Source organism: Kytococcus schroeteri (assembly GCF_042433515.1).
In the GTDB taxonomy this organism is placed as follows: Bacteria; Actinomycetota; Actinomycetes; order Actinomycetales; family Dermatophilaceae; genus Kytococcus; species Kytococcus schroeteri.
In genome coordinates this window covers 22804-80189 of record NZ_JBHLVH010000018.1, presented here as the reverse complement: position 1 = coordinate 80189, position 57386 = coordinate 22804, and the positions used below count along the sequence as shown (strand labels likewise).

Sequence of the window (57386 nt, the reverse complement as noted above, 5' to 3'; positions counted from 1 at the left end):
CTTGGTGTCCGCCAGGGCGGCGTCCATGAGGAGCAGCACCAGCAGGGGCAGCATCACCGAGCCGTACTCGTGCTGCTTGAACGAGCCGCGGAGGCGGTCGGCGATGCGCCAGACGAAGGCCACCTTGTCGTCGAAGCCGTGCGGTGCCATGGGGTCCTCTCGCGGGTGGGGCGGTGTTCTCGGCACCGGAACCGCGCGGGTGGCGCACGGGTGTGGCGGCGCTCCGGTGGCGAGGTTGTCAGCGGGCGGAACTAGCCTCTGGCCATGGCCCGTTCCTCCATCACCACTGCCGATACCCCCCACGACGGTGCGACCCTCGGGAGGCGACTGCGCGACCCGCAGCGACGGCACCCCATCGTGGTGCTGACCATAGGTCAGGGGGTGCCTGGCATCGACCCCGAGGACATCGCCGCCCGCACGCGCGGCCGCGCCGACGTGGCCGTCGTGGCCGACGCGGCCGCCTGGACCATGAACGAGTCGCTCCCCGAGTTCGCGCGCACCTTTGGAGGCGCGGCCCGCGTCTACCCGGTGCTGTCCGCCGACGGCAAGCTCTTGCCGCCCAACATCGTCAAGCCCACCGATGCCGAGGACGCGGGTCGGTGCGCCGATCGCCTCGTGGAGCAGGCCCGGGAACGAGTGGCAGGACGGACGCTGCGCGGAGCGCAACCCGCCACCACTGGGGCGGGCCGTGGCCCGGCCGAGGGGGCCGTCGGTGTGGACGAGCTGGCCGCCTACCTCCAATCCCCCTCGCGGGCGGAGCCGGTGGTGGTGGTCACCGCGCCGCTGGATGCCGCAGAACCCCTCATCGACGTGACGCGCCTGCGGGAGGAAGCAGGGGCCGACGCGCGTGTTGAGGTGCTCACCACCCGCGCGGAGACCTGGCGGCTGAGGGACCTGCTCGACGGCGAGGGGGTCTACGGCGGTGCCGGCCGCATCTACCCGCCGGGTACCGCGTGGCTGGAGGACGGCAGCCGTGCCCCGTTGCGTGTGGTGCGGGATGCGTCGCAAGCGGAGGCAGCCACGGAGATGCTCGTGGACGACCTGGTCGCGGCGTGGGCGGCGGCCGGTGCCAGCACCACCACCCCGCCCGCCAGTGCCCGACCGGCCACCGGCACGGTGGCGTCCGTGATCGGTGGCCGCGGCGTCGTACGGCTGGCCGACGGAGAGCTCGCCACCGTGTGGCCCGAGCTCGTGGTGGCGGGTCTGGAGCCCGAACGCCTCCTGGCCCCGGGCATGACCGTGGACGGGACGTACGACCCCCAGCGTCGTCGACTCGACGTGCGACCGGGTGACAGCACGGAGTGGTGGCAGGGGCGCGCCGCAGGGGAGGTGGTCCTCGCCCGGGTGGCGGACGTGGACGCCACGGCCGCCCAACTGCAACCGACGCCCGAGGTCACGGTGGCCGTCGGCATCGAGGCGGTGACAGGGAACCCCCTGGACCGGCTCACCGACCTGCTCTCCCCGGGGGAGGTGCTGCTCGCCCGGGTGGTCGGCGCGGGGGGCGAGCGCTCGCTGAGCCTGCTCGACGTGGACGATGACGAGGACCCGGTGGAGCCCCCGTCGGTGCTGCCCGGCGGCCCGCCGTGGTTGGACGCCGCAGCCCCGGGTGCCGGGACGGGCGGGCCGGTGAACGAGAGCCCCGCGCCGACGGCGGAGGTGGAGCCCCTCGCCCCGGAGGGGGACGTCCCGGCGGTGCGCGTGACTCCTGGGACCTCCCCGCGGGAGATCGAGCTGGGCAAGCAGGTCGACACCCTGCGAGAGGAGGTGCGCCTGCACCGTGCCGAGACCGCCCGGATGGAGCGCCGGGCGCAGCACGCCGAGGCCCGGGCATCGAAGCTGCAGGCGGAGACCGAGCGCCTGCGCACGGAGAACCGGCGGAGCCGGGCGACCGCCCAGCGTGCGGCCCAGGCCTCCCGGGATGCCTCGCCGCGGGAGACCTACGGTTTTGCGGAGCCGGTGGAGCAGCTGCGCTGGGAGCTGCAGCGGACCTGGGTGGAGTGCACGAGGCCGGAGGACAAGCGCTCCTGGCCGATGCCGGACGACTACGTCATCGGGGAACGGATGGTGGACTCGCTGCAGCTCGAAGGTGTTGCGCAGGACCGGGTGCTCCGGGTGGCCGTCATGGTGCTCACCGGACGTGGCGTGCCGGGGGACCACGAGCTGCGCCAGCACGAGGCGGGCAACGCACCTGCCGTGACCCGCGCCGACGGCGCGGTGTGCCGTCGGGCGCCCCTGCAGCAGAAGTCGCCGTCCGCGCGGCGGCTGAGCTATTGGCGCCTGCCCGACGGGCGGGTGGAGCTCTCGCGGGTGGCCCTGCACGACGACCTGGAGCCGTGAGGGCGGCGAACACTTCCTGCATCCGATGCCCGTGCGCGGCCGTGGATGTTGTCGGGGGTCGGTGTCACGGTGAGCGAGTCAATCCGATCGACACACAGGGAGTGGCCGTGAACGACGCGCAGACGATCGAGAATGCACAGCAGGACCTGATCCGTCGGATGGCGGACGGGCGCAGGTGGGGCGACCGCAAGAAGGCCGGTGCCACGTCGGAGGAGGCCTTCCAGTGGGCGCTCTCGGCGCCGGGGGCGGCGGAGGCGCTGGGGGTGATGGCGGTCTTCGCCGAGCACGTCGGGCAGGAGGGCATCGACTGCTGCTCCGTCTCCGCCCTGCCGCAGGGCAACGCCCCGGCCGGGAAGATGCGTTTCACCACCGTCTCCAGCGACACCCTCGAGATGCTCTACGTGATGATGGACAAGGACGGGCACATGAACCACTGGGCCCTGCGGATCGCCCACGAGGTCAACGCCCCCGAGTGGTACGTCGTCGGCGAGTCCGGCCGAGGGGACTGGCTGCTGCTGGGCTCCTCCCTCGAGGACCTCCTCGCCGCGCTGAGGATCCCCGTCGTGGTGGAGGCGTGGGACGCGGTGCTGGCGACCCGTCTGAAGAAGCGCCGCGCCACCTGGCACAACCCCTGGATGGAGGAGCTGCTCACCGCCGGTCTCCAGCGTCGGCCCCGTGAGGAGGGGGCTGGTCTGCCTGGCCTCTCCGCGCCGCTGACTCTCCAGGGGCGTCGTGTGCAGCCCAACCTCTGGGACCCGGCTGTGGAGTGGGGGCAAGAGGAGTACGCCGCTCGCTTCGAGCAGCTCCAGTGGCCCCAGAACCTCACCGCCCTGGGGCAGATCGTGCGCGACCACGACCCGTACGACTCGCTCGTGGCCTACGCCCAGGTGTTCGGCTCCGGGGCCCTCGTGCAGGACATGGCGAGGCTCGCCGACAGGGCCGTCAACCGGCTGGCCGGGGTCACGGTGGAGCAGCTCAACGCAGGCGACCTCGACGGGGCGCCGTGGGTGCCGGCCGACCTCGACCTCCACGGCTCCGACCCCTGGTCGGCCATCGGTCGGAGCTTCCGTGAGGCGGTGCGCCAGGCAGTGCGGGAGCGCGAGGCGGAGACGGGGGACGGCAGGGCTGAGCACGAGGAGAACGTGCTGCACTGCCTGGACCTGCTGGACACCCTCGACGTGGAGGACCCCGGGTTCGCCGATGCGGCAGTCGCCGGCGCGCCCACGGTCAATCCCGTTGTCGCCGCGTTCGAGGACATCTGCCTGCGGGCGTGCGGCGCCACCGCCCGCCTGACCTGGTCCTCGACGCAGCGAGAGGTGGGCATGCTGACCGCCTCCCAGGTCATGGGATGACGTGACGGTCCCGTGCGATCCCTCACCGTCCGCCCTCCCAGCCGAACCACCCCTCCTGCACGGACTGCAGCCGGTCGCCCAGCATCTCCACCAGTCGCGTCTCGGTGAGCAGGCCCTCCTGGTGGCAGTGCTCCACCCAGCGGCGCAGGTAGTCCGCGTCCTCCAGGGTCGCCACCAGGTCACGAGTGGTGCGCTCCACGGTGGTGACCGGCACGGCATCGCAACACCCCGACCAGTACCCCGGTGAGAGGGTCACCTCCTCCGGCGTCAGGCAGGCGGTGTGCACGGTGACACCGGACAGTCGTCGCCGCCGCGGCGTGGTGAGATGCGTGTCCCACGGCAGGTCCACGGCACCCCACACGTGCGCCGCGGCGAGGTGCGAGAGCACGCCCCGGTCCGGGTGCAGCGGGTCATGGACGAACTCCTGCTGGTGCACCGTCGGGTCCAGCCGCTGCAGGGCCTGTCGGTAGTCGCACCACCGGTCGTCCTGCAGCTGGACCAGCTGGTACACGCCCCGGCCCACGCGGCGCATCGCCCGCTCGTCCCGCGCCAGGGCGGTGATGGCCGCCGGGCGCACGCCCGCCTCCAGCAGCAGGTGCCGCGTGACGATGCCGTGGTTGTCCGCGGCCACCTCCACCACCGTCACCAGCTCGTCAACGAGCGACACAGCCGCCCACCCCCTCCTGGTGGGCGGCGTGCGCCCCGGTCACAGCCCCTTGGCCTTCTTGCCGTCCGGGCGCCACGGCTCGAACCCCTCGGTCACCACGGGGTCGTCGGCCCGATGGAACGTCTCGGCGTACACCGCCCAGCCCTCACCCTTGCCCGGGTCGTAGGTGCGAAAGTACTCCGAGGCGTCCCACACCGGCTCGGACTCGCCCTCCGGCGTGTACGGCCCGCAGATCACGTGCCCGTCCAGCTGGCGGCGCTCACCCTCGGGGTCGGCCTCGGCCAGGTAGTAGCAACGGGCGTCGTCGTCCACCTCGGCCGGCTCGGCCGGGGTGTCCGTGCCCTCACGCCACAGGGCCTCCATGTCCTCCAGGGAGGCCTCCATGTCGGTGATGGTGGCGCCCTCCCAGCGGTACTCGTACTCCTTCTCGCCGCAGCCGGCCAGGGTGGTGGCGGCGAACGCGGCCAGCGGCAGCGCCACGGCGGCGCGCTTCACGATGGTGTGCATGGTCGTCCTCTCGTCAGAGGGCCCCGGCGGGGCCCGGTGCCTCCTTTGTGCACCGGACCTCCGCACACATCACTCGAGAAGACGATGGCGCTGCTGCAGATGGCGGCGGCGCCGTAGGTTGCGCCACCGCATCCAGGCCCACGCCGCCAGTCCCAGCGCCACGGCGGCCAACGTCGACCCGGCGGCCAGGGCCCACCCCGGGTCGGCTACGAGCGCGGCCAGCGCCAGGACGAGGCCAACTCCGGTGACCAGGGCGAGCAGTTGCTCGAGGCGGTCGCGCGCACGGTCGGCATGGTCCTGCTGGTCCAGGTCTGCCAACTGCTTGTGGAGCTCCGCGCTGCCGATGAGGTCGCGCAGCTCCCCACGCGTCTCGGCCAGCATGGCCGGGGTCTCGAAAGCCTCCTGCAGCTCGCGCAGCAAGGTGGTGGCCTCCGGCCGGCCGGGCACCTCCGTGAACCACCGGTTGTTGTGGAACCAGTTCAGCCGGGCCTCGGTCCGCATGATCTCCCGCAACTTCTCGCGGGCCGACGACGCCTGCACCACCGACAGCAGGTCGCCCTCCTCCGGCGACGGCTCGTCGGTCTCGGTGTTCTCCTCACCCCGCTCCGGGGCATCCGGGTCGCTCTCCAGCCCGGCGACGGACTCGTGGTGGGCGTCTAACCAGTCACGTTGCCGGATGGCCAGCAGCATCACCTCCAGCAGGCGCCCGTGGTACAGCACCGTCAGCGAGGCAATGTCATGCTCGTCCGCGGGGTTCTGCAGCGCCGGGTCGATCACCACGCCCACGCCGTCCAGGGTGGCCCGGCCGATGCTGCCGTCGATGGCGAAGCTGCCGTGCGCCGCGGCCTCGGGGTTGTTGGGCGGCAGGCGAAAGTACCTCTTGCGGTTCATGCCCGTGGCCAGCTGGTGGGTCCACGCCTGCTCCGGCGTCCACGCGTCCAGCGCCTGCAGGTTGCTTGGCCGCGACGTGAGTGGGGCCAGCGGGGCGGCCACCGTGAGCACCCGGACCCGGTTGGCCGTGCGCGCCACCGTGGGCGTCGAGGCCGCCGCCGCACTCGCGTCCTCACGGGCTGTCCGGGCCAACTGGGTCTCGCCGTCCAGGACCTTCACCGTCACCCGCCGCGGGGTCGTGGTGCACGGTCGCCCCACCCCATCGAGCCATCGCTTCCGCGGGTCATAGGTGGTGGGGTAACCGGCGACAGCCTCAAGGTCCTTGGCCGAGGAGCCCTTCAGGTAGCCCGCATCCACCATCGAGTAGGCGCCCTTCTGCACCTTCACCGCCAGGCCCATGCGGTGCAGGGCCATGTTCAGCAGCCCGTCGGGTTTCGGCCGGCGCAACAGCTCCGAGGTCGCCTGCAGGGTCTCGTCGGTGGCGTGGCGCAGCTCAAGGTGGAGCACGGCGTACCCCATCTCGTGCCCGTCGTGGTCCGGGCTGGGGGAGTACTCCCATCGCTCGCCGGCCAGCAACCGCAGGTCCGGGCCGCCCTTGAACACGCGGCCGTACACGTTCAGCGCCTCGGCCGGCCAACAGGCGAACCGGGTGGGGCGGGCGGCCTTACGGGTTCGGGCGGAGTGGAAGTACTTGTGCGGTTCGTGCCAGTGCTGGTACTCCACCGACCCCGGCTCCGCACCCAGCACGGTGGGGTCCCACATCATCACGTCCGGCGCGCCCGGCGGGGCGCCCGCGGTGTCCCGGTAGTGGTTCACAGGGTCCCAGTTGATGCCGCCCGGACCGGTGTTGGCCCGGCGCACCCGCCAGTAGCCCTCCATGAAGGCGTCCATCGCCTCCTGGTCCTCCAGGGCGGCGCGGTCGAACACCGGGCGACGGGGGATGGTGTGGGTGGCCCAGCCCAGGGCGTAGGGCACCACCATCATGAAGGTCACCGGGCCCCACGTGGCCGGTCGTGCACTGGTCATCGCTCCTCCACCCTCTCCAGCAGCGCCCGCGCCCGACGCTGCGCCTCTGCCACCACCTCGGGCGGCTCCACCACGCGCGCCACGCCGGCCAGACGCAGCGCCATCCGCGCCCCGGCCGCCACGCCGGCCACGTCCTTGGTCACCCGCAGCGCGCCCTCGGCGGGTTGCTCCTCCATCACGGTGGCGCCGTACGCGTCCACCGCCCACACGGCATCGGGACCCAGCTCCACGGTCAGCTGCAGACCCCCGCCGCGGTGGCTGGGCGGCGGCACCTCGGCGGCGTCAGCCGGGGACTGGGCGCGGGCGAGCAGCTCCACGGCGGTGATGCGGTCGGTCTCCACCCAGTACGTCTCGCCCTCGTCGTCGCGCAGGCACACGATGGCGGTGCCAGCGGCCCGGGCCACCCGCAGCGGGGCCACCTCGCGAGGCTCGACCCATCGCGAGGAGTGGATGCGGCACCACACCCGGCCCACGGCATCGTCCAGGTCCGACAGCACCTCGGGCAGGTGGGGCTGGTCGGTGTGGTCGAGGTGCACGAAGTTGGCAGGTGTCTCGCGCCCCGCATCGGGCAGGTCCAGCGCGGCCAGCAGCTCCGAGACCGCCTTGGCACGGGCGGGGTTGCCGGTCTCGCGGATGTAGTCGAGCCCCACGCGCAGCGCGGCGGCCTCGTCGCGGCGCAGGTACAGGGTGCGGTCGGCCAACCACCGCGGCCTGATCGCCACGGCGGTGGCCGGGGGGCCGGGGTCGATGTCCACCAGCCCACGCTCGTCGCCGGGGAACGCCTCGTCGTCGAGCGATCGGGCGGCGGCCGCCCACGGGGTGAGGAGCTTGAGCACGTCCTCCTCGGTGCGCCCCGACCAGACGGCCACGTCCGCCACCGGCACCGGGCCGTCGTGGTCGGTCAGGAGCAGCACCAGCTCCAGGGCCCCGCTCATCTCGGTGCGGCTGGTGGGCCGCGTCGTCCTGCCCGGCGCGGGGGGAGCGGCCCCGTCCGTGGCGCGCGGTGCGAGCGGTGCTGGTGGGGCTGCGTCGATGACGGCGCGGAGCCGCTGCGCCTGGGTGCGCCGCAGGGCGGGGTCGACGAGCACGAGGCCGTCGCGGATCGCCTGGCCGACGGCCGCATCGCCGTGCGTGGTGCGGATGCTGCGCTCGGTGCCGTCGGCGGCCAGGGTGGCGTAGGTCTGCTGGCTCAGCAGCTCGTCGTGGATGGTCTTCACCTCACCGAGCTTGGGCTGCCAGGTCGAGGGGTCGTTGCACTCGTCGCCGTTCGCCTTCCGGCGTAGGCGGCCCAGATCCACGCTGCCCGGTGTGATCGCTGTCAACCGGATGGCGCGGGCGGTCTCGTGGTCCCGCTCGCGCACCACTAGGTAGAACACGTCACGCGCCTCCACCAGCGCCCACGGTTCCCCGATGACGGTGCGAGCCCCCTGGGTGTGGGACTCCACCGTGAACTGCACGAACCGTCGGTCGTCGTGCGCCTCCACGATGGTGCGCCACTCGTCCGCGGAGATCGGCAGCACGTCCGGGGAGTCGGCAGGCAGCGCCTCGGGAAGGTGCAGCTTGCCGCCCAACCCCCGGACGAGGTCGGAGCTGGACGGGGCGAACAGGCTGAGCGCCGTAGCCAGCAGGGCGGTGTGCTCGGGGTGCTCGCCGAGCTCGCGGCGCAGGAACGTGTGGGGGCGCAGCCGCCAGGTGAACGGCTTGCCCTCGTGCTTCCGTGCCTCCCGGTGGGGGTTCGCGCGGGGGCGCTCGCTGTGCTCGGGAAGCCACTCCACCGTGGCGCCGAGCTGTGTCAGCTGGTCCAGGTCGCGGAGCAGGCCGTCGGTGCGGTTCGGCGTCTTGACCCGGTGGTCGCCGGCTCCTCCGTGGTCCTCGGGGCGGCAGTAGTACGCATCGAGGTCCTCGAGGATCTCCTCCCGGTTGACGGGGACGTCCTGAGAGGCGAGGTACGCGAACAGCGCTGCCAGCCGTTCCTGACTCTTCTCTGCCGGCGGTCCTGCCATGGCGCCTCCTCGCGTTGGAGGGCCACTGTCTCAGACCCGGCGCGCCTCAGGGCAGCAGGCCGAACACCACACTGAGAACGGGCCAGAAGATGACGGTGAGCACGGTGAGCACGAAGCCCCACACGATGACGGCGCGGATCGCGTCGGCGATGCTCCCGAGGAAGGGGGCGATGACGAGGGTCGCGACGAACGCGGCGAGGAACACGAGGACGGGCACGGCAACTCCTTCGGGTGGTCGGAGCGTCACCGTGCGTCGGGGGTCCGCACACATCGCCGGAAGGATGTCGTCGGAGGTGGCTGCCACGGTGCTGGGGAACCGTTCCCGGACCAAGGAGTTGCTGTGTTCATCGCCGACTGGACCGACCCGCCCGCCGTCGTCGAGCCCCTGGGGAGGTGGGCCGTGCTGCGTTTCCTGCGGGCTGGGCGACGGCGGTGCTCGCCGACGGCGAGGGCTTCCTGGTCACGGTGGTGCCGTGGGCGGTCGGGTTCGCAGGTGCCGCCTTCTGGGACCTGGTCAACGAGCGCCTCGGGCGCATCCCGCTGTCGTGGGCGGCCGTCATCGGGCTGGGCGCCCTTGTCCTGCTCTTCGTGGTCAGTCAGTCGGAGCAGCGGTGAGCGGAGGGGCCGGGCCGCGACGGCCCGGCTCCCTCCGCCTCACTTCTCCTCGACGGCCTTCTTCTGCGCCTCGAGGATCTTCAGGGTGTCGTCCTTGGAGAGGCCCTCGCCCGAGACCCCGACCAGGTTGCCACCCACCTTGGTCACGGCCATGACGAAGCTCTGGCTCTCACCCATGGCGCCCGCGCGCATCTTGATGCCTCGGGCGTCCTTCTCGTCCAGCCTGTCGACCTGCATCTTCATGCCGTGCGGCCCGCCCTTGAGCTCCCCGCACTCGTCGGCGAACTTCTCGACGGCGTCCATGCCCTTGTCGTAGTTGTCGGTCTTGCCGCTGATGGTGACCTCAGCGTCCTTCTCCCCGTTCTTGAAGGTGGCCTTGGGCGACTCGGGACCCTCCTTCTTGAAGAACTCCGCCTCGTCGAGAGCCTTGCCAGCCTCCTTGCAGCCATCCGGCACGTCATCGAACATGAAGATCAGGTCCTCGAAGGTGCCGTCGTCCTCGGAGTCGGAGGACTCGTCCGTCGCGTTCTGCGTGGCGGTGTAGCCCTCGAGCGGGAAGTTCTCCTCGGTGAGCGCTTCCTTGCCACCACACGCGGTGAGGCTGGTGACGGCGACAGCGCTGGCGAGGGCAAGCAGGGCGAGGCGGCGGTACATGGAGAACTCCATGTGTGAAGCGACCACCGGTATTGGTTCGACGCCCGGGAGTGACGGGGCGTCGCTCCGATGGTGCCACTGCCGCGGGGGCGTCAGGCGCCGCCCGGCGTCTGTGCGATCACCCCGCCGAGCCGCAGGCTTGGCTGGTGCAGCGCGGCGCGGCCCGAGCGAGCCGTCGACCCCTCCATCAGGGCCGATGGAGCGATAGGCATTGCACTTATATCTGAAAACGCGTAGTGTGACCTTTCCGCACAGTGAGAGAGGGAGGGTGCCATGCCCACCGTCGTGGACCGTGAGTCCGTGCACGTCACCCGTGACCAGGCCGAAGCCGCCCGGCGAACCATGCCTGGACGAGCCGGTCAGGCTGCGCCGCGGTTCGCTGTGTCCCGCGGGGACTCGTTCGTCGAGCTTCCGGACGCGCTGCAGCCGTTGCTGCGGCGCATCGTGGAGTCCGTCGCCGAGGGGCGCCGCGTCACGGTGGGTGAGTTGCCGGAGGAGGTCACGACCACCCTGGCTGCCGAGATGCTCGAGATCTCCCGCCCCACGTTGATGAAGCGTGTCCGTGCGGGCGAGATCCCCGCCCACAAGGTGGGCAGCCACACCCGTCTGCGCACGGCGGATGTGCTGGAGGCGCGAGAGAGGGCACAGCAGCAGCGCCGTGACGCCTTCGACGCGTTGCGACGTGCTCAGGACGAGGGAGGGCTGACGGACTGACCTCCGTCGTCCTGGCGGGAAGGACTCGATGTGATCGGTGGCCGGACGCACTTGGTGGTGGTCGACTCCAACGTCTGGGCCTCTCGCACGTTGCGGGACTGGCTGGCGCTCCTGCACCAAGAGGGGCCGGGGCTCTATCGGGTCGCGTGGTCCGTCGGCGACACCCCGAGGTGGACGGTGGCGTGACGGCCAAGGTTGCTGAGGCCTTCGAGACGGTCTTTCCCGACGGGCGGGTGCGCGACTACGTGGTCCCCGGTGATATGCCGCGCCCAGCGGACGCCGGGGACATCCACGTCCGCGCCCTGGCCGAGCACTGCCGGGCAGACCTCCTCGTGACAGCCAACGTCCGCCACCTCCGGCCCGCAAGCGAGGACGAGCAGGACGCCCTGCACCACGAGGTCCACACCGCCGACGAGTTCTTCCTGCTCGTCGACGACAGTGCCCCGCACGTGGTGCGGGCAGCGACAGCTCGGAACCGCGACTACTACGTGGAGCAGGCGCCATGCCGCGGCGAGCCGGTGGACATCGACCTGCCGCAGGCTCTGGAGCGTGCTGGTTGCCCGGCCTTCGCGGACCGGGTGAGGGTGCGACTCCAGCAGATCTGACGGGCCCGCCCCCTCACTTCAGCAGCTCGACGTCCGCCTCGTAGCGCAGGATCTGCGTGCCGGCGCCCTCGTCGGAGTCGTCCGGGGCCGCCCAGCTCGTACTGACCGGAGTGCCCGGGCGCCTGGGGCAGGTTGGCCACGCCGGAGCACAGCATCTTGGAACGGCGGACGGACTCGCAGTCCTGGTAGTCGATGAAGTGGCTGTCGTTCATCCGCTTGTCGCGCAGCCGGCCGTCCGTCGACCACTCGTAGAACCGGCGCGAGCCCCACGACTGCCCCACGAGCCGGTGGCGGTCGCGGTCGTGGACGATCCCGCCCACGTGGTCGTCCACCCGGAACACCTCGGTGACTTCGAGCGTGTCGCGGTCGATGCGGTAGACGATCGCGCGCGAGTCGGGCCGGTGCTCGGCCACCGGCACCCAGATGGACTCCTCGTCCACGTCGATGCCGCCGGGGTGGTGGATGTGCCCTTCACCCAGCTCGTCGCCGTCCACCTCCGTGGCCTGCGGGTGGAAGGCCTTGAACTTCAGGTCGGTGGTGCCGGTGTGCTTCCACGCGGTGGAGCGGGAGGTCTGGCTCACGGTGTTCACCAGCCGCTCGTCGCGGGGGTGGCCCGCGCGCCCGCCGCCGGAGTCGGCGGTGGTAGAGAGCGCGGCCGTGCCCAGGAGGGCGGCCGCCGAGGGGCCGCCGGGTGTGGAGTGGGCGAACGCGGGGTGGTGCTGCCTCACCCCACCAGGTGCCGCAGGTACCGCGGCGGCGCGTCGAGGAACGCCCGCCAGTGCCCCACCAGCTCCAGGTCGTCCCACGCGGCCTCGCGGAGTCCCCACTCGCCCAGCTCCAGGATCCGCGCCCCGGGCAGCGCCGCCAGCACGGGGGAGTGCGTGGCGCACAGCACCTGCGCCCCGTCGGCCGCCAGCCGGTCCAGGGTGGCCATGAGGTGCAGGGTCGACTGGAACGACAGGGCCGCCTCCGGCTCGTCGAGGCAGTAGAACCCCGCCCGGGTGAAGCGGGACTCCAGCAGGGCCAGGAAGGACTCGCCGTGGCTCATCTCGTGGAAGCGCGGTTCGAGCGCGCTGGGGCTGGGGTTCTGCTCCAGGTAGGTGTAGAAGGCATGCATCGTCTCGGCGCGCAGGAAGAAGCCGTCGCGCGGCGCCCCGACCCCGCGCTGCACGCGGAGCCACTCGGCCAGGGGTGACTCGCTGCGTCGCGTGCTGTGTCGCGCGTGGCGCGAGCCGCCTTCCACGTTGAGCCCGAACGCCTCGGCCACGCCCTCCAGCAGCGTCGACTTGCCGGAGCCGTTCTCGCCCACCAGCAGGGTGATGCCGGGGGCCGGCTCGAACCCCTGCCGCAGCACCTGCGCGATGGCGGGGACGGTCACCGGCCACCTGTTGGCGGGCACGTCTGCGGTCGGGTCGGGGCGTACGGCGACGAGGGGCGGCTGGTCGGCGAGCATGCCGGCACCCTGCCACGTGCAGCCCCCCCCGCACCCACCGTTCACCCGCCCCTCACGCCCCCGTCACGCCGCGCTGCCCCCGCGTTCACACGCGTGAACTGTCCTGCCCCACATGCCTTCCACGCTCCACCGCCCCGCCCCGGACACCACCGGCGTCTCCCGCCGCACCCTGCTGGGGGTCGCCGGCCTCTCGGCCACCACCCTCGCCCTGGGTGTGGAGGCGCCCGCATCGGCCGGCGGCCCGCCGCCGCGCACCAACCCGTTCACCCTCGGCGTCGCGGCCGGCACTCCGGGGCCGGACTCGATGGTGCTGTGGACCCGACTGGCCACCGACCCGCTGGCCGCCGACGGGCACGGCGGCATGCCCCGGCACCCCGTGTTGGTGCGCTGGGAGGTGGCCCGCGATGCGGGGTTCACCCGCCGGGTCGCCCACGGCCACGCCCTGGCCCAGCCGGAGCTCGCCCACTCCGTGCACCCGCAGGTCACCGGCCTCGAGCCCGCCACCGAGTACCACTACCGCTTCCGCACCGGCCGCCACACCAGCCCCGCCGGCCGCTTCCGCACCCTGCCGGCGGCCGGCGCCGACGTGGCCTCCTTCTCGCTGGGGGTCGCCTCCTGCCAGGCCTGGTACCACGGGCACTTCACCGCGTGGAAGCACCTGGCGGCCGAGACCGACCTGGACCTCATCGTGTTCACCGGCGACTACATCTACGAGTACGGCATCCGCAGCGGCGACAACCTGTGGCGCCACGGCGTGGAGCTGGGCCCCGAGCACACCCAGGAGGTGCAGACCCTGGCCCAGTACCGCCTGCGCTACTCCCTGTTCAAGACCGACCCGCACCTGCAGGCCGCCCACGCCCGGGCCGCGATGGTGGCCACCTGGGACGACCACGAGGTGGAGAACAACTACGCGGGCAGCCAGTCGCAGTACGGCCTCAGCGAGGAGGACTTCCTGTTGCGCCGCGCGGTGGCCTACCGGGCGTACTACGAGAACCTGCCGCTGGGGCCGGCCGCCCTGCCCGAGGGGCCGCACAGCCGCATCCACCACTCCCTGGACGTCGGCCGCCTGGCGCGCCTCTCGGTGCTGGACACCCGCCAGTTCCGCGACCCGGTGCCGCAGGACGAGCAGCGCGTCGCCGACCCCGAGCGCAGCATCCTGGGTGCCGCGCAGGAGGCGTGGCTCACCGAGCGTCTGCGCACCTCCCCGGCGCAGTGGAACCTGCTGGCCGACGGCGTGGCGATGGTGCCGGTCACCGACGACCGGGTGGACCAGTGGGACGGCTTCCCGGCCGCCCGCCAGCGGCTGATGGACCAGCTGGCCCGGGTGAGCAACCCGGTGGTGCTCACCGGCGACATCCACCACCACGCCGCCGCCGAGCTGTGGGCCGACCCGACGGCACCCGCCCCTGAGGCCGAGCCGGTGGCCGTGGAGCTGATCTGCAGCTCCATCGCCTCCGACGGCGACGGCAAGCCCGGCGGCCACCCGGACTGGACCGCCCACCCGTACGTGCGCGCCATGGACGCCCGCCGCGGCTACGTGCACGTGACCCTCACCCCGCAGGAGATGCGCTCGCGCTTCGTGGTGGTGCCGTGGGTCGAGGCCGACGACACCGCCCCCGCCCGGACGGCCTTCGCCTTCCGCACCCCGGCCGGCTCGCGCCGCCTCCTGTCCTGAGCTGACCCGCCCTCTCGAGAGGACCCCCATGACCCACCACCCCCGCCCCGTGACCGGCCTGACCGCCACCGGCGCCCTGATGACGGTCCACCTCGCCTGGGAGCCGCGCGCCCACGGCCCCCTGGTGGACCACTACCGCGTGCACGCCGTGCCCGCCGGGCGCGCCGAGCGTGGACTGCGCCACCTCGGTGACGACACGCTGCTGGCCCGCACCGTCTACCCCCGCTGGGAGCACGGTGGGCGCTCGCCTGAGGGGGAGGAGTGGGTGTACGTGGTGGTCACGGTCGACGCCGCCGGCCGCTGGTCGCGTCCCTCCCGCCCCGAGCGCGCCCACTCGCTGCCGTCGGTCACCACCGGGTGCCCGGTAGCCCAGGTGGGTGACTTCGACCGCCGCAGCCTGGAGCTGCGCCACGCCCCGGCGGGGTACAAGGCCATCGCCACCGAGCACCCGGACGGGCTCATCACCGTCGGCCCCGATGACGGACCCGCGCAGTGGCCCTACCTGCTGCCCGGGCCGGGCGACACGTGGGCCGGCTCGCGCGCCTACACCCTGCGCTGGACCGTGCGCGCCGACCGCCCGGTGTCCCGCCCCGCCGTGGCCCTGTGGGGCATCGACACCACGCGCCTGGGAGGCCGGCTCGAGGTGGCGTTGGGCACCTGGCAGCAGGCCACGGACCTGCCGCGAGGAGCCACCAAGGGGTCGCGTGAGGGCGACGCCACCCTGCCGGACACGCCGCTGCGCCCGGTGTCGTTGGAGTGGGAGCTGCCCTCGCCCCTGCCCGCCGGTGAGCACCTGCTGACGGCGACCCTCGCCGAGGGGGGATGGCTCGCCTGGGACGCCGCGGGCCTGTTCGACCTGGCCTGACCCTCCTCGCCCGGCCCCCACCCCCATCGGCCAGAATTCACGGGTGCTTCCCACCTCCGTTCCCGTCACCCGCCATTCGGTGGGCACGCGCGGCACCCTGCGCGCCGTGCTGCCCTGGGCCGCCTACGCGGCGTCGCTCTGGCTGGCCATGGGCGCGGCCTGGTGGTTCTTCCTCGTGCGCAAGGAGGACCCGGGGCTCGCCACGGCCTGGTTCACGGGGACCCTCAGCGCGCTGCTCGCCACGATGTGGGCCTTCCCGCACTCCGTGAAGAACCTGCACGTCCGTCCCGACACCACGGGGCTGTGGCTCGCCGGGGCGGGCCTGTCCGCGCTGATGGCCACCGCCTCGGTGGTGGGGCTCGTGGTGACCGCCGCGTGGGACGAGGTGACCGTGCCTGTCCTCGCGTGGGTGGCCTTGGTCGCCGGGCTGCTGGCCGAGTACACCTTGGCGGCGTCCACCGGCATGGCCCTGGGCGCCATGTGGCGCGTGGGCTGCGGCGGGGGACTGCTGGCCCTGGCGCTCGCCGCCGTGACCGGAGTGGGCGCGGCGGCGGGGGTCGGCGCGCTGCTGCTGGTGGTGGAACCCCCGTCCACGCCCCTGCCCTGGCCGATGATGGCGGTGGCGATGCCGCTGACCGTCCCCCTTGCCGCCGGGGCGCTCTGGCTCGCCGCCCACCTCGGGTCCCGCGGCTGACGCCCACACGCGCCGCGCGGCATCCTGCCGCTGAGCCAGCCCGCCGCTGAGCGGCGCCCGCCCTCGGTTCCCCGCCCCTCAGCCCGCGCTGCCCTCCCGGGCGGCCTCGGTCTCCTCGGCCAGGTGGTCGGCCAGGCGGTCCACCTCGTGCAGCATCACCGCCATGCTGCGCACCACCGCAGCGCGCAGCGGTCCGGCCTCCAGCTCGCCCTCGCGCCCGTAGAGGTGCTGCTCGGTGAGCTCGGCCCAGGCCTGCTGCAGCCGGGTCACCACGCACAGCTCCACCAGTGCTGGGCGGGCGCCCTCCACGTCCACCACGAGCAGGCAGGCCACGCCCCAGCAGCCGCCCTCCTCGCCGCGCTGCACGTCCACGCCCTCCAGGGGCAGGTCGAGCCCGCTGTGGTCCACCACCTCCACCAGGCGGATGCCGGGCGCCTGCGCCACCTCGTCGGCGATGCACCGCACCAGCAGGGTCTGGGCGCGGGTGGAGGTGCACACCACGGTGGCCGAGGTGAGGTCGGGCACCGCGTGCTCGACCTCCTCCACGGTGGTCGGCAGCGGGTGGCCCTGGGCGGCGCACTGCTCCAGCGCCCGCAGGGTGTCCTCCTCGGAACGCTGGCGCACCTCGCCCACGATCGCGCGCGCCGGCTCACCCGGCTGGAGGGTGACGCGGCAGTGGGTGCGCAGGGCGGAGTCGACGGTGGACAGCGCCGTGGCCCAGTCGTCCTGGCGTTCGGTGTGGGTCTGACGAACGAGGTCGCGGAGTGCGGTGTTCAAGGCAGACCTCCAGGGCGCGCCGTCGTGGGGGTGTCCGATGAGTGTGCACGCGTGTCACTGTTATTTCGCTGTCCTCACCCCATGAATACGGCGCGGCGGCACGGCCCTGGGCCGCGCCGCCGCGCCGTGCTGCGGTCCAGTGCCTCAGAAGGCGCCCACCGTGAGACCCATCACCACGGCCACCGCGGTGCCGATGAGGGGCCCCACCACGGTGACGGCGAAGATGTCCTTGTACGCCTCGCGGTGGGTCAGCCCGGTCACCAGCAGCATCGTGATGATGGCGCCGTTGTGCGGCATCGAGTCGAAGCTGGTGCTCGCCAGGGCCGCCACGCGGTGCAGCACCTCGGGGTCGATGCCCTGCGCCGCCCCCTGTGCGGCGAGCTGCTCGCCGAAGGTGCTCATGGTGATCTGCAGGCCGCCCGATGCCGAGCCGGTGACGCCCGAGATGCCCGCGGTGGAGACCGCCGCCGTCACCACCGGGTTGTCCGTGAGTCCGAAGATGCCGTCACGGATGACGGTGAACGCCGCCATGGAGGCGATGACCGCACCGAAACCCACCTCGCTGGCCGTGGTGAGCGTGGGCAGCACCGCCTGGCCGGCGCCCTCGGACACGTCGCTGGGGTAGTGCTTCATTCCGCCGGGGCGCAGCAGCACCACCACGAGGATGGCCACCACCATCGCCACCGTCACCGCCCAGATGCCGGCCACCGAGGCCAGCGTGACCGCGCCGTACTTCTCGTCGGCCAGGTAGGCGGTGTCCAGGCGGGGGATGACCAGGTAGGTCATGAGCGCCTGCACGGCCACCACCACGGCCACCGGCACCAGGCCCAGCAGCCCCGATGCGGTGGAGACGCGCCCGCGCTCGGCGGGGCGGTCGGTGCCGCCGGCCACGGTGACGCCGGCCTCGCGCTCGCGGATCGTGAGGTCCTCGAAGGACTCGCCGGCCGCCATGAGGGAGCGCTGGCGGTACCGCAGCCAGGCCATGCCCAGGCCGAACACCAGGGCGCCGGTGAGCAGGCCCAGCACGGGCGCCGCGAAGGTGGTGGTGCCGAACACGGTGGTGGGGATGGTGTTGTGGATCTGCGGCGACCCCGGCAGGGCACCGAGCGCGAAGGTGACCACGCCCAGGGCGACGGCGGCCGGCATCAGGCGCCGGGGAATGCCCGCCTCGCGGAACAGCTGGGTGGCGATGGGGAAGATGGTGAACACCACCACCCACGCGCTCACGCCGCCGTAGGTGAGGGCGGCCGTGGTGAGCACCGTGATGAGCACGGCGTGCTGCGCGCCCAGCCGCTGCGAGGCCCAGGCGGCGAAGTCGCCGGCCAGGCCGGAGGTCTTCATGAGGTGCCCGAACACCGCACCGGTGAGGAACAGCGGGAAGTACGAGCCCAGGAACGTGGCCATGGCGGGCATGAACACCTGGGTGTACGTGCCCAGCAGGGGCGCACCGGCGAACAGCGTGGCCACCAGCGCCGCGACCGGGGCGGCCACCAGCACCGAGTGGCCGCGGTAGGCCAGCGTGATGAGCAGGGCGAGTGAGACGAGGATGTCGAGCAGGCCGAGGGACATGGCGTTCCTGGGATCGGGGACGGGACGTGCACGCATTGTGACTCCCGTCACTCGATGCGATGCGGCCGGGTGGCCGTCCACCCCCAGATAACGATTGTTCAACCATCGGCGCGCGGGGGTGTCGCCCCGCGCGACCTGTCGGTTGCATGGCGCCCATGAGTTCCCAGACCCGCTTCCCCGCCGTCCCCCGGGAGGACCCCACCCGCCCCCATGCCCAGGGCCCCCGCGCCACCCCCGCCCAACTGGTGCGCAGCGTGCTGGCCAGCCTCGTCGGCATCGCGGCGTTCTTCGTGCCGTTCACCGTCAACGGCACCAACTCCATCGCCCTGGACCACATCGTCACCTGGTTCAAGGGCGCGGTGCCGCAGGCCGTCCCGTGGGTGCTGCTGGCCATGGTGGTGGCCGGTGCCGTGTGGCCCTTCGTGCAGGGCACCTGGCGGCGCAGCACCACCGACCTCGTCTTCAGCGCCGCCAAGGTCGTCGGTGCCGTGGTGGGCTGCCTCATCGTGTTCGACCGCATGCCGGCCTGGCTCGCCGACCCCGGCATGGGCCCCTTCCTGTGGGACAAGGTGGTGGTCTCCGTGGGGCTGCTCATCCCCGTGGGTGCCGTCTTCCTGACGCTCCTGGTGGGCTACGGGCTCATGGAGTTCGTCGGCGTGCTCATGCAGCCGGTCATGCGCCCCGTGTTCCGTACCCCGGGCCGCTCCGCCATCGATGCCGTGGCCTCCTTCGTGGGCAGCTACTCACTGGGCCTGCTCATCACCGACCGCGTCTACAAGGAGGGCCGCTACTCGGCCCAGGAGGCCGCCATCATTGCCACCGGGTTCTCCACCGTCTCGGCCACGTTCATGGTGGTGGTGGCCAAGGCGCTGGACCTGATGGGGCACTGGTCCACCTACTTCTGGGGCTCCCTGGTCATCACCTTCGCGGTCACCGCCGTCACCGTGCACATCTGGCCGCTGCGCTCCATCCCCACCACCGGGTACCAGGGGCAGGAGGTGGAGCCCGAGGAGCGCCCCACCGGCTCCCGTCTGGCCGCCGCGTGGCGCGCCGCCGACGAGCAGGCCGCCACCGCGCCCTCGCTGGGCCGCAGCATCTGGGAGAACCTGCGCGACGGCCTGCTCATGGCCATGGCGATCCTGCCGTCGATCCTCTCGGTGGGCCTGGCCGGGTTGCTGCTGGCCGAGTACACGCCGCTGTTCGACTGGCTGGCCTACGTCTTCTACCCGATCACCGCGCTGCTGGGTCTGCCCGAGCCGATGCTGGCCGCCAAGGCGAGCGCGCTCGGCATCGCCGAGATGTTCCTGCCCGCGGCGCTGGTGGCCGACGCCTCGATGGTCACCCGGTTCACCGTGGCCGTGGTGTGCGTCAGCCAGATCATCTTCTTCTCCGCGGTGGTGCCGTGCATCCTCGCCACGGAGATCCCGCTGCGCATCCGCGACCTGGTGATCATCTGGTTCGAGCGCGTGGTGCTGACGCTGCTGTTCACCGTGCCGGTGGCGCACGTGGTGTTCTGACGAGGCCGCCCGATCCGAGGGAGGTCCGTATGTGGGTGCTGCTCGCGACGGTGCTGCTGCTGATCCTCGTCATGGGGGTGGCGTGAGCTGAAGCGGACGCGGCCGTGCCAGCCGCTCCCGTCATGGGTACCAGAGGCGGTGGCGCCCCGGCGTCAGTCCCAGCCGTGGCGCGGGGGCGCCGGCGCCTACCCCGCCAGGGTCCGCTCCATCTGCAGCTCAGGGCCCATCGCCTCGTAGGCCGTGACGCCGGTGGGCCGGAATCCCAGGCGCGCGTAGGCAGCTCGGGCCCGGGCGTTGTCCTCGTGCACCCACAGCGACAGCGCCCCCAACCCCCGCTCGCGTGCCCACTCGGCCGCCGCCTCCGTGAACCGGCCGAGCAGCCCCCGCCCGCGGTACGCCGGGTCGACGTACACGCCCAACAGCTGGCCGCGGTCGGACGGGATGGTGCCGCCCCCGAACTCCGGCTCGCCCGCCCGCTGGACGAGGCACACCAGCGAGGCGACCCACACCCCATCGGAGGTGGTGGCGACGAACTGCCGCCCGGTCGCCCCGGGGCCGTCACCCGACCACGCCAGCGCGTTCTCGCGCCACTGCTCGTCGGTGCGTGCGGCGGCCTCCGCGTAGCGCGTGTAGAAGGCGATCTCCGCGTCCGGGTCCTGCAGCGCGGTCAGTCGAAGGTCGCGCACCCGGCGCCATTCCTCGGCGCGGATGGGGCGCACAGTCAGGTCATCAACCATGCAGGGAGGCTGCCACAGGGCGGGGGCGAGGTGCGGGTCCGCGCACCGCCGTGCACCCCCTCACCTACCCTGCCCCCCATGCGCGCCGTGGTGATCGACGAGGTCGGGGCCCTGCCAACCGTCCGGGAGGTGCCCGAGCCGGCCTGCCCGCCCGGCGGCGTGGTGCTCGACGTCAGCGCGACCGGCGTGTGCCGCTCCGACTGGCACGCCTGGATGGGGCACGACCCGTTGCCCCTGCCGCACGTCCCCGGCCACGAGCTCGCCGGCACCATCCGCCAGGTCGGCGAGGGCGTCACCCGCTGGAGCGTGGGCGACCGCGTGACCACCCCCTTCGTGTGCGGATGCGGCGCCTGCCCCACCTGCGCAGCCGGCGAGAGCCAGGTCTGCCCGCAGCAGACGCAGCCCGGCTTCACCGGCTGGGGGTCCTGGGCCGAGCAGGTGGCCCTCCACGCCGCCGACCACAACCTCGTCGCCCTGCCCGACGCCCTCGATGACGTGCACGCCGCCGCCCTGGGCTGCCGCTTCGCCACCTCCTACCGCGCGCTGGTGACCCACGGCGGCGTCGGGCCCGGACAGTGGGTCGCCGTGCACGGGGCCGGTGGCGCGGGGTTGTCGGCGGTGCTGATCGCCCGTGCGCTGGGGGCCCGCGTGGTGGCCGTCGACATGGCGCCGACCGCGTTGGAGCGCGCCCGTGCCCTGGGCGCCGAGGGCACGCTGGACGCCCGCGGCCTGTCACCCGAGCAGGTCGGCGAGGCCGTGCACGACCTGACCGATGGGGGAGCGCACGTCTCGCTCGACGCCTTCGGCTCGCCGGCAGCCGCGCTGGCCTCGGTGCTCGGCCTGCGGCGCCGCGGACGCCACGTGCAGGTGGGGCTGCTGCTCGGCGAGGCCGCCCGGACCGCGCTGCCGATGGACCGCGTGGTCGCCTGGGAGCTGGCCGTCCACGGCACGCACGGCCTGGCGGCGCGCGACTACCCCGCGATGCTGGAGCTCGTCACCGGCTCCGGCGGGCGTCCCGGCATCGCGCTGGAGGGGTTGGTCGGGCGTGAGGTGGGCCTCGAGGACGCCCCCGCGGCGCTCGCGGAGCTGGGGGCGGCGCCCGGTGGTGGGATCACCGTCATCCGCCCCTGAGATGGCGGCGCGGTGGGCCGGGGCGGGGTGGCCCAGTCGTCCGGCCCGGCCCGCCTCAGTCGGCCAGGAAGCTGAACCGCACCGTCCGCACGGGGTTGTCCACGTTGAGGTCCACCAGGCAGACCGACTGCCAGGTGCCCAGCATCATGCGCCCGCCCACCACGGGCACGGTGGCGTGCGGCGGCACGATGGCGGGCATCACGTGCGAGCGGCCGTGCCCGGGGGTGCCGTGCGCGTGGCGCCAGCGGTCGTCGGCGGGGAGCAGGTCGGCCAGGGCGGCGAGCAGGTCGTCATCGCTGCCGGCGCCGGTCTCCATCACGGCGATGCCGGCGGTGGCGTGGGGCACGAACAGCTGCAGCAGGCCGTCGCCCCGGCCGGCGACGAAGCCCTCGCAGTCGCCGGTGATGTCCAGCACCACGTCCTGGTCGCCGGTCCGGTACTCGCGGGTGGTGGTCTCCATGCCGTCATCGTAGCGAGAGGGTTCCATGGTGTAACCCGACGGGTGTACGGTGTAGTCATGGCGCTCAACATCAAGAACGAGCGGGTGCACGAGCTGGCACGGCAGGCCGCCCAGGTGCGTGGCACCACGCAGACCAGCGCGCTGGAGGCCGCCCTCGAGGAGTACCTCGCGCGGCACGGGGCCACCGAGGGGGCGGCGGAGGGGCGCTTCGAGCGGGCCACGGTGCTGGTGCAGCAGATCCGCAACGGTCTCTCCCTTGATGACGGGGAGTCGCTCAGCGCCGACCTCGCCGACCTCTACGACGAGCAGGGGCTTCCCCGATGATCGTGGACAGTTCGGCGGTGGTGGCGGTGCTGCAGGGTGAGGAGGGGAGCGAGGAGATCCTGCGCGTCCTGACCGAGGCGCCCTCGCTGGCCATGTCCACCGCCACGTACGTGGAGTGCGCCGTGGTGGTGGACCGCCGCGGGACGGCCGCGACGCGACGGCGACTGGACGAGCTGTTCGAGGTGCTCGGCATCGAGTTGGTGCCGCTCACCGTGGAGCACGCCCGGCTGGCGCGGGAGGCCCACCGTGACTTCGGGCGGGGCAGCGGGTCCGCCGCCCGCCTGAACCTGGGGGACTGCTACACCTACGCCCTGGCGGCCGAACGGGGCGAGCCGCTGCTGTTCGTGGGGGAGGACTTCACGCACACCGACCTCGAGTCCGCGCTGGGCTGACCGTCGTGGCGGGGCGTCGCCCGCGGCGGGCGTTCCGCGGCGGGTCACCGGCACGCCATCGGAGCGCCACCACCACGACACGGTGGGGCCACGCGCCCTGCGTACGGTCCGGCGCATGTGCCGTGAGAACACCTGCGCCGATGGCGCCACCCCTTCCCGCCGTGCCGTCATCCTGGGTAGCGGCACCGCCGGGCTCACCGGTGTCCTGACGGGTCTGGGTGGCCCCGCCGGGGCCACGCCCGCCGACGCCGCAGAGGCCCCCGAGCCCGTGGCCGCCCGCCGGTCCAGGCCCCAGCCCGTGGGCGACCAGCAGTTCACCCTGGCCGTCATGCCGGACACGCAGTACCTGTTCGACGACGACTCGATCCACCCCGAGCCGCTCACCGCCTCGCTGCGCTACCTGCAGCGCGAGCGCCAGCGGCAGGGCATCGCCTTCCTGGCCCACCTGGGCGACCTCACCGAGAACGGCCTGCCCCACGAGGTGAACGCCTTCGACCGCGCCTGGAGGCGACTGCGCCACAGCGGCATCCCGTACTCGCTGCTGGCCGGCAACCACGACGTGGGCGGGGACACCACCGACGCTCGCGGCGCCACCCCCTACCTGGGCGCCTTCCGCCGCTCCACCCGCGAGCCCGGCGTGGTGGCCGTCAGCCCGGACGGCTACAGCACCGCCCACCGCTTCACCGCCGCCGGCCGCGACTGGATGGTGCTGGCCCTGGACTGGCGCCTCTCGGAGGCCGGCTTCGCCTGGGCCGATGCCGTGCTGCGCACCCACCGCCTGCCCACCGTCCTCACCACGCACGACCTCGTGCAGGCCGATGCGGGAGACGGCGTGGCCGCCCCGTCGGAGTACGGCCAGCAGCTGTGGGACCGCCTGGTGCGCCGCCACGACCACGTGTTCCTCACGCTCAACGGTCACTTCTGGCCGTCCGGTCGCACCACGATGGTCAACGACGCCGGCCACGAGGTGCACCTGCACCTGGCCAACTACCAGCAGCGCTACTACGGCGGAGCGGCCATGGTGCGGCTCTACCGCTTCGACCTGGCGCGCGGCGTCATCGACGTGGAGACCCTGGCGCCGTGGGTGACCGAGCGGGATCCCGGGCGGCGCAACGAGCTCATGGCCGAGGAGCTGGTGGTCACCGGCGATCTGGACCGCTTCACGGTGGAGATCGACTTCGACGCGCGCTTCGCGGATTTCGCGCCCGCCCCGGAGCTGCCCGGCCAGCCCGTCCGCGAGGCGTTGGTGCCCGGCACCGTGGCGTACTGGCGGTGGGAGGGGCGCGACGGGGACGTGCTGCGCCCCGGCCAGCGGGTGCGCGACCTCTCCGGCCACGGCAACCACCTCGAGGTGGTGTCCGCCGGCGCCCCGCTGTGGGTGGTGGCCGACCACCACCCGGAGCAGCCGGGACGCACCAGCATCGCGATGGGGGGAGCCGAGAAGGCGGTGGGCGACCACCTGCACACGGTGGCCGAGGCGCCGCTCAACGACGCCACTTTCGAGCGCGGGTACACGGTGGAGGTGTTCTTCCGCCTCCCCGCCGAGTGGACCGGCCGCGACGCCTGGACCGCCCTGCTGAGCCGCGAGGGCACGGCTGCCGAGGCCGGCAAGCACGGCGGCGACGCGGAGGAGCCGGTGGTGACGCTGAGCCTCTCGGGGGAGCGGCAGCTGCAGTGGGTGGCCTACCCCACCTCGCAGGACACGGGCCTGACGAACTGGGGCCACGAGCTGCACACGGACCGCTGGTGGCACGTGGCGGTGGTGAACGACGGCCGTCACACCACGATGTACGTGGAGGGCTGCCCCGTGGTGCGCAACCCGCTCACCCGCAACCGGGGCCTGGCCACGCTGGGGCGCCGGTGGCTGGTGGGTGCGTACACCTGGGACGGCGTGCTCGATGCGGTGACGCGCGCCCGGCTGGGTGACGTGCGCATCGTGGAGCGCGCGTTGCGGCCCGAGGAGTTCATGACGCGCACCTGAGGGCGGCAGGCGGGGCGGCCCGCCCGGTGCCCGTGGGCGTGACCTAACCTGTCGGCAGACTCCCCGGGGAAAGGTTGAGATGGCACCGCGAATCGTCCTGCGCACGGCATCGGCGGAGTTCACCGTCCCACCCTCACCGGAGGGCGCCGTCATCGGGCGCAGCATCGAGGCCGACGTGATGGTGCCGGACCTGGCCGTCTCCCGCCGGCACGCCCGCGTGGTGCTGTATGAGGGCGTCTGGTGGGTGCAGGACCTCGGCAGCACGGCCGGCACCTTCCTCGACGGGGCGCGGGTCGCGGACTCGGCGCCGGTGCACCCGGGGCAGCACATCGGGCTGGGCGAGGGGGGTCACACCGTGGCCGTGGAGGCCGCCGCCGAGCCCGCGCCGCAGCCCGAGCCGGAGCCGGAGCCTGCACCCGCCGAGCCCGCACCCGCCGAGCCCGCACCCGCCGAGCCGGCCCCGCCGGAGGCCACCCGCCTCCACCCCCTCGACGGCACCGGCCCCCTCCCGGGCGCACCGACTGCCACCATCACCACCCCCGACGACGCCACCGCCCGCACCGAGGGCAGCTGGCACCTGCAGCCCGGCCAGGTGCTCACCATCGGCCGCGAGCGCGACTGCGACATCCAGGTGGAGGACCTGCTCGTCAGCCGCCGCCACGTGCGTCTGGAGGCCCGGCCCGAGGGGTTCGCCGTCACCGACCTGGGCTCCAGCAACGGCACCTACCTGGAGGGCCAGCGCGTGGAGTCCGGCCTGCTCACCGAGGGGCAGCGCCTGGCCGTGGGCCACGCGACCTTCCGGGTGCGCGACGGCGCCCTGGTGATGGGCAGCGACCACGGCAACGTCTCCCTGACCGCCCACGGGCTCGGCGTGCGCCTCGGCTCGGGCAAGGTGCTGCTGCAGGGCGTGGACCTGGAGCTGCCGCGCTCGAGCCTGCTGGCCGTCATCGGCCCGTCGGGTGCGGGCAAGTCCACGCTGCTGGGCGCGCTCACCGGCTCCCGCCCGGCCACCGAGGGGGAGGTGCTCTACGACGGGCTGGACCTCTACGCCTCGTACGACCAGCTGCGCCACCGCATCGGGATCGTGCCGCAGGACGACATCGTGCACCGCCACCTCACCGTGCGTGCCGCCCTGGGCTATGCCGCCGAGCTGCGCTTCCCCGAGGACGTGGAGCCCGCCGCCCGGGCCGCCCGCGTGGCCGAGGTGATGGAGGCGCTCGCGCTGACGCCCCACGCGGGCACCCGCATCGACCGGCTCTCCGGTGGGCAGCGCAAGCGCGTCTCGGTGGCCATGGAGCTGCTCACCGAGCCCTCCCTGCTGTTCCTCGACGAGCCGACCTCGGGCCTCGACCCGGGCCTGGACAAGCGCCTCATGACCACCTTCCGCGAGCTGGCCGACGGCGGGCGCACGGTGGCGGTCATCACCCACTCGGTGGCCAACCTGGACCTGTGCGACCGGGTGCTGCTGCTGGCCCCCGGCGGACGCGTGGCCTACTTCGGCCCGCCGGCCGGGCTGCTGCCGCACTTCGGGGCGGACAACCACGCCGACGTCTTCGAGCAGGTCTCCGCCGACCCCGAGGGCGTGGAGGCCGCCTTCGCCCGCACCCGTCCGCCACAGCCGGCCCCGGCACGGCGCCCGGCGGGGGAGATCTCCGAGCCGGTGCGCCAGCAGTCGCCGATGCGGCAGTGGTCGGTGGTGGTCCGGCGCCAGCTGCGCGTCATGGCCGCCGACCCCGTGTACGTGGCCATGACCCTGGCGATGCCGGTGCTCGTGGGCCTGCTCTCCTGGCTCGTGCCGGGCGATGCGGGGTTCCGCGAGCCCAGCATGGAGGCCCGCCCCTCCTCCTCCCCGATGATGGTGCTGCTCATCGTGGCCGTGGGAGCGGCGTTCATGGGCGTGGCCGGCAGCATCCGCGACCTGGTGGCCGAGCGGCCGATCTTCAGCCGGGAGGCCGCGGTGGGCCTGCGCCCGTTGGCCTACATGGCGGCCAAGGTGTCGTTGCTCTCGGTGGTGGCGGTGCTGCAGGCCGGCATCCTCGTGGCCGTGACGCTGGCCCACACGGGGCGCCCGGAGTTCTCGCACTTCGGCCTGTCGTGGTGGGAGCTCACCCTGGCCATGGGCCTGTGCGCCGCGGCGTGCGTGGCGGTGGGGCTGTGCGTCTCGGCGGTGCTGCGCACGCTGGACCAGGTGATGCCCACCCTGGTGGTGGCGATGATGGTGATGCTCGTGCTCAGCGGCGGCCTGTTCCCGGTGGTGGACCGGGCCGGGCTGGAGCAGGCGGCGTGGCTCTCGCCCACCCGGTGGGGCTACGCGATGGCGGCCTCCTCGGTGGACCTGCAGACCCTGACCGCGCGCCGCAGCACCCAGGACCCGCTGTGGGACCACGAGCTGCCGGTGTACCTGCTCAGCGCGCTGGTGCTGTTGCTGCTGCACGCGGTGGCCTCGGTGATGGCCTGGCTGCTGGTGGAGCGCTCGACCCGCCGCTGAGGGCCCGGCGGGACCCGGTAGGGCGGCGGGGCGGCCTCAGAGGTCGCGCTGCCACCACCCCACGTCGTGCGGCTCGCCGAACTTCCACCCCACGCGCCGGAAGGTGCCCACGTGCTCGAAGCCGAGGTGCTCGTGCAGGGCCACGCTGGCGGCGTTGGGCAGGGTGATGCCGGCGACGGCCAGTCGCAGCCCGCGGCCGGCCAGGTCGGTGAGCAGCCGCTCGCAGAGCAGGCGGCCGAGGCCCCGGCCGCGCGCGGCCTCGGCCAGGTAGACGCTCACCTCCGCGGTGGTGTCGTACGCGGCGCGCACCCGGTGGCGCCCGCCATAGGCGTAGCCGAGCACCTCGCCGCCCTCCTCGGCCACCAGCCAGGTGTGGTGCCGCAGCGCCCCCTCGATGCGGCGGGCCATCTCCGCGGCGTCGGGGGCCTCCAGCTCGAAGGTGATGGCGGTGTCGCGGACGGACGGGGCGTAGATGGCGGCGCAAGCGGCGGCATCGGCCGGGGTGGCCACGCGCAGGCGGGGTGCGGGGGAGGGCATACGGCATGGTGGCACACGGCCGGATCGGCCATGGGCTCCCCGGAGGGCGTCATGCACGGCCAGCTGGAGACCGATGGCGGCTACGTGCTCATGGCGGCCGACGGCACCCGCCCCGAGGACGAGGTGGTGCGCGGCGGCATGAACCTGGTGCTGTGGGGCTCCGACGAGGCCACCCTGCGCCGCCAGTTCGACGGCCTGGCCGAGGAGGCGCGGTGAACATGCCCATGGAGCAGCAGATGTGGGGCGACGTCCACGGCGACCTCACGGACACGTCCGGCATCAACTGGGGCGTGAACGTCGGCAGCTCTGAGCCGACCGTCTGAGCCGCGCGGAGCCGCCGCCGGGCTCATGGGGCGGCGTCCCGGGACGGCCGGGGACCCGGCCCCACCCGTCCCCGTCGGCCGCCTCGTCCGCCTGCGCCAGGGCGCTCTCCGCACGCGAAGTTGCCGTGCGCACGCGAAAGGTGCTCTCCGCGCGGGAAACAAGCCGTGTGGGGAGCACCTTTCCCGTGCGCGGTGACCTTTCCCGTGCGCCGGCCCGCCCCGACGCGCGGCGGGAGCCGACCACCTGAGCCGCACTGGCCGCCCTGCCCACCCCGCCCGCCTACGCTGGCGCCATGACCACCCCCGATGCCGTGACCGCCGCCCGCGAGGCGCGCGCCCGTTACCGCGCCGGCGAGGTGCGCCCCACCAGTGGCGTGGCCCCGGGCGTCACCCAGGCCAACCTCGTGGTGCTGCCGGCCGACTGGGCCTTCGACATGCTGCTGCTGGCCCACCGCAACCCGGCCCCGATGCCGCTCCTGGACGTCACCGACCCCGGCGACCCCACCACCTCGTGGGCCCGGGGCGCGGACCTGCGCACCGACCTGCCGGCCTACCGCATCTGGCGCGACGGGCAGGTCACCGACGAGGTGCCCGACGCCACCGCCCACTGGCGCGACGACGCGGTGGCCTTCCTCTTCGGGTGCTCGTTCGGCTTCGAGGCGGCGCTGCAGTCCGCGGGGGTGCCGGTGCGGAACATCGACCAGGGGCGGAACGTGGCCATGTACCTCACCGACCGCCAGCTCACCCCGGCCGGCCGACTGCACGGCGAGCTCGTGGTCTCGATGCGGCCGATGCCGCTGCCGCTGGTGCCCACGGCCAGCACCACCAGCGCGAACGTTCCCCTGGCCCACGGCGCCCCGGTGCACGCCGGCGACCCGGCCGCCCTCGGCATCGCCGACCTGGCCCGCCCCGACTTCGGCGACCCCACCGACCTGGAGCCCGACGACGTGCCGGTCTTCTGGGCGTGCGGCGTCACCCCGCAGGCGGTGATCGAGGCCTCCCGCCCGCCGTGGGCGATCACGCACGCGCCGGGACACATGTTCGTTACCGACGTGCTCGACGGGCGCCGCTGAGCCCTCACGCGAACGGGCCGGGCAGGGAGTCCCCGCCCGGCCCGCCGCGTGCGGGGACGCCTCAGCCGAACACGGCCCGCAGCATCAGCACACCCCCGGCACCCACCACGGCCGCGGCCGGCACGGTGATGACCCACGCCAGGGCGATCGGCTTCATGAGGTTCCAGTTGGCCGCCCGGTTCACCAGACCCACGCCCAGCACGGCGCCGATGAGGATGTGCGTGGACGACACCGGCAGCCCCAGCAGCGAGGCGGTCATGACCACACCGGCGGCCGAGAGCTCGGCGGCGAACCCGCTGGCCGGGTGCATCTGCGTGAGGCCCGAGCCCACGGTGGTGATGACCTTGCGGCCGATGAACCACAGACCGGCCACCAGGGCCACGCCCGAGGCGAGCATCAGCGGGGCGGGCACGGCGGCCTCCTCGCCGATCTGCTCGGTCTTGAGCACGTCGAACACCGCCGCGAACGGTCCCACGGCGTTGGCGATGTCGTTGGAGCCGTGGCTGAAGGCGAACGCGCAGGCGGTGAACACCTGCATCCAGCTGAAGAGCACGAAGGTGGAACGGGCCAGCGACTGCTGCTTGAGGTTCTTGGCGAAGATGAACACGGCCACCCACACCGCCGCGCCCACCATGGCCAGCACGATGAGGTTGTCGGCCACCCCGTCGGTGAGGTGCAGGTTCTTGAGCCCCTTGAACAGCAGCATCGCGGTGATGACGATGGCGCCGAAGGCCGCCAGCAGCGGCACCCAGGTCTCCAGGGCCTTGTGGGCGGCCACGTCGTCGCGCTGGTCCTGGATGCGGTAGAGCTCCCGGTAGTAGTCGGTCTCCAGCTCGTCGCGGTCGAAGTCGCCGTCGGCGCTCACCACCACGGCGTCGCGGGCCATGGCGTTGGTGTACGAGATCTGCTGCAGCTCGCTGAGGCGCTCGAAGGCCTCCTTGTGGCGGGCGCGGTGCTCGATGCGCTCGGTCTTGATGCGGCGCAGGCGCTCGTCGGCGGCCTCGTTGTACTGCAGGATGCCCCGCTTGATGAGGCCGAACAGCAGGTAGGCGATGACGCCGCCCAGCAGCGGGGAGAGGAACCAGGAGATGACGATCTGGCCGATCTCGCCCCACTGCACCATCTCCCAGCCGCCCTCGCCGGTGACCAGGCCGAGGGTGACCGCCGCGCCGACGATGCCGCCGACGATGGAGTGCGTGGTGGAGACCGGCCAGCCCATCTGGGTGGCCACGAGCAGCCACACGGCCGCCCCGAGGAGCGCCGACATCATGATGAAGGCGAAGTCCATGGGCGCCAGGGCCATGCCGTCCAGGTCCACGATGCCGGAGCGCACCGTCTCGGTGACCTCACCACCGGCCAGGACCGCGCCGCCCACCTCGAACACGGCGGCCACCATGAGGGCCTGCTTCATGCTCAGCGTGCCGGCACCCACCGAGGTGCCGAACGAGTTGGCCACGTCGTTGCCGCCGATGTTGAAGGCCATGAACAGGCCGAAGAGGATCGTCACCACGAGCACCGCGTGGTGGGAGTCGATCTGCCCGGTGGCCCAGCTGGTGAAGGTGATGAGCGTGCCCACCAGCATCACGGCGAACAGCAGGTGCCACCAGAGGTCGCGGCCGCCGTCGCCGTGGCGGCCGGCGTCGGTGGTGGGTGGGGACTCGGGTGCGGCGGTGGCCACGGGAACTCCTGTGCGACGGGAGGGGACAAGACGTGGGCACAGCGTGCCCCACCTCGGCGACGCGCGGGTTTCCTGTGGGTGAACAGGGGGAGGCCGACAGCACCGGGAGGTGAGGGCCCGGCGGGGAACCACCCCGTCTGTGCGGTGGGTGGCCGGTGTCGGCCGTCAACAACGCGTCAAGAGGGCATCAGGCCCACGTCAACGCCCCGCACCACCCCGGTGTCCGCGAGGTCCGATGGGGGACATGTTCGAAGATCTCATCGCGCTGGGTGCCGGGATCGCGACCCTGGCCTACATCGTCCACATGTTCGTGACGGACCGTTACTGAGGTGGTGCCGTGAACATCCTCGTGCACTCCCTGCTGGGGCTGGCCGTCGTCGCCGCCCTCCTCGTCGTTCCCGCCCACCTGCTCGGTGGCTGGCTCCACCGGGTCCTCACCGACGAGCACGACTGGGCCGTCGAACGCCTCACCTACCGACTGGTGGGCGTCGACCCCCGCGCCGAGCAGCCGTGGCGGGCCTACCTGGCCGCGGTGCTCGCCTTCGCGGTCGCGTCCGTGCTGCTCCTCTGGGGACTCATCCTGGTGCAGGGCCACCTGCCCTACGGGCTGGGCCGCTCCATGGACTGGCACACCGCCCTCAACACGGCCGTCAGCTTCACCACCAACACCAACTGGCAGTCGTACTCCGGTGAGGACGGAGCGGGCTACCTGGTGCAGGCGGCGGGCCTGACGGTGCAGAACTTCGTCTCGGCCGCCACCGGCATCGCCGTGGCGGGTGCACTGCTGCGTGCCCTGGCCCGCAGCGGTGCGGACACCGTGGGCAACTTCTGGGTGGATCTCACCCGCACCGTCTTCCGTGTGCTGCTGCCGGTGGCCACCCTGGGTGCGCTGCTCCTGCTGCTCGGCGGTGTGGTCCAGACCCTGCAGGCACCCTCCGAGGTGACCACCCTTTCCGGGGGCACGCAGGTGCTCCAGGGCGGACTGGTGGCCTCGCAGGAGGCCATCAAGGAGGTCGGCACCAACGGCGGTGGCTTCTTCAACGCCAACTCGGCACACCCCCTGGAGAACCCCACCCCGTGGACCAACGTGCTGGAGATCTGCCTCATCCTGGTCATCCCGTTCGCCCTGACCCGCACCTTCGGCCTGATGGTGGGTGACGCCCGTCACGGTGCCCTGCTGGCCACCGTGATGGGGGCCCTGCTCACCTGCTCGGTGGTGGTCATCGGCTGGGCCGAGATGGTCTCCGCCCGGGGGACGGCCGGCGGCATGGAGGGCAAGGAGGTGCGCTTCGGCGTGCCGTGGTCGGTGGTCTTCGGAGCTGCCACCACCGGAACCTCCACCGGTGCGGTCAACTCGATGCACGATTCCTACAGCGCCGTCGGTGGCGGCATGTTGATGCTCAACATGCTGCTCGGCGAGCTGTCGCCCGGCGGTGTGGGATCGGGCCTGTACGGCATGCTCGTGATGCTGGTGGTGGCGGTCTTCCTCTCTGGCCTGATGGTGGGACGCACCCCGGAGCTGCTCGGCAAGTCCATCGGGCAGAAGGAGATCACCTGGGCCGCTCTCAGCGTGCTCGTGGTGCCCACCCTGGTGCTCGGGTGCTCCGCCGTGGCGGTGCTCGTGCCCGGCACCGGGGCGGCGCTGAACAACTCCGGACCGCACGGTCTCAGCGAGGTGCTCTACGCCTATGCCTCGGCAGCCAACAACAACGGGTCCGCGTTCGCGGGCCTGACGGCCTCCGACGAGTGGTTCACACTCAGCCTGGCCTTCTGCATGCTGCTGGGTCGCTTCGCGACCATCGCCGTGGTGCTGGGACTGGCAGGGGCCCTGGCCGCCCGCACCCGCCGCCCGGCCACGCGCGGCACCCTCCCGACGGCCACGCCCACCTTCGCGGTGCTGCTGCTCGCCGTCACCCTCCTGGTCGCCGGCCTCACCTACCTGCCGGCGCTCGCCCTCGGACCCATCGGAGAGGCCCTCTCATGAGCACCACCCCGTCCAGCTCGTCCCTGTCCCGCACCGCCCTCGACGCGCTGCCCCAGGCGTTCCGCAAGCTCGACCCGCGCCACGTCATCGACCAGCCGGTGCTGTTCGTCGTGCTCATCGGCTCGGGTCTGACCACCCTGTACACGGTGCTGGACCCCACCGTGTTCAGCATCGGCACCACGCTGTGGCTCTGGGCCACCCTGCTCTTCGCCAACCTGGCCGAGGCCGTGGCCGAGGGTCGTGGACGTGCCCAGGCCGACTCCCTGCGCGCCGCCCAGACCGACCGCACGGCCCTGCGCCTGCTGCCTGACGGCAGCACCGAGGAGGTGCCCGCCCAACAGGTGGGTGTGGGCGACCTCGTGGTGGTGACCGCCGGGCAGGTCATCCCCTGCGACGGTGACGTCCACGAGGGGGTGGCTACCGTGGACGAGTCGGCCATCACCGGTGAGTCGGCCCCGGTGATCCGCGAGTCCGGTGGGGACCGCTGCGCGGTGACCGGCGGCACGACGGTGGTCTCCGACGGCATCGTGGTGCGCGTGACGAGCGCGCCCGGCGCCGGCTTCATCGACCGGATGATCTCCCTGGTGGAGGGGGCCGACCGTCAGCGCACCCCCAACGAGAAGGCCCTCTCGGTGCTGCTGGTGGTGCTCACCATCCTGTTCCTGCTGACGGTCATGGCCCTGCAACCCCTGGCCGTGCACAGCGGGAGCCGGGTGGAGCCGGTGATGCTCGTGGCCCTGCTGGTGTGCCTCATCCCCACCACCATCGGGGCGCTGCTCTCGGCCATCGGCATCGCCGGCATGGACCGCCTCGTGCAGCGCCGCGTGGTGGCGACCTCCGGCCGGGCCGTGGAGGCCGCCGGTGACGTGGACACGCTGCTGCTGGACAAGACCGGCACCGTCACCCACGGCAACCGCCGGGCCGATGCCGTGCACCCCGCAGCCGGTGTGGAGGAGGCCGAGGCCGTCGCAGCGGCCCGCACCTCCTCGCTCTGGGACGAGACGCCGGAGGGGCGGTCCATCGTGGAGTGGGCCGCCGACCGCGCCGCCCCCGGGAGCGCACGTCCGACCGTGGAGGAGCTGGCCGCCGCCGGTGCCGAACCGGTGCCGTTCACCGCCCAGACCCGCATGAGCGGCGTGGACCTGCCCGACGGGACCCGCCTGCGCAAGGGGGCCGCCAGCGCCGTGGGCGCCTGGGTGCGGGAGGCCGGTGGCACCGTGGGCGACGCCCTGGGGGCGATCGTGGACGAGGTCTCCCAGCAGGGTTCGACCCCGCTGGTGGTGGCCGAGCAGCGTCCCGGCCGCCCGGCCCGCGTGCTGGGTGTGGTGGCGCTCAAGGACGTGGTCAAGGACGGCATGCGCGAGCGCTTCGAGGAGCTGCGCGCCATGGGCATCCGCACCGTCATGGTCACCGGTGACAACGTGCTCACCGCCCGCGCCATCGCCGCCGAGGCCGGTGTGGACGACGTGCTGGCCGAGGCCACGCCGGAGGACAAGATGCGCCTCATCCGGGCCGAGCAGTCCGGCGGCCGGCTGGTGGCGATGGCGGGTGACGGCACCAACGACGCCCCCGCCCTGGCCCAGGCCGACGTGGGAGTGGCCATGAACACCGGCACCCAGGCCGCCAAGGAGGCGGCCAACATGGTGGACCTCGACTCGGACCCCACCAAGCTGATCGACGTGGTGCGCGTGGGCAAGGAGCTGCTGGTGACCCGCGGGGCCCTGACCACCTTCTCGGTGGCCAACGACGTGGCCAAGTACTTCGCCGTCATCCCCGCCCTGTTCGCCGGCGTCCTGCCGGGGCTCGGGCGCCTGGACGTGATGCACCTGGCCAGCCCCCAGTCGGCCATGCTCTCGGCGGTGGTGTTCAACGCCCTGATCATCGTGGCGCTCATTCCGCTGGCCATGCGGGGCGTCCACGCCCGGGCCGCGTCCGCCGGTGCACTGCTGCGCCGCAACCTCCTGGTCTACGGCGTCGGTGGCCTGGTGGCCCCCTTCGTCGGGATCAAGCTGATCGACCTGGTCGTCTCCCAGATTCCCGGAATGGTGTGATGAACGTGAACTCCTCCCTGACCCGTCCCCTGCTCGCCGCCGTGCGGATGCTGCTGGTCATGACCGTGGTGCTCGGCGTGCTCTACCCGGCCGCCGTGCTGCTGGCCGGACGTGCCCTGCCGGCCCGGGCCGACGGCTCGGTGGTGCACCACGACGGCCGTGCCGTGGGCTCGGCGCTGTTCTCGCAGGAGACCACCGACCCGCGGTGGTTCCACCCCCGCCCCTCGGCCACCGACCACGACGGTGCCTCCAGCGGCGGCAGCAACCTGGGCACCCGCGAGCCCGCCCAGCTGGAGGTCGTCCGGGAGCGCCTGGCCGCCGTGAGGCAGGAGAACCCCGATGCCGCTGGGCCGGTCCCGCCCGACGCGGTCACCGCATCGGGGTCCGGGCTGGACCCCCACATCAGCCCCGAGTACGCCGAGTACCAGCTGCCGCGCGTGGCCGCCGCCAACGACCTCCCCGTCGAGCAGGTGCGTGCGCTGGTGGAGGAGCACACCGACGGCCCCTCGCTGGGGTTCGTCGGGGCGCCCCGGGTGAACGTCCTGCTGCTCAACCTGGCCCTGGCCGACGCCGTCGGGACGGACCGGTGACAATCACGCCATGAGCCAGGGACGACTCCGCATCCGACTCGGCGCCGCCCCCGGCGTGGGCAAGACCTGCGCGATGCTGGACGAGGGGCACGCCCTCGCGGCCGACGGGGTGGACGTGGTCATCGGGTACCTCGAGGACCACGACCGCCCCGCCACCCGGCGGCGCGCCGAGGGGCTGGAGGTGGTGCCCCGCCGCCGCACCGTGCACCGCGGGGTGGCCGTGGAGGAGATGGACCTGCAGGCCGTGCTGGACCGTCGACCCGAGGTGGCGCTGGTGGACGAGCTGGCTCACACCAACGCGCCCGGCTCGGAGAACGCCAAGCGCTGGCAGGACGTGCGCGCCCTGCTGGAGGCCGGCGTCGACGTGATCTCCACGGTGAACATCCAGCATCTGGAGTCGCTCAACGACACGGTCACCGCCATCACCGGGGTGGTGCAGCGCGAGACCGTTCCCGACGCCCAGGTGCGCGCCGCCGACCGGGTGGAGCTCGTGGACCTCTCGCCGGAGGCCCTGCGGGCACGTCTCACCGACGGTCTGGTCTACCGGCCCGAGCGGGTGGACTCCGCGCTGCAGAACTACTTCCGGCCCGGGAACCTGGCCGCCCTGCGCGAGCTGGCCCTGCTGTGGCTCGCCGACCGGGTCAACGAGGGCCTGGCCGCCTACCGGATCGAGCACGGCATCGACGGCACCTGGCCCACCCGCGATCGGGTGGTGGTGGCCGTCTCGGGGGGACGCGAGGGCAGCACGCTGCTGCGTCGCGGCGCCCGCATCGCCGGGCGGTCGGCCGGAGGGGCCTTCCACGCCGTGCACGTGGCCCCCATGGACGGACTCACCGTCTCCTCGCCGGGCGCGGTGGCCGGGCTGCGACAGCTCACCGAGGAGCTCGGAGGCACCTTCCACACCGTCACCGGGCGCGACCCGGCCGAGGGCGTGCTGGAGTTCGCCCGCGGCGTGAACGCCGCCCAGGTGGTGGTGGGGTCCAGCCGGCGGCCGTGGTGGCGCCGTGCCGTGGACGCCGGCACGAGCGAGAAGATCATCCGGGACTCCGGTGAGATCGACGTGCACGTGGTGACCCATGCGTTGGCCGGCCGCGGTGGGCTCTCCCGCCCGGTGGCGGACCTCCCGGCCGAGCAGGTGCGCTGGGGATGGGTGCTGGCGGTGCTGCTGCCGCTGCTGCTCACGCCGCCGATGACCTTGCTGCCCTCCGGCGGGGCGCTGCCCCTCATCGTGCAGGTCTACCTCCTGGTGACCGTGGTGGTGGCCCTGGCCGGCGGACTCTGGCCGGCCGTGGCCTCGGCGGTGATCTGCTCGGCCCTGCTCAACTGGTACTTCACCCCGCCGGTGCACGAGTGGACCATCTCCGACCCGCAGAACGTGGCCGCCATCGTGGTGTACGTGCTCATCGCGGGGCTCGTGGCAGGGGTGGTCCATGCGCGGGCGAGGCGGGCCCAGGCAGCCGTGCGGGCCCAGCAGGTCTCGCACTCGTTGGCGGCCCTGGCGCCCACCGTGCTGGGCAGTGCCGACCCGATGGGGACCCTCCTGCGCCAGGCCGTGGAGCTGCTGGGCCTGCGCCGGGTGTCCCTGGTGCGCCTCGAGGAGGGGAGCCCGCCGGTGGTCGAGGCGTCGGCGGACGCCACGGACGGACCTGCCGACACCGCATCGGAGCCGCCAGCAGGCACTGCGGAGGGTGCCGAGACCCTGCGGGAACCGGTGGGGGACGGCCACCAGCTGGTGCTGGTCACCGACCGACCGCTGGAGGCCATGCAGCGGCGCGTGGTTTCCGCCCTGGCCGTGCACGCCGAGGCCGTGGTGCAGCGCCGCGCCCTGGAGGCGGAGGCGCGTACCGCCGACGAGCTGGCCCGCGACAACCGGGCCCGCCGGGCGCTGCTCTCGGCCGTCTCCCACGACCTGCGGACCCCGCTGGCCGCCATCAAGGCGTCCATCGGGTCGTTGCGCAGCACCGAGGTCGACTTCGCTCCGGAGGATCGCGAGGAGCTGCAGGAGATCATCGAGCACTCCTCGGACCGCCTCGAGGCCCTGGTGGACAACCTGCTGGACATGTCGCGCCTGCAGTTCGGGGCCGTGGTGGCCACACTGCGTCCTGTGGACTTGGCCGAGACGGTGCACAGCGCCCTGGAGGGGGAGGAGGGTGCCACCGCGGTCGAGTGCGACTTCGACCCCGCCGCCCGGGTGGTGCTGGCCGACCCCGGTCTGTTGGAAAGGGTGCTGGGCAACCTGCTGGAGAACGCCCTGCGCCACCAGCCCGCCGGGGAACCGGTGCGGCTTCGCTCCCGCCGGGTGGAGGGAGACGACGCGGATCCCTCGGGCGCCTCCGTGGTGCTCGAGCTGGCGGACACCGGGGTGGGCGTGGCCGCCGACCAGCGGGCGCGCATGTTCGAGCCGTTCCAACGGTTGGGTGACGTGCCGGCCGGCAACGGCGTGGGGCTGGGTCTGGCGGTGGCCAGGGGCCTGGTCACGGAGATGGGTGGCACCCTGGAGGCCGCGCCCACTCCCGGCGGCGGGCTGACGATGCTGGTGACCCTGCCCGCACCGGATCCCGGGGTCGACCACTCGTCACCGGGCGCGCCCTGCGCCGTGGCCGGTGTGTCCCCTGCTGCCGAGGTCCCCGAGGAGGGCGACGCATGACCCCCCGCATCCTGGTGGTGGACGACGAGGACGCCATCCGCCGCACCCTGCGCATCAACCTCCGTGCCCGCGGTTACGAGGTGGAGGCCGTGGGCTGTGGCCGTGACGCGCTGGACTCCGTGGAGCAGGACGCACCCGACCTGGTGGTGCTCGACCTGGGACTGCCGGACATCGACGGTGTGGAGGTGCTGCGGAGGATCCGCCGCACGAGCCGGGTGCCGGTGGTGGTGCTCTCGGCCCGGCGGGCCTCCGACGACAAGGTCGAGGCGCTGGACGAGGGCGCCGACGACTTCGTGACGAAGCCGTTCGGCTCCGATGAGTTCATGGCCCGGGTACGGGCTGCCCTACGCCGCGGAGAGTCGGTGACCAACGGGGCCACGCCGCCCTTCGTGACCGCCCACTTCGTGCTCGACTTCGCCACGGCATCGTGCGAGGTGGCCGGCCAGCCGGTGCACCTGACCCCAACCGAGTGGCGCTTCCTGGAGGAGCTCGCCCGCCACGACGGGCGTCTCGTGCCCCATGCGGACCTGCTGCGGTCCGTGTGGGGACCGGGCTACGGGCGCGAGTCCAACTACCTGCGCGTCTACGCCAACCAGGTGCGCCGCAAGCTGGAGCCGGACCCCACCGCACCGCGCCACCTGCTCACCGAACCCGGGATGGGCTACCGCCTGGTCCGGTGAGGGGTGTCGGTGGGAGCGGGCCACGTCGTACGGCACGCGACGACCGGGCCCTGTGGACGGCTGCGACGCACCGCTGGTGCGGTGGTGTGTACTGGGGCGCCGTCGCACGAGGAGAACCATGAGCACGCCGCCGACCCTCGGGGCACCCGACTGGGAGAGCCGCACCACCGACCCCCAGCGCATCCAGACCGGCCCCGTGGACGGGAGCCACCCGATGGCGGACGCCGCCCCGTCCGCGCCGCGGTCCTCCGGTGGGCGCGGCTCGTCCGGTGGGCCGGACCGCACGACCCTCGGCTGCCTGCTGGGTGGCGGACTGCTGGCCCTGCTGCTGGTGGTGGCCGGCTTCTGGCTGTTCGGAGGCCTGGACGAGGACCGGCCGCAGGAGACCGACCCCACGGGCGGCCCCGCGATGCCGTCGGCCCCGGCCGTGCCGAGCGTGGCCCTGCCGTCGGTGCCCACGGGCCCGGCCGCCGAGTCGCCGGAGGCGGTCGGCTTCGGGGAGGGTGCGACCGTGCACGGGGTGGAGGTGGTGGTGGGCGAGCCGCAGTCGTTCACCCCGAGCGAGACCGCCGCCGGCTTCTCGCCGGACGCGCATCCGGTGGTGCAGGAGGTGACGGTCACCAACCACGGGGAGAAGCCCTTCGAGGTCTCGTTCCTGACCTTCCGGGCCACCGCCGGCGGCGAGGACGTGCGTCGCGGGTTCGACTTCGGCCAGGACCTCGGCCAGCCGTCGGGCGCGGTGGAGCCCGGCGGGTCCACCACCTTCCGCATAGGCTGGTCGGTGGAGGACACCGAGGACCTGACGGTCACCGGCTCGGTGGTGACCCCCGACGGGGGCCGCGGCACCTCCACCTGGGAGAGGTGACCGTCCCACCCACCGCGGGTCGTGGACCCACGGACCGGAATGGGCCCGTGGTCGCCCGTCCGACCGCGTGGCGTCAGGTGTACTGGGAGCAATCGCACGAGGGAGAAGACCATGACCACACCGCCTCCGCCCCCCGGCTCGCCCGACTGGGAGGACCGCCCGACCGAGCCCCACCGCATCCAGCCCGGCCCCGCCGGTGGCGGTGGGTCGCCCCGTCCCTACGACCAGCCCACCCCGCCGGTGTACGGGGGGCAGCAGTCGTCGCCCTACGACCAGCCGGTCCAGGACGCCTACGGGCAGTACGGTGCCACCCCGGCCCGGGAACAGCCCGCGTACCCCGCCCACCCGATGACGGGCCACGGGGGCTCGGGCGGGCGCTCCGGGGGCGGGCACGACCGCACCGCCATCGGATGCCTGGTGGGTGCTGGCCTGCTGGTGCTGGCCGTGCTGGCAGCGCTGTTCTTCGTCCTCGGCGGGTTCGGGGGTGACTCCGAGGACGACCAGAGCACGGGGGACGAGACGTCGGTGGAGCAGACCACCCCGGCGGAGGACCCGACCACCCCGGACGAGACGACCCCGGCGGAGGACCCGACGACCCCGGACGAGACCACGCCGGCGGAGGACCCGACGACCCCGGACGAGACCACGCCGGCGGAGGACCCGACCACCCCGGACGAGGACGCCGCCGCGGTGGCCTTCGGGGACGCGGCCAGCGCCGGTGACGTGGAGATCACCGTGGGCCGGCCCGAGCCGTTCCAGCCCGCCGAGGGCGCGGCCGGTGCCCAGAAGACCTCCGAGGCGGTGGTCCACGAGGTGACCGTCACCAACCGCGGGGACGCGCCGCTGGGCATCGGTTCGTACTACCTCCTGGCCCAGTCCGGCGGCCAGGACGCCGAACGCATCTTCGACTACACGCAGGAGATCCGCCTGCCGAGCGACCCCGTGCCGCCGGGGGAGTCGCAGACCTACCGGGTGGCCTGGGGCGTGCAGGACGCCGGCGACCTCGCGGTGACCGCAAGCGTCAGGGGCAGCGGTTCCGAGATGCCCACCAAGCTCACCTGGAGCAACTGACACCGGGCACCTCGGACCCGCGACGGGGCCGGGTGGGGACTGATCCCCACCCGGCCCCGTCGTCGTGCTCAGCGGAAACGCGCGGCGGCATCGTACGGCCCGCGGGCGCCGGGTCGGCCGACCGTCAGGTACAGCCCGTCCGCGCGCTCCATGGCCTCCCGGGCGCCGGCCTCGTCGCCGGCCTCGGCGCGCAGCTCGCCGAGGATGCGCAGGGCGTGCGCCAGGCAGCCGGAGTCCTCGATCTGGTCGAACAACGCCACGCTGCGCTCCGCCTCGGACACCGCACGCGGCATCCGTCCCAGCCGGGCCAGGGTGCGGGCGCGGCCCCGCAGAGCCAGGCCGAGGCGGTGGGGGTCGTCGGCGCGTGTGGCGTCGCTCACCGCGAGGTCGTAGAGCTCCAGCGCCTCCTCGGGGCGGTCGTCGCCCAGCATCAGCCCGGCACGGACCGAGCGCGCGGAGGCCCGGATGCGCAGCACCCCGCACCGCCCGGCCTCCCGGGCGTGGGAGTGCGCCTCGGCCCGGCGGTGCGTCTCGCGGGTGGCGGTGAGCAGGTTGAGGTGGGTCAGCGCGATGCCGCGCTCGTCGCCCGCCGCCTCGAAGGCGTCCAGCGCCTCCAGCAGACGCTCCTCGGCCTGCTCGTAGCGCTGCCGGTACAGGTCGAACTGCGCCCCCCCTCGCTGCAGGCGGGCGCGGGTGACGGCGTCCACGGGCATGCCCAGGAGGTCGGGGTCGCCCTCGGGACGGTCGGGGGTGCTGCCAGTGGCCGCCCCGGCGGCCTCCACCGCGGCCAGGGCGGTTCCTGCGGTGGCGCGCCACTCCTCGTGGAGCCACTCGTAGTCGAAGAAGGTCATGAGGCTGCAGGCCAACCCCGCGGCCAGTCCGGGCAGGTCGTGCTCGGCGGCCAGCTGCACCGCCGCGGCGGCCGGGCGGCGCTCGGTGTGCAGCCACGCCCGGGCCGTTCCCAGGGCCCGCTGCGTGCCGCGGTCGAGCGCGGTGGCCGGCTCCGGCGGGGTGATCTCCGGGGCCACCAGGTCGAGGTCGTACAGGGCCGGCGGCAGCTCCCGCCGGGTCTGCTCCACCAGCGTCCACCAGGTGGCCACGAGGCGACCTGCCGCGGCCCGCACGGCCTCGGCCCCCAGGGCGTCGGCGTGGCCCTGCGCCACGGCCCGGGTAAGGGTGGGGACGCGGTAGCGGGGCTGTCCCAGGGCGTCCACGCCCTCCTCGAGCAGCAGGTGGGCGTCCACGAGGGCGTCCACCTGGTCGAACCAGTCGTCCCGGCCGGTGAGCGCACCCACCACCCAGCCCGGGAAGGGGTCCTCCCCGGCCAGCGGCAGCAGGGCGAAGGCCTCCCGGGCGGCCGCGCCCAGGCCCTGCACCACGTTCTCCACGCCGGCGCCCAGGTCGAAGCCGTGCTCGGCCAGCTCCGGCAGCGACTGCCCGGGTGTCAGGAGCCGGTCCAGCAGCACCTCCAGGCTCCACGAGGGTCGGGTGCGCAACCGACCGGCCACGAGGTTGAGGGCCAGCGGGCTGTGGCCGCAGGCGCGGGCCACCGCCGCGGCCGCCGCCTCGTGGCCCTCCGTGCGCTCCGAGCCCAGCGCCGCGTGCAGCAGCTGCACGGACTCCTCAGGGTCCAGCGGCGGGACCGGTAGGCAGGTCACCCCGGGCGACGGCGGCACCGGGTGGGTCGTGGTGGCCAGCACGGTCACCGGCCCCACGGGCAGCACCCGGTGCAGCTGGTCGGCGTCGATCAGGTCGTCCAGCACCACCAGCACACGTCGCGTCGAGAGCTCCTCGGCCAGGGCGCGACGTCGCTGCTCGTGCTCCGCCATCCCCGACCGGGTCGGCACGCCCAGCTGGGAGAGCAACTCCTCCACGACCTGCTCGGTCGAGAGGGTCTGCCCCGGGCCGTGCACCGGGACGTGCAGCACCCCATCGGGGAAGTGGGGGGCCACCTCGTGCGCCACCTTCAGCGCCAGTGCGGTCTTGCCGATGCCGGCCGGGCCGTGCACGACCACCACGCGCCGCACCATCGGCCCCAGCAGGGCGGCTGAGACCTGCTGCTGCAGCTCCTCCCGCCCCACGAAGCCCACCGGCGCCGGGGGCAGGTGCCCGGCCGCCACCGGGCGGGTGGGTGGCTGCGCGGGCTGCTCCTCGCCGCGCAGCACCGCGGTGTGCAGCGAACGCAGCGGTTCGGAGGGCTCCACGCCCAGCGTCCTGCGCAGGAAGGTCCGCGCCCGGCCGTAGGTGTCCACGGCCTCGGAGCTCTTGCCCGCCGTCACCTGCGCGCGCATCAGGGCCGCCCACGCGCTCTCCCGCAGGGGGTGCAGCTCCACCACCTGCTGCAGCTCGGCCACTGCCTGGGCGGGGTCGGTGCGGGCGGTGAGCAGCCAGTGCTCCTCGCACAGGTCTAGGTGGGCGCTGCGCAGGCGGGCGGCCAGGGCGCTCGCCCGGTTGCCGGGCACGGCATCGGGGAAGGGGTCGTCGCGCCACAGGTCCATGGCCGTGGAGAACTGGGCGTGGGCCTCCTCGGGGCGCTGGGCGGCCAGGGCCTCCCGGCCCAGGCGGACGGCCTCGCGGTAGCGGTGCAGGTCCAGGCCCACCTCGTCGGCCAGCCGGTAGCCGCGCGCCACCGTGAGCACCACCTTGCCCTCGCTCTCGGGCACGGCCCGGCGGATGCGGCCGATGCACCCCTGCACCTGGTTGGCCGCGGTGCGCGGGGGACCGTCCGGCCAGAGCGCCTCGATGATCTCGGTGGCGGAGACGTTGCGGGGCGCGGCGGCGGCCAGCAGCTCGAGGATGCGTCGCTCACGCAGGGCGAGGTCCAGCGGCCGGCCGTCGGCGGTGAAGGCCTCGAGGGGGCCGAGGACCGAGAGCTGCACGTTCCCTCCGTGGTGTCTGCCGGCAGCGCGCCGGGTGGACGCCCATCGTCGCCCACGCGGCGGGCGGACGGTACCCACCGTTTCTGTCAGGTGCATCACGGTGTCTCCCGCCGGTTCCCCGGTCGGTCGCGGGCGCGGAACGACGCGGCACACGAACGGGGTGGCCCGGGCCGCGTGCGGTCCGGGCCACCCCGGGTGGTCGAGCGTCATCGGCTCACTGCCAGGTGACGCTCACCTCGTCGCCCTGCACGAGCACCTCACCGTTCAGGTCGAACTCGACCTCGTCGGTCTTCTTCTCCCAGGTGGGGGGCTCGTCGAAGATCGCCGTGTCCTCCTCGTAGGAGTAGGTGGCCCGGCCCGAGGAGTCGGTGGTGAGCCTCAGCCCGCCCTGTCCCCAGTCGTCGCCGGCCTCGAGGTGCATCTGCGGCTGCTGGTCGATCTTCCACGACCCGTTGCGCACGTCCTCGCTGGTGTACGTGGAGAACGGGCACCCCTGGGGCTCGGCGTCGGTGCTCTTGGCGCACTCCTCGAGGTGGGCCTTCGCCTGCTTGAGCGCCTCCTCCTCCAGGGCCGGGGTGGGCTCGTAGGTGAGCTGCCCGTCGTCCTGGCCGGCGGACGACTCCTGGCCCGCCGGGCCCCAGGTGCGGACCGCCTCGCCGGAGGACTGCTGGTAGGTGCTGTTGGGCAGGGAGAAGCGGTAGGTGCCCGGCAGCACGGCGAAGCCGCTCTCCGCGCGGGCGTTCGTGGGCACCTCGCGGCCGTTGACGACCACCTTCTCCGTGCCCTCGGGGACGTAGGCGTCCACGTGACCGGTCAGGGGGGAGGCGTCCGCGATCTTCCACTTGTCGAAGAACACGAAGGACGAGCCATCGCGCTCCACCGCCACGTCCACGGACTCGGTGACGCCGTTCTGCGTGTACTTCACCGGCACCACGGCGCGGTCGTCCTCCTTCTTGACCTCACCGATCTCGAAGCCGGTGGGCCGGTTCTCCACCTCGGCGTACACCTCGTCGACCATGAGCAGGCGCTGGTCGGTGGGGATGTTGGGGTCGGCCAGGCGCATGGCGTCGCTGCCGCGCCCGTCCACGACGGCCTCCATGTACTGCTCCACCTGCTTCTCCGGGGCGAAGAAGGCGGAGTTGACCGCCTTGCTCAGCAGCGACAGGACCAGCAGGGCCAGCACGACACCGCCGAGCACCATCGCGCCGAGAGTGAGGCGGCGCTTCGTCGCCGGGTCCATGGGGGTGCCGGCCCCGGCGCCCGCACCCAGCGGTGCGGTGGACGTCGTGGTGTCCGTGGACCCCGGTGCGGTCTCGCCGTGCCACGCCGTGGCGCCGCTGTCTCCGGCGGTGGGGGTAGGGATGGCCTGGGTGGCGTCGTCCGCCACGGCGGGTGCACCGGGGGCGGGTGCAGCAAGCGTGGCGGCCGGGGTGGGGTCGTCGACGGTGGTGGAGTCCGCGGCTGCGGCCTGCCAGCGCCCCATCAGGGGCGCGGGAACGTACTGCACCAGGTGGGGTGCCACGAAGCGCGACACGAGCTCCACCGCCAGACCCGCCAACGGAGCGGTGAGCAGGATCGTGGTGGTCGGCGCGATGCGCCCTGCCTCGCTCATCCCCATGAAGGACATGCCCGCGTTCACCTGGGTGAGCAGCAGCATCAGCAGCGCGCCACCGGCGAAGACGGCCGGCAGGGCCAGCCACCCGGCCGGGGAGTTGAGCGTGGTGTGGCGACGGTCGCGGACCACCCACCACCGCACGCCGGCCACGACGAGGGCCACCAGCAGCAGGAGGATCCACAGGGTGCGCACCAGGCCCGAGGCCTCGGACCAGAGGCCGGCGGTCTCGTTGCCGGCCGTGACGCTGCCGAAGTGCACCACCTGGTAGCCCCACAGCAGTACCTGGGGCCACACCGGGAAGGCGATGAGCGCCCACCCCAGGCCGTTGTCCTTGAGGACCGCGACCAGCAGCCCGAGCAGCAGGCCCACGGACACCACGGCCACGTGGACGCCGTACGTGCTGAGGGCACCGGCCCACGCCCCGCGCGGACGTACCTCGTGGCTCCGGTGGGCCAGCGAGCCCAGCACCCACCCGGCGCCGGTGAGCACGAACGCCCCGAGGAACGCGGTGAAGGACCCGGCGTGCAGGGTGAACTCACCGAGCCAGGTGTCCTCGGTGCGCAGGCCGAACAGGGCGGCCAGCGCCCAGGTCAGCGCACCGGCCACCAGGCCGGCGAGGGCCGCCTGCGTCCAGGTCTGTCCCATCGACTGGCCGGCGCGGCGCGTCCGACGGGCCCAGAAGGCGGCCCCCAGGACGAGGCCCGGGGCCACGGTGAACAGCGGCAGCCACACGTGGCCGAGGGAGTCCTCGCCGTTGGCAAGGCTCAGGGTGCCGAAGGACCCCAGGCTGACCATCTGGAAGGGCAGCGAGAGCAGGATGTCGCCGAGGTTCACGTCGGCACCGCTGAGGTCGCTGGAGCCCGAGGGGCCGTCGTCGCCCTGGATGACCGACCCGATGAACATCACGAGCATGGTCACCACGGAGGCGGCCAGGGCCGCGCCGTACGCGACCAGGCCACCCAGGGCGGCCGGCTTGAGGGTGTCAGCGTCCAGGTCGAGCGACCCGGTGCCGGTGCGGGCGGCGGCGAGCGGAGCCGTGGTGGGGGCCGACGGCGCGGGGGTGTCCGCCACCCCCTCGACGGTGGGGCCGGCTTCGCGGGGCGACCCGGCGGTGTGCGACGCCGTCGGCTCAGCCGTGGGCGAGGTGTTCCGCTCCGGGGCCGGCGGGGTGGCCGGCTCGGGGCGGGCTGCGCCGCACTGGGCGCAGAAGCGTGATGCGGGAGCGAGTTCGCTCTCGCACTGCTGGCAGGTGGTCATGCGTGTCCTCTCGGGATGGGGGAAGTGCGTGGCTCGTGGGTGGTGGCCCGGGGCGTCACCAGAGGTCGTAGTCCTTCTTGGCCAGGCGGAAGCCGTGGCCGGAGGCCTCGCGGGTGCACTCGACACCCGTGTCCTTGCTGTGGCAGGTGGTGCCCTTGAAGGTGAGGCTGTCGCCCCACGGCAGGATGCTGTAGACCTCGCCCTTGATGACCTTGGTCTTGCCGACGGGCAGGACGTCCACCCACTCACCGCCGTCGTTGGTGCGACCGTGCCCGAGGGCGTGGCCGCCGCAGTTCCACGTGGGGCGGTCGTTCCCGGACACGGAGAGCTCGCCGACGCAGTCCGGCTCCTGGGCCGCGCTGTACTCGGTGACGTCGATCTCGCAGCTCACGCCCTCGGCCGTGATGTCGCAACCGACGTTCTCCGACTCCATGAGGAACGAGACGCGCTCGTACCCGGCCAGCGGGTCCTCCGCAGTGGGGCTGCTCGGGGCGGGGGACTTCGGCGCGCTCGAGGACGTCGGGGAGGACGAGGTGGCCGAGCTGGCCGGGGCCGAGGAGGGGGAGGCGCCCTGGTCACCGGCGGGTCCGGAGTCCGTGGGGGAGGCCGTGACCGACCCCGGGGACGTGGCGGCTGGCTCGTCGGTGGGGCTCTCCTGGGCCGAGGTGGTGGGCGCGCTGGACGCCGGGGCCCCGTCGTCCTCCGAGGCCGGGGCCTCCGGGGTGGTCTCGGACGGGCTCTTGGCCGGGGCGGTCTCCACCTTGGGAGGTGCATCCGGCAGGTCACCGGCCTGCTCGTCGCCGCCCGAGCAGGCGGCGAGGGTGGTGAGCGCCAGGGCGAGGGTCAGGTGGCGGGCAGCAGTGCGCACGAGAACTCCTGGGGTGAGGGGATGGTCCCGCGCATGATGACAGTCGCATGGCACCGCTCATGGCGGAATGGCGGGGATTTCCGGGCGCTGCGGGTGCGTGACAGGTGAATGACAGCGAAGGGACAGGACGAGGGGTCCGTGCGGGCCCAGAGGCGCCTCAGCGGTACCCGGCCGCCACGTCGAACGGGCCCCGCGTCCCGGGCCGGCCGACGGCCAGGTACAGCGCATCGGCGCGGCGGTGCGCGGCATCCGCCCCGGCGGTGTTCCCGGTCTCACCCCGCAGCCGGGCCAGCACCCGCAGGGCGTGGGCGAGGCAGCCCTCGTCCCCCAGCCGGTCGAACAGCCCGGCGCTTCGCTCCGCCTCGGCCAGCGCGGCCGGGGTGCGCCCCAGCGCGTGCAGCACCGTGCTGCGCCCCCGCAGCGCCTGGGCCAGCCGGTGGTCGTCGCCCACCTCGGTGGCATCGGCCACGGAGCGGTCGTACAGCGTGAGGGCCTCCTCGTGCTGGCCGGCCCGGTGCAGCAGCCCGCCCCACACCGAGAGCGCCACCGCCCGCACGTGCAGCGAGCTGGCGCCGGCGGCCTGCTGCACGTGCTCCAGCGCCTCCTGCGGGTGGTGCGTCTCGCGCAGCGCCACGGCCAGGGCCAGGTGCGCCAGGGCGCAGCCGTCCGCCACCCCCGCCCTCTCGAAGAGGTCCAGTGCCTGACGGGCCCGCTGCTGCGTGGCCTCGTAACGTCCCCGGTAGGCGTGCAGCTGCGCCGAGGTGATGAGCATCCTGGCCTGCGCCATCTCGAGGCCGGGGCCGTCGCCCTCCTCGAGCGCCTCCAGGCTGCGGTCCACCACCTGCTCCCACTCGTCGTGCATCCAACGGTAGTCGAAGAAGGGCTCCAGGGCTGTGGTGAGGCGTGCCGCCAGCTCGGGCCAGCCGTGGTCGGCGGCGCAGCGCACCGCGGCCATGGCGCTGCGGTGCTCGCAGTGCAACCACTCCCGGCCCGAGCGCAGCGCACGCTGGGCCCCGGCGTCCAGCTCGGTCTCCGGGTCCGGCACGTCCACCGCGGGCAGGGCCACGCCCGGGTGGTGCAGGGTGAGCGGCACCGCCACCACCGCCGAGTCCACCGCCCACCACCAGGTGCGCGCCAGACGGCCTGCTGCCTCCCGCAGGAGGGCGGGGTCCACGTCCTCGGCGCGCTCGCGGGAGACCGCCGCGGTGAGCGGCGGGACCACGAAGCGGGGCTGCCCCAGCCCGTCCACCCCCTGGTCGTGGAGCAGGTCGCGCTCCACCAGCTGGTCCAGGAGGTCGAACCACTCGCACCGGCCCGCCAGTGCGCCGACCGCCCACCCGGGGAAGGACTCCTCGCCCAGCAGGTGCAGCAGCGGCAGCAGGTCGGCGGCCTCGGGGGGCAGGTCCGCGGCCGCGGCCGCCACGTCCGCTGCCGGGTCCACCCCGCGCACGGACAGCTCCGGCAGGGGCTGGCCCACCGTGGTCACCCGGTCCAGCAGCACCTCCAGTCCCCAGCCGGTGTGGGAGCGCATGTGCTGGGTGGCCACCCGCAGCGCCAGCGGGTTGTGGCGGCAGGCCCGGGCCACGGCGAGGGCCAGCCGCTCCTGGCCGTCCACCCGCTCGGCCCCCAGCAGCCCGCGCAGCAGGTCCAGCGACTCCTCGCGGGTCAGCGGGGGCACCCGGCGCACGAGGGCGTCGTCCAGCTCCGGGAGTGGGCGCAGGCTGGTCACCACGGCGTGCACCGGCCCGTCGGGCAGCACCCGGCGCACCTGCCCGGCATCGCGCAGGTCGTCCAGCACGAGCAGCACGCGGCGGCCGGTCAGGCGCCGGCCCAGCGCGGTGCGCAGTGCTGCTTCGTCCTCGGGGAGCTCCGCCCGCTCGGCACCGGTCTGGGTGAGCAGCTCGGCGAGCACCCAGCGGGCGCTGCGGGCCTCCTCGGCCTGGCCGCGCGCCGAGACGTACAGCACGCCGTCGCGGAAGGTGTCCGCGAGCGTGCCGGCCACCCGTACCGCGAGCGACGTGCGGCCGATGCCCCGGGGGCCGTGCAGTGCCACCACCCGGCGTTCCCCGTCGGCCACGAGGTGGGCCCGCATCGCGTCCTGCAGCGCGGCGCGGCCCACGAACAGCTCCGCCGTGGGCGGCAGGTTGCTGCAGGTGCCGGCGGGCTCGGCCCAGAGCGACCCTGCGTCCTCGCCCCGCAGGATGCGGGTGTGGAGGGTCTGCAGGGTCTCCGAGGGCACGGTGCCCAGTGCGTCGCGCAGCGTGGTGCGCAGCCGGGCGAAGACCCCCAGGGCCTCGGCGGTCTTGCCCGACCGGGCCAGGGCGCACATCAGCTCGCCCCAGGCGCTCTCGCGCAGCGGGCTGAGCGTCACCATCCGCTCGAGCTCGGCGACGGCGCGCTCCGGCTCGGTGCGGGAGGTGAGCGACCAGCGCAGCTCGCACAGGTCGAGGTGCTCGGCGCGCAGCTGCGCCGAGAGGCCCGACGCGCGCGTGCCGGCCAGCGAGTCGGGGAAGGGGCGGCTGCGCCAGGTGCCCATGGCGGCGGCCAGGTGGGTGATGGCCTGCTCGGTGAGGCCGGCCGCAGCGGCTTCGCGCCCCGCCCGGGCCAGCTCGCGGTAGCGGCGGAGGTCCAGGTCCACCGAGGGGGAGAGGCGGTAGCCGCGCGAGGTGGTGTCCACCATCGGGACCCCTGCGCCGCCGGCCGCGCGCCGGATGCGGCCGACGCACCCCTGCACCTGGTTGCGGGCCGTCCCCGGGGGGTCCTGCGGCCAGAGGGCGGCGATGATCTCCTCGGTGGGCACCTGGTGGGGGGCCGCGGCCGCGAGCAGCTCGAGGATGCGCACCTCCCGCAGGGCGAGCGAGACCTCCCGGTCGTCCTCGCCCACCACCTCGAGGGGGCCGAGCACGGACAGCTGCATGCCGGGTTCCTCCATCGGTCGGTCGTCGGGTGGTGGGCGGGTGGGGTCCGTCACGGCCGGTCGGGGGCCGGGCGGGGCCTGCATCAGGGATGCTGGCAGAGATTGCTCCACAATCCGCGGCAGGGCCATGCGACGGTGGGTGGATCAGCGGGGTGCGACAGCGATATGACAGGGGGGCCGGGGGACGCGGCGCGGCCGGGTAGGCTGTCCGTCATCTGGCCCGCCCTGTCTTGCCGCGGGCCCTTTGGCGATGACGTCCGGCCCCCGGCCGACGCACCTGCCGCGTCGTTCCCCGGCCCTGCGAGAGGGCCCCGCTGAGCCCGGCCCCGTGCCGGCCCCGCCCGGAGCCGCGTGCTGCGCGAGACGCCGCCTGCCCCTCGACCGGGGCCTGCGTGACCTTCCAGCGAGAATCGACGGTGCCCCGTGCCCCACTCCTCCGTGTCCTCCTCCGCGACCCGCCCTGTGGCCGCGCCCACCTCGTTCGACGCCCTCGGGCTACCCGCCTCCCTCGTGGCCGTGCTGGCCGAGGCCGGCATCACCACCCCCAGCCCCATCCAGGCCGCCACCCTGCCGGACTCCCTGGCCGGCCGTGACGTGCTCGGCCGCGGCCGCACCGGGTCGGGCAAGACGCTGGCGTTCGGGCTGCCGCTGGTGGCGCGCCTGGCCGCCGACCGCCGCCGCCCCGCCCCGGGCCGTCCCCGGGCGCTGGTGCTGGCCCCCACCCGGGAGCTCGCCAGCCAGATCGAGCGCGCCATCAGGCCGCTGGCCGACGCCGAGCGCCTGACCACCACCGTCGTCTTCGGTGGCGTGGGGCAGAACCCGCAGGTGACCGCGCTGCGCAAGGGCGTGGACGTGCTCATCGCCTGCCCCGGCCGCCTGGAGGACCTCATCGGCCAGGGGCACTGCGACCTGCGCGACGCCGGCATCGCGGTGCTCGACGAGGCCGACCACATGGCCGACCTGGGCTTCCTGCCCGGCGTGAAGCGCCTGCTGGCCGCCACCCCGCGCGACGGTCAGAAGCTGCTGTTCAGCGCCACGCTCGACGGCGGCATCAAGGTGATCGCCGACCGCTTCCTGAGCCAGCCGGTGACGCACGAGGCCGACTCCGCTCAGTCGCCCGTGGCCACGATGACCCACCACGTGCTGGAGGTGGCCAAGGACGACAAGCTGCCCGTGCTGCGCGAGCTGGCCGCGGCACCCGGCCGCACCGTGGTGTTCACCCGTACCAAGTACGGGGCCAAGAAGCTGGCCAAGCAGCTCACCGCCAACGGGGTGCCGAGCGTGGACCTGCACGGCAACCTCTCGCAGAACGCCCGCCAGCGGAACCTGGCCGCGTTCACCGAGGGCGTCGCCTCCACCCTCGTGGCCACCGACATCGCGGCGCGCGGCATCCACGTGGACGACATCGCCCTGGTGGTGCACGCCGACCCGCCCGCCGAGCACAAGGCGTACCTGCACCGCTCCGGGCGCACCGCCCGCGCCGGCGCCGAGGGCACCGTGGTGACGCTGATGCTGCCGGACCAGCGCGACGAGGTGCGCTCGCTGATGCGGGCCGTGAGGATCCGGCCGGTGACGCAGACCGCGGCCGTGCCCGGGGCGCCGGTGCTGCAGGAGGTGGTGCCCGGGGAGCGGGAGTACCGCGACGCCGCCGAGCTGGTGGCCGCGACGACGCCGCCGGCGCAGGGACGTGGCGGCTCGGGCGGCAGCTCGGGGTCCGGGTCCGGTGTGGGCTCGGGTGGCGGCCGGGGCCGTCGCCGTGGCGGGCGCGGCGCGGGTGGTGCCGGTGCCGACGCGGCCGGTGGCCGAGGGGGCGCCGGTCGCGGCCAGCGCCGGGCTGGTGGTGGCGGCCGGGGTGGCAGCCGTGGCCAGCGCTCCGGTGGCGGTCGCGCGCAGGGCCCCCGCCGTGCCCGCGGCTGACCTCGTCACGTCGTGCGCGAGACACCAGTGCCTCGGCGTGACCGCGTGACCGCCTGACACGCGAAACCTCGCACCGCACGGGAAAGGTGCTGGCCACACGGGGAACTTCCCGTGCGGCCAGCACCTTTTCCGTGCCCGGTGGGGTTTCCCGTGCGGCACGGCCCGTCCGGTCACGCTGTCCCGTGCGGCACCACCCCTCCGGCCCCACTCACCGTGCCCGCACCGTCCGGCGGGCGTCCTCGACCAGTCGCCGCACGGCCTCGGGGTGCCCCAGATGGTCCCAGCCGACGTGCACCGGCTCGAACCCCAGGTCGCGGATCGCCAGGTCGCGACGTTTGTCCTCCGCCGGCGTGCGGCCGTAGCGCTCGTACTTCTCCATCCCGTCGAACTCGATGGCCACGGCCTCGTCCTCGAGGGCGAAGTCCACGCGCGCCACGAGCCGTCCCACCGCATCGCGCAGCTCCACCTGGGATCGCACCCGGTAGCCGAGTCGCCACAGCAGCAACCGGGCGCGGGTCTCGCCGACTGACTCGCACGCCGGGTCCACCAACCCCGCGGCGGTGCGCAGGAGGGGCGCCACGCGATGGCCCCGGCGGGAGGCCAGCACCGCGTGCACCTCCTCCATCGACGTGGTGCCGGGTGGCCGCCCGCGCCCCCACAGCCACTCGCCCTCCCACAGCCGGGAGGGGTCCCAGGGGATCTCCCCGGCGACCATGCGCTCGTGCTGGAGCCGCCGGTGGAGCGCCGCGTCGAGGACGGCCACCGCGGCATCGCAGCCGTGCAGGGAAGCCACCCCGACGGCGGCCTCCGCGGCCGTCGCCACCGGGCACCCGCTGATCTCCTCCGGGGGACGGTGCAGGCGCCCGCCGTGGAGGACGGCGCCGGACCGTGCCCGCGAGACCCCGTGCCGGGTGCGGGTGCCGTGGACCAGTCCCACCCGGCCGAGGACAGGCAGCTGCAGCAGGAGAGCAGCCGAGTCGTGGCTCACCGCCGTGCCCTCGGGCCAGGTGCGGCCGACGGCGAGGGCCCGCAGGGCATGGGCCCGGTGTGGTCGCGCGCCGTGGAGGAGCGCCCCCTCGACGTACGCACCCCGCCCCACTCGCACGAGGGTGCGCCGGGCCACCAGGCGACGCACCTGGGCCGGGGTGGCTCCCAGCATCGCCAGGTCCGATGTCGTTGCAGTGCCGCCGTGCCGGGCCAGCACGGTGTCCAGGCCCGGGAGGGAAGCGGCGTGCGATGGCGCACCGGTGGGTGAGGTCATGGCGGGCAGGGTGCCGGCTGCGGACCCGTGCCCGCGGGGTGGTCGGACAGGGCCTGGGGATGGTGGGAGGGGCGGGCTGCCGGCACCGCGCTCGTCCACAGGGGCCGGGTGGGCGCGGGACACGGGAAAGCTCACGCGGCACGGGGAAGGTGCTGGCCGCACGGGGAACTTCCCGTGCGGCCAGCACCATTCGCGTGCGGCGAGGGGCGCGCCGGCGCGTCGAGAGCGGGTGCGCCCCCGCGCCCCCGCGCCCCGGCGCGCGGCTCAGCCGTCCAGCGCCGCCAGCATCTTGCCCGGGTTGAGGATGCCGCGCGGGTCCAGCGCCTGCTTGACCGCGCGGTGCATGGCCTGCGTGGCCGGGTCCAGCTCGCGGGCCAGCCACTCACGCTTGAGGTAGCCCACCCCGTGCTCGCCGGTGATGGTGCCGCCGAGCGCCAGCCCCAGCTCCATGAGCTGCTCGAACGCCCGCTCCGCCCGGGCCACCTCGGCGGGGTCGCCGGCATCGAAGAAGACGGCCGGGTGCAGGTTGCCGTCGCCCGCGTGGGCCACCACGGCCACGGTCGCGCCGGACTCCGCCCGCACCTCGGCCAGCCGCTCGAAGAACTCGGCCATCCGCGCCCGCGGCAGGCAGATGTCGTCCAGCAGCTGCCCGCCGCCGTGCGCCATCGCGTACTTCTCGTAGGCCGGCTGGGCCAGGCGGCGCGTGGCCACCATGGCCTCGCTGTCGGCCGGGTCGTCGGTGAAGCCCACGTCCAGCGCGCCGGCCTCCTCGGCGATCCGGGCGAACTCCTCCACCTCCCGCTGGGCCGATGCGGGGTCGCCCGACCCGTCGGACTGCACCAGCAGCATCGCGCCGGCCCCGGCGTCCAGGCCGAAGTCGCCGTAGTCGTTGAGCATGCCCAGGGTGGCGCCGTCGAGCATCTCCACCATGCTGGGCCGTGCGCCGGTGGCCATGAACTCGGCCACCACGCCGGCGGCCACGGCCTCGGAGGGGAAGGTGGCCACCGCCGTGAGCGGCGGCGCCAGCTGCGGCACGAGGCGCAGGGTCACCTCCACCACCACGCCGAGCGTCCCCTCGGAGCCGATGAACAGCCCGCGCAGGTCCAGGCCGGCCACGCCCTTGGCGGTGCGCGGTCCCAGGGTGGCCAGGGACCCGTCGGCCAGCACCACCTTGAGCTGGCGCACGTAGTCGCGGGTGACGCCGTACTTGACGCAGCACAGCCCGCCGGCGTTGGTGGCCACGTTGCCGCCGATGCTGCTGATGGCCACCGAGCCGGGGTCCGGCGGGTAGGCCAGGCCGTGCTCGCGGAGGTGGTCCTTGAGGGCCTGGTTGATGACGCCGGGCTGCACGGTGGCGGTCTGCTCGGCGGCGTCCACCTCCAGGATGCGGTCCATGCCGGCCAGGTTGAGCAGGATGCAGCCGGGCACCGCGTTGGCCCCGCCGCTGATGCCGGTGCGCGCGCCCTGCGGCACCACCGGCACGTGGTGGGCGTGGGCGAAGCGCAGGGTGGCCTGGACGTCCTCGGTGGAGCGGGCGCGCACCAGCGCCACGGCGCCCTCGGCGGGGCAGAACAGGGCGGTGTCGGCCGAGTGGGCGGCCACCACGTCGGCGTCGAGGGCGAGCGCGCCGTCCGAGAGGACCGGGGCCAGCTCGGACTGCAGCAGGGCGGCCAGCGCGGCGATGTCGGGGGCGGGCTGGGTGGCGGTGGTCGGGTCGGTCATCGGGCGGCCTCCGGGGTGGGGGTGTCGAGGACGGTCTCGGGCGTGGTGGGGGCGGTCTGGTGGTGACCGGCGGCCTGCCCCGCGTCGGGGGCCGGCGACGCCTTGAGCGCCAGCACGGTGGCCGCGGCGGCCAGCATGACGCCGCCCACCACCCACATGCTCGCGTTCTGGGTGCCGGTCAGGTCGGCCAACCACCCGGTGACGTACGGGGCGGCGAAGCCGCTGGCGTTGCCCACGGAGTTGATGAGGGCGATGCCGCCGGCGGCCGCCGCGCCGGAGAGGAAGTGCGTGGGCAGGGGCCAGAAGTTGGGCAGCGCGGCGCAGATGCACATGCACACCACGGTCACGGCCGCCATCGCGGTGAACGGCGAGTTCAGGTACAGCGCGGCGGGGATCACCACGCCACCCACCAGCAGCGGCAGCACGAGGTGCCACACGCGCTCGCCGGTGCGGTCGGCGTGGCGGGCCCAGAGCACCATCGCCACGGCGGCGAAGGCGAACGGGATGGCCGTGATGAGCCCGATCTGCATGACCGAGTACTTCACCCCGAAGGTCTGCTGGAACCCGGCGATGATGGTGGGCAGGAAGAAGTTCATGGCGTACAGGCCGTAGGTGGTGCCGAAGTAGACGAAGGCCAGGGCCCAGACGCGGCCGTCGAGCAGGGTGCGGCGCAGCGGGTAGTGGAAGCGCTCGCCCGTGGTGGCCTGCTCGCGGGCCATCTCGGCGGCCAGCCAGTCGCGCTCCTCGGGCTCCAGCCACTGCGCCTGCTCGGGGCGGTCGGTGAGCAGGAACCAGCACACGACGCCGAGCAGCACGGCCGGCACGCCCTCCATGAGGTACATGAAACGCCACCCGGAGAGGCCGGCGATGCCGTCGCCCGTGCTGACCAGGAAGGCCGACAGGGGCGTGCCCACCACGGTGGACAGGGGGATGGCCAGCAGGAAGAGCGCCGTGGCGCGGGCGCGCTCGCGGGCCGGGAACCAGTAGGTCAGGTACAGGATGATGCCGGGGAAGAAGCCGGCCTCGGCCACACCCAGCAGGAAGCGCAGGACGTAGAGCCAGCCGGCGCCGGGGACGAAGGCCATGAGGCTGGCCAGGACGCCCCAGGACACGATGATGCGGGCCAGCCAGCGGCGCGCGCCGAAGCGGTGGAGCGCCAGGTTGCTGGGCACCTCGAGCAGCAGGTAGCCGGCGAAGAAGATGCCGGAGGCCAGGCCGAACATGGTGGCGGTCAGGCCCAGCTCGGCGTTCATGCCGTTGGGGCCGGCGAAGCCGATGTTGGTGCGGTCGAGGTAGTTGACGAAGTACAGCGCGATGAGGAACGGGATGAGGCGCAGGGTGACCTTGCGCAGGGTGCGCCGTTCCAGGGCGGAGGGGACCGGCGGTGCGTCCGAGGGGTTCATGGGGGCTCCCGGTGTGTGCGCGGGGCGGGCTGGGGTGGCCTGAACGCTAGGAGTGTGTGCGCCGGCGCACAATGGTGAGATGCAACGTCGTGAGACCGAGTCGGTGGAGGATCCCTCCACCCCGCCGGTGAGTCCGGATCCGCACCGGGACGAGGGGGCGGCCGACGAGGCCGTGCCCGGCGGCGAGGGCTGGCTGTCCCTGCTCCTGCGCGACGCCTCGGTGGCCGAGCTCATGGCCCACGGGCGCGGTCTGGGGCCGCAGGGGGCCGCGCAGACCGTGCAGGCGCTGGAGGTCAGCGCCCGCCTGCAGCAGCGGGCCCGGCGGGCCGGTGAGCTCGGTGCGCTGAGCGACATCGCGGGCCGGCTCTCGAGCATGCGCTCGCCGCAGGACCTGCTGCCGCAGGTGGTGGCGCACGCCCGGCAGCTGCTCCGGGTGGACCTGGCCTACCTGGCCCTGCTCCACGGGGAGGGTGACCGGGAGGTGCTCCGCATCGAGGTGAGCGACGGCAACATCACCCCCGAGCTGGTGGGTGTGGAGCTCTCCCTGGGGCACGGGGTGGCCGGGTGGGTGATCCGCCACGCCCGGCCGCGGTGGAGCGCCGACTACCAGCACG

General features: G+C 73.7%; 47 protein-coding genes (1 of these 47 running past the window's edge). 24 read left to right on the top strand and 23 right to left on the bottom strand.

From position 1 onward, the window contains the following. A protein-coding gene (locus tag ACFFHC_RS09090; RefSeq protein ID WP_379804804.1) for a type I restriction-modification system subunit M N-terminal domain-containing protein crosses the window boundary here: on the bottom strand, positions 1–150 show its 5' portion. 210 nt of this gene lie to the left of the window's left edge; 150 of the gene's 360 nt are visible here — the first part of the coding sequence; the start codon lies at positions 148–150; the stop codon falls past the left edge of the window. Between the two features lie 114 nt (positions 151–264). On the opposite strand from ACFFHC_RS09090, the gene ACFFHC_RS09085 reads away from it, so the two are divergent. Both ACFFHC_RS09085 and ACFFHC_RS09080 read left to right on the top strand, forming a co-directional pair. After that, entirely contained in the window at positions 265–2337 is a 2073-nt protein-coding gene (locus ACFFHC_RS09085) for a hypothetical protein (RefSeq protein WP_379804801.1), read from the top strand. Positions 2338–2444: 107 nt separating this feature from the next. Then, the gene (locus tag ACFFHC_RS09080; protein WP_141494676.1) at positions 2445–3689 is read left to right on the top strand and encodes a hypothetical protein; all 1245 of its coding nucleotides are present in this window, start codon (positions 2445–2447) and stop codon (positions 3687–3689) included. A 22-nt stretch (positions 3690–3711) separates the two neighbouring features. Here the strand turns inward: ACFFHC_RS09080 and ACFFHC_RS09075 are convergent, their stop codons facing one another. The 5 genes from ACFFHC_RS09075 to ACFFHC_RS09055 form a co-directional block, all read right to left on the bottom strand. Beyond that, a complete protein-coding gene (locus tag ACFFHC_RS09075) occupies positions 3712–4356 on the bottom strand; it encodes a hypothetical protein (RefSeq protein ID WP_141494677.1) in 645 nt (214 codons plus the stop codon). Between the two features lie 39 nt (positions 4357–4395). Further along, a complete protein-coding gene (locus ACFFHC_RS09070; RefSeq protein ID WP_070706191.1) occupies positions 4396–4863 on the bottom strand; it encodes a hypothetical protein in 468 nt (155 codons plus the stop codon). A 69-nt stretch (positions 4864–4932) separates the two neighbouring features. Next, positions 4933–6780, bottom strand: a complete 1848-nt coding sequence (locus tag ACFFHC_RS09065) for a hypothetical protein (protein WP_141494678.1) — start codon at positions 6778–6780, stop codon at positions 4933–4935. Then, a complete protein-coding gene (locus ACFFHC_RS09060; RefSeq protein ID WP_379804794.1) occupies positions 6777–8783 on the bottom strand; it encodes a helix-turn-helix transcriptional regulator in 2007 nt (668 codons plus the stop codon). Before ACFFHC_RS09060 ends, ACFFHC_RS09065 begins: the two co-directional genes overlap by 4 nt. Positions 8784–8829: 46 nt before the next feature. Further along, on the bottom strand, positions 8830–9000 hold the full coding sequence (locus ACFFHC_RS09055; RefSeq protein WP_168168535.1) for a hypothetical protein: 171 nt from the start codon (positions 8998–9000) through the stop codon (positions 8830–8832). A 176-nt stretch (positions 9001–9176) separates the two neighbouring features. On the opposite strand from ACFFHC_RS09055, the gene ACFFHC_RS09050 reads away from it, so the two are divergent. Beyond that, positions 9177–9398 (top strand): hypothetical protein, encoded by a 222-nt coding sequence (locus ACFFHC_RS09050; RefSeq protein ID WP_141494680.1) that lies wholly within the window; start codon positions 9177–9179, stop codon positions 9396–9398. A 39-nt stretch (positions 9399–9437) separates the two neighbouring features. Here the strand turns inward: ACFFHC_RS09050 and ACFFHC_RS09045 are convergent, their stop codons facing one another. Then, positions 9438–10064 carry a hypothetical protein gene (locus ACFFHC_RS09045; protein WP_379804790.1) on the bottom strand — a complete coding sequence of 209 codons (627 nt, stop codon included), beginning with the start codon at positions 10062–10064 and terminating at the stop codon, positions 9438–9440. Positions 10065–10433: 369 nt separating this feature from the next. Here ACFFHC_RS09045 and ACFFHC_RS09040 point away from each other — a divergent pair, with 369 nt between their 5' ends. Beyond that, positions 10434–10766, top strand: coding sequence for a helix-turn-helix domain-containing protein (locus ACFFHC_RS09040; RefSeq protein WP_202816763.1), 333 nt, complete (start codon positions 10434–10436; stop codon positions 10764–10766). Between the two features lie 134 nt (positions 10767–10900). On the opposite strand, the gene ACFFHC_RS09035 is transcribed toward ACFFHC_RS09040, so the two are convergent. From ACFFHC_RS09035 to ACFFHC_RS09025, 3 genes are read right to left on the bottom strand one after another with little or no spacing between them, the layout of a single operon-like run. Then, positions 10901–11215, bottom strand: a complete 315-nt coding sequence (locus ACFFHC_RS09035; RefSeq protein ID WP_379804786.1) for a hypothetical protein — start codon at positions 11213–11215, stop codon at positions 10901–10903. A 35-nt stretch (positions 11216–11250) separates the two neighbouring features. Beyond that, positions 11251–12099 (bottom strand): DUF6454 family protein, encoded by an 849-nt coding sequence (locus ACFFHC_RS09030; RefSeq protein WP_141494682.1) that lies wholly within the window; start codon positions 12097–12099, stop codon positions 11251–11253. Then, positions 12096–12824: an AAA family ATPase gene (locus ACFFHC_RS09025; protein WP_070706184.1), complete on the bottom strand. Its 729-nt coding sequence runs from the start codon at positions 12822–12824 to the stop codon at positions 12096–12098. Before ACFFHC_RS09025 ends, ACFFHC_RS09030 begins: the two co-directional genes overlap by 4 nt. A 112-nt stretch (positions 12825–12936) precedes the next feature. Between ACFFHC_RS09025 and ACFFHC_RS09020 the strand changes: the two genes are divergently transcribed. The 3 genes from ACFFHC_RS09020 to ACFFHC_RS09010 are packed head-to-tail and all read left to right on the top strand — an operon-like array spanning position 12937 to position 16058. Then, positions 12937–14499, top strand: coding sequence for an alkaline phosphatase D family protein (locus ACFFHC_RS09020; protein ID WP_070706183.1), 1563 nt, complete (start codon positions 12937–12939; stop codon positions 14497–14499). A gap of 28 nt (positions 14500–14527) precedes the next feature. Continuing rightward, entirely contained in the window at positions 14528–15364 is an 837-nt protein-coding gene (locus ACFFHC_RS09015; protein ID WP_070706181.1) for a hypothetical protein, read from the top strand. Between the two features lie 43 nt (positions 15365–15407). Beyond that, a complete protein-coding gene (locus ACFFHC_RS09010; RefSeq protein ID WP_141494962.1) occupies positions 15408–16058 on the top strand; it encodes a hypothetical protein in 651 nt (216 codons plus the stop codon). A gap of 78 nt (positions 16059–16136) precedes the next feature. On the opposite strand, the gene ACFFHC_RS09005 is transcribed toward ACFFHC_RS09010, so the two are convergent. Then, the gene (locus tag ACFFHC_RS09005; protein ID WP_070706177.1) at positions 16137–16835 is read right to left on the bottom strand and encodes a hypothetical protein; all 699 of its coding nucleotides are present in this window, start codon (positions 16833–16835) and stop codon (positions 16137–16139) included. A 144-nt stretch (positions 16836–16979) separates the two neighbouring features. After that, on the bottom strand, positions 16980–18404 hold the full coding sequence (locus tag ACFFHC_RS09000) for a GntP family permease (protein ID WP_379804778.1): 1425 nt from the start codon (positions 18402–18404) through the stop codon (positions 16980–16982). A gap of 155 nt (positions 18405–18559) precedes the next feature. Here ACFFHC_RS09000 and ACFFHC_RS08995 point away from each other — a divergent pair, with 155 nt between their 5' ends. Then, the gene (locus ACFFHC_RS08995; protein ID WP_379804775.1) at positions 18560–19921 is read left to right on the top strand and encodes a YjiH family protein; all 1362 of its coding nucleotides are present in this window, start codon (positions 18560–18562) and stop codon (positions 19919–19921) included. Between the two features lie 185 nt (positions 19922–20106). On the opposite strand, the gene ACFFHC_RS08990 is transcribed toward ACFFHC_RS08995, so the two are convergent. After that, positions 20107–20658, bottom strand: coding sequence for a GNAT family N-acetyltransferase (locus ACFFHC_RS08990; protein WP_070704948.1), 552 nt, complete (start codon positions 20656–20658; stop codon positions 20107–20109). Positions 20659–20736: 78 nt separating this feature from the next. Between ACFFHC_RS08990 and ACFFHC_RS08985 the strand changes: the two genes are divergently transcribed. After that, positions 20737–21789: a zinc-dependent alcohol dehydrogenase family protein gene (locus tag ACFFHC_RS08985; protein ID WP_070704945.1), complete on the top strand. Its 1053-nt coding sequence runs from the start codon at positions 20737–20739 to the stop codon at positions 21787–21789. Between the two features lie 55 nt (positions 21790–21844). Here ACFFHC_RS08985 and ACFFHC_RS08980 read toward each other — a convergent pair whose 3' ends face one another. Further along, the gene (locus ACFFHC_RS08980; RefSeq protein WP_070704942.1) at positions 21845–22249 is read right to left on the bottom strand and encodes a YjbQ family protein; all 405 of its coding nucleotides are present in this window, start codon (positions 22247–22249) and stop codon (positions 21845–21847) included. 57 nt (positions 22250–22306) lie between these two features. On the opposite strand from ACFFHC_RS08980, the gene ACFFHC_RS08975 reads away from it, so the two are divergent. From ACFFHC_RS08975 to ACFFHC_RS08960, 4 genes are all read left to right on the top strand, one after another. After that, positions 22307–22573, top strand: coding sequence for a type II toxin-antitoxin system VapB family antitoxin (locus ACFFHC_RS08975; protein WP_070704939.1), 267 nt, complete (start codon positions 22307–22309; stop codon positions 22571–22573). Then, positions 22570–22965: a type II toxin-antitoxin system VapC family toxin gene (locus ACFFHC_RS08970; RefSeq protein ID WP_070704936.1), complete on the top strand. Its 396-nt coding sequence runs from the start codon at positions 22570–22572 to the stop codon at positions 22963–22965. Before ACFFHC_RS08975 ends, ACFFHC_RS08970 begins: the two co-directional genes overlap by 4 nt. Before the next feature lie 115 nt (positions 22966–23080). Beyond that, on the top strand, positions 23081–24946 hold the full coding sequence (locus ACFFHC_RS08965) for a LamG-like jellyroll fold domain-containing protein (RefSeq protein ID WP_070704933.1): 1866 nt from the start codon (positions 23081–23083) through the stop codon (positions 24944–24946). A 79-nt stretch (positions 24947–25025) separates the two neighbouring features. Next, positions 25026–27434: an FHA domain-containing protein gene (locus ACFFHC_RS08960; protein ID WP_379804766.1), complete on the top strand. Its 2409-nt coding sequence runs from the start codon at positions 25026–25028 to the stop codon at positions 27432–27434. A gap of 36 nt (positions 27435–27470) precedes the next feature. Here the strand turns inward: ACFFHC_RS08960 and ACFFHC_RS08955 are convergent, their stop codons facing one another. Continuing rightward, positions 27471–27971 (bottom strand): GNAT family N-acetyltransferase, encoded by a 501-nt coding sequence (locus ACFFHC_RS08955; protein ID WP_070704314.1) that lies wholly within the window; start codon positions 27969–27971, stop codon positions 27471–27473. 30 nt (positions 27972–28001) lie between these two features. Between ACFFHC_RS08955 and ACFFHC_RS08950 the strand changes: the two genes are divergently transcribed. Together ACFFHC_RS08950 and ACFFHC_RS08945 are read left to right on the top strand one after the other, a co-directional pair. Beyond that, positions 28002–28187: a VOC family protein gene (locus ACFFHC_RS08950; RefSeq protein ID WP_070704317.1), complete on the top strand. Its 186-nt coding sequence runs from the start codon at positions 28002–28004 to the stop codon at positions 28185–28187. Positions 28188–28587: 400 nt separating this feature from the next. Beyond that, positions 28588–29367 carry a putative hydro-lyase gene (locus ACFFHC_RS08945; RefSeq protein WP_070704320.1) on the top strand — a complete coding sequence of 260 codons (780 nt, stop codon included), beginning with the start codon at positions 28588–28590 and terminating at the stop codon, positions 29365–29367. A gap of 61 nt (positions 29368–29428) precedes the next feature. Here ACFFHC_RS08945 and ACFFHC_RS08940 read toward each other — a convergent pair whose 3' ends face one another. Then, positions 29429–31045, bottom strand: coding sequence for an inorganic phosphate transporter (locus ACFFHC_RS08940; RefSeq protein WP_141494600.1), 1617 nt, complete (start codon positions 31043–31045; stop codon positions 29429–29431). 337 nt (positions 31046–31382) lie between these two features. Between ACFFHC_RS08940 and kdpA the strand changes: the two genes are divergently transcribed. The 7 genes from kdpA (at position 31383) to ACFFHC_RS08905 (ending at position 40933) form a co-directional block, all read left to right on the top strand. Further along, positions 31383–33029 carry a potassium-transporting ATPase subunit KdpA gene (gene kdpA, locus ACFFHC_RS08935; protein ID WP_070704326.1) on the top strand — a complete coding sequence of 549 codons (1647 nt, stop codon included), beginning with the start codon at positions 31383–31385 and terminating at the stop codon, positions 33027–33029. After that, the gene (kdpB, locus tag ACFFHC_RS08930; protein ID WP_070704328.1) at positions 33026–35080 is read left to right on the top strand and encodes a potassium-transporting ATPase subunit KdpB; all 2055 of its coding nucleotides are present in this window, start codon (positions 33026–33028) and stop codon (positions 35078–35080) included. The genes kdpA and kdpB overlap by 4 nt, the downstream gene beginning before the upstream one ends. Further along, complete coding sequence (gene kdpC, locus ACFFHC_RS08925) at positions 35080–35670, top strand: potassium-transporting ATPase subunit KdpC (RefSeq protein ID WP_070704331.1); 591 nt, start codon at positions 35080–35082, stop codon at positions 35668–35670. Before kdpB ends, kdpC begins: the two co-directional genes overlap by 1 nt. 10 nt (positions 35671–35680) lie before the next feature. Further along, positions 35681–38317, top strand: a complete 2637-nt coding sequence (locus ACFFHC_RS08920) for an ATP-binding protein (RefSeq protein WP_379804755.1) — start codon at positions 35681–35683, stop codon at positions 38315–38317. After that, on the top strand, positions 38314–38997 hold the full coding sequence (locus ACFFHC_RS08915; RefSeq protein WP_379804751.1) for a response regulator transcription factor: 684 nt from the start codon (positions 38314–38316) through the stop codon (positions 38995–38997). The genes ACFFHC_RS08920 and ACFFHC_RS08915 overlap by 4 nt, the downstream gene beginning before the upstream one ends. Before the next feature lie 118 nt (positions 38998–39115). Next, on the top strand, positions 39116–39862 hold the full coding sequence (locus tag ACFFHC_RS08910) for a hypothetical protein (protein ID WP_379804748.1): 747 nt from the start codon (positions 39116–39118) through the stop codon (positions 39860–39862). Between the two features lie 111 nt (positions 39863–39973). Next, positions 39974–40933 carry a hypothetical protein gene (locus tag ACFFHC_RS08905; protein WP_379804745.1) on the top strand — a complete coding sequence of 320 codons (960 nt, stop codon included), beginning with the start codon at positions 39974–39976 and terminating at the stop codon, positions 40931–40933. Between the two features lie 68 nt (positions 40934–41001). Here the strand turns inward: ACFFHC_RS08905 and ACFFHC_RS08900 are convergent, their stop codons facing one another. The 4 genes from ACFFHC_RS08900 to ACFFHC_RS08885 form a co-directional block, all read right to left on the bottom strand. Next, entirely contained in the window at positions 41002–43812 is a 2811-nt protein-coding gene (locus tag ACFFHC_RS08900; protein ID WP_379804742.1) for an AfsR/SARP family transcriptional regulator, read from the bottom strand. Between the two features lie 214 nt (positions 43813–44026). Further along, complete coding sequence (locus ACFFHC_RS08895; protein WP_379804739.1) at positions 44027–46684, bottom strand: hypothetical protein; 2658 nt, start codon at positions 46682–46684, stop codon at positions 44027–44029. 55 nt (positions 46685–46739) lie between these two features. Beyond that, complete coding sequence (locus ACFFHC_RS08890) at positions 46740–47552, bottom strand: hypothetical protein (protein WP_379804736.1); 813 nt, start codon at positions 47550–47552, stop codon at positions 46740–46742. 157 nt (positions 47553–47709) lie between these two features. After that, entirely contained in the window at positions 47710–50469 is a 2760-nt protein-coding gene (locus tag ACFFHC_RS08885; protein ID WP_379804733.1) for an AfsR/SARP family transcriptional regulator, read from the bottom strand. A gap of 423 nt (positions 50470–50892) precedes the next feature. Between ACFFHC_RS08885 and ACFFHC_RS08880 the strand changes: the two genes are divergently transcribed. Beyond that, positions 50893–52386, top strand: coding sequence for a DEAD/DEAH box helicase (locus ACFFHC_RS08880; RefSeq protein ID WP_379804730.1), 1494 nt, complete (start codon positions 50893–50895; stop codon positions 52384–52386). Positions 52387–52594: 208 nt separating this feature from the next. Here the strand turns inward: ACFFHC_RS08880 and ACFFHC_RS08875 are convergent, their stop codons facing one another. From ACFFHC_RS08875 to ACFFHC_RS08865, 3 genes are all read right to left on the bottom strand, one after another. Continuing rightward, complete coding sequence (locus ACFFHC_RS08875; RefSeq protein ID WP_083323578.1) at positions 52595–53647, bottom strand: type IV toxin-antitoxin system AbiEi family antitoxin domain-containing protein; 1053 nt, start codon at positions 53645–53647, stop codon at positions 52595–52597. A gap of 264 nt (positions 53648–53911) precedes the next feature. Next, positions 53912–55369 (bottom strand): FAD-binding oxidoreductase, encoded by a 1458-nt coding sequence (locus ACFFHC_RS08870; protein ID WP_070705190.1) that lies wholly within the window; start codon positions 55367–55369, stop codon positions 53912–53914. After that, a complete protein-coding gene (locus ACFFHC_RS08865) occupies positions 55366–56772 on the bottom strand; it encodes an MFS transporter (protein ID WP_379804725.1) in 1407 nt (468 codons plus the stop codon). The genes ACFFHC_RS08870 and ACFFHC_RS08865 overlap by 4 nt, the downstream gene beginning before the upstream one ends. A gap of 79 nt (positions 56773–56851) precedes the next feature. Here ACFFHC_RS08865 and ACFFHC_RS08860 point away from each other — a divergent pair. Then, a partial coding sequence (locus ACFFHC_RS08860; protein WP_379804722.1) for a hypothetical protein occupies positions 56852–57386 on the top strand: 535 nt, incomplete at its 3' end.

Bases quoted from the DNA above. Each gene is read 5' to 3' on its own strand.
- ACFFHC_RS09085 (WP_379804801.1), top strand. From the start codon at position 265: ATGGCCCGTTCCTCCATCACCACTGCCGATACCCCCCACGACGGTGCG.
- ACFFHC_RS09070 (WP_070706191.1), bottom strand. From the start codon at position 4,863: ATGCACACCATCGTGAAGCGCGCCGCCGTGGCGCTGCCGCTGGCCGCG.
- ACFFHC_RS09065 (WP_141494678.1), bottom strand. From the start codon at position 6,780: ATGACCAGTGCACGACCGGCCACGTGGGGCCCGGTGACCTTCATGATG.
- ACFFHC_RS09060 (WP_379804794.1), bottom strand. From the start codon at position 8,783: ATGGCAGGACCGCCGGCAGAGAAGAGTCAGGAACGGCTGGCAGCGCTG.
- ACFFHC_RS09045 (WP_379804790.1), bottom strand. From the start codon at position 10,064: ATGGAGTTCTCCATGTACCGCCGCCTCGCCCTGCTTGCCCTCGCCAGC.
- ACFFHC_RS09025 (WP_070706184.1), bottom strand. From the start codon at position 12,824: ATGCTCGCCGACCAGCCGCCCCTCGTCGCCGTACGCCCCGACCCGACC.
- ACFFHC_RS09020 (WP_070706183.1), top strand. From the start codon at position 12,937: ATGCCTTCCACGCTCCACCGCCCCGCCCCGGACACCACCGGCGTCTCC.
- ACFFHC_RS09015 (WP_070706181.1), top strand. From the start codon at position 14,528: ATGACCCACCACCCCCGCCCCGTGACCGGCCTGACCGCCACCGGCGCC.
- ACFFHC_RS09000 (WP_379804778.1), bottom strand. From the start codon at position 18,404: ATGTCCCTCGGCCTGCTCGACATCCTCGTCTCACTCGCCCTGCTCATC.
- ACFFHC_RS08995 (WP_379804775.1), top strand. From the start codon at position 18,560: ATGAGTTCCCAGACCCGCTTCCCCGCCGTCCCCCGGGAGGACCCCACC.
- ACFFHC_RS08990 (WP_070704948.1), bottom strand. From the start codon at position 20,658: ATGGTTGATGACCTGACTGTGCGCCCCATCCGCGCCGAGGAATGGCGC.
- ACFFHC_RS08985 (WP_070704945.1), top strand. From the start codon at position 20,737: ATGCGCGCCGTGGTGATCGACGAGGTCGGGGCCCTGCCAACCGTCCGG.
- ACFFHC_RS08980 (WP_070704942.1), bottom strand. From the start codon at position 22,249: ATGGAGACCACCACCCGCGAGTACCGGACCGGCGACCAGGACGTGGTG.
- ACFFHC_RS08975 (WP_070704939.1), top strand. From the start codon at position 22,307: ATGGCGCTCAACATCAAGAACGAGCGGGTGCACGAGCTGGCACGGCAG.
- ACFFHC_RS08970 (WP_070704936.1), top strand. From the start codon at position 22,570: ATGATCGTGGACAGTTCGGCGGTGGTGGCGGTGCTGCAGGGTGAGGAG.
- ACFFHC_RS08965 (WP_070704933.1), top strand. From the start codon at position 23,081: ATGTGCCGTGAGAACACCTGCGCCGATGGCGCCACCCCTTCCCGCCGT.
- ACFFHC_RS08960 (WP_379804766.1), top strand. From the start codon at position 25,026: ATGGCACCGCGAATCGTCCTGCGCACGGCATCGGCGGAGTTCACCGTC.
- ACFFHC_RS08955 (WP_070704314.1), bottom strand. From the start codon at position 27,971: ATGCCCTCCCCCGCACCCCGCCTGCGCGTGGCCACCCCGGCCGATGCC.
- ACFFHC_RS08950 (WP_070704317.1), top strand. From the start codon at position 28,002: ATGGGCTCCCCGGAGGGCGTCATGCACGGCCAGCTGGAGACCGATGGC.
- ACFFHC_RS08945 (WP_070704320.1), top strand. From the start codon at position 28,588: ATGACCACCCCCGATGCCGTGACCGCCGCCCGCGAGGCGCGCGCCCGT.
- kdpB (WP_070704328.1), top strand. From the start codon at position 33,026: ATGAGCACCACCCCGTCCAGCTCGTCCCTGTCCCGCACCGCCCTCGAC.
- kdpC (WP_070704331.1), top strand. From the start codon at position 35,080: ATGAACGTGAACTCCTCCCTGACCCGTCCCCTGCTCGCCGCCGTGCGG.
- ACFFHC_RS08920 (WP_379804755.1), top strand. From the start codon at position 35,681: ATGAGCCAGGGACGACTCCGCATCCGACTCGGCGCCGCCCCCGGCGTG.
- ACFFHC_RS08915 (WP_379804751.1), top strand. From the start codon at position 38,314: ATGACCCCCCGCATCCTGGTGGTGGACGACGAGGACGCCATCCGCCGC.
- ACFFHC_RS08910 (WP_379804748.1), top strand. From the start codon at position 39,116: ATGAGCACGCCGCCGACCCTCGGGGCACCCGACTGGGAGAGCCGCACC.
- ACFFHC_RS08905 (WP_379804745.1), top strand. From the start codon at position 39,974: ATGACCACACCGCCTCCGCCCCCCGGCTCGCCCGACTGGGAGGACCGC.
- ACFFHC_RS08895 (WP_379804739.1), bottom strand. From the start codon at position 46,684: ATGACCACCTGCCAGCAGTGCGAGAGCGAACTCGCTCCCGCATCACGC.
- ACFFHC_RS08885 (WP_379804733.1), bottom strand. From the start codon at position 50,469: ATGCAGCTGTCCGTGCTCGGCCCCCTCGAGGTGGTGGGCGAGGACGAC.
- ACFFHC_RS08875 (WP_083323578.1), bottom strand. From the start codon at position 53,647: ATGACCTCACCCACCGGTGCGCCATCGCACGCCGCTTCCCTCCCGGGC.
- ACFFHC_RS08870 (WP_070705190.1), bottom strand. From the start codon at position 55,369: ATGACCGACCCGACCACCGCCACCCAGCCCGCCCCCGACATCGCCGCG.
- ACFFHC_RS08865 (WP_379804725.1), bottom strand. From the start codon at position 56,772: ATGAACCCCTCGGACGCACCGCCGGTCCCCTCCGCCCTGGAACGGCGC.